54 protein-coding genes and 1 pseudogene (1 of these 55 cut by a window edge) are annotated in these 55519 nt (G+C 66.8%); 43 read left to right on the forward strand and 12 right to left on the reverse strand.

Going from position 1 to position 55519, the window contains the following annotated elements; all coding sequences use genetic code 11:
- The first annotated feature begins 66 nt into the window (after window positions 1–66).
- The 8 genes from A9Z00_RS11045 to folE all read left to right on the forward strand — a co-directional run bounded on the left by A9Z00_RS11045 (window position 67) and on the right by folE (window position 5679).
- Window positions 67–987 (forward strand): prenyltransferase/squalene oxidase repeat-containing protein, encoded by a 921-nt coding sequence (locus A9Z00_RS11045; RefSeq protein ID WP_296977159.1) that lies wholly within the window; start codon window positions 67–69, stop codon window positions 985–987.
- A 407-nt stretch (window positions 988–1394) separates the two neighbouring features.
- Window positions 1395–1817 carry a GNAT family N-acetyltransferase gene (locus tag A9Z00_RS11050; RefSeq protein WP_296977160.1) on the forward strand — a complete coding sequence of 141 codons (423 nt, stop codon included), beginning with the start codon at window positions 1395–1397 and terminating at the stop codon, window positions 1815–1817.
- 129 nt (window positions 1818–1946) lie between these two features.
- A complete protein-coding gene (gene lepB, locus A9Z00_RS11055) occupies window positions 1947–2531 on the forward strand; it encodes a signal peptidase I (RefSeq protein WP_296977161.1) in 585 nt (194 codons plus the stop codon).
- Window positions 2532–2545: 14 nt separating this feature from the next.
- The gene (gene rnhA / locus A9Z00_RS11060; RefSeq protein WP_296977162.1) at window positions 2546–2992 is read left to right on the forward strand and encodes a ribonuclease HI; all 447 of its coding nucleotides are present in this window, start codon (window positions 2546–2548) and stop codon (window positions 2990–2992) included.
- Between the two features lie 75 nt (window positions 2993–3067).
- Window positions 3068–4201 (forward strand): tRNA epoxyqueuosine(34) reductase QueG, encoded by a 1134-nt coding sequence (gene queG / locus A9Z00_RS11065; protein WP_483316299.1) that lies wholly within the window; start codon window positions 3068–3070, stop codon window positions 4199–4201.
- 2 nt (window positions 4202–4203) lie between these two features.
- Entirely contained in the window at window positions 4204–4767 is a 564-nt protein-coding gene (locus tag A9Z00_RS11070; protein ID WP_296977164.1) for a methylated-DNA--[protein]-cysteine S-methyltransferase, read from the forward strand.
- Between the two features lie 60 nt (window positions 4768–4827).
- Window positions 4828–5049 (forward strand): YneF family protein, encoded by a 222-nt coding sequence (locus A9Z00_RS11075; RefSeq protein ID WP_296977165.1) that lies wholly within the window; start codon window positions 4828–4830, stop codon window positions 5047–5049.
- A gap of 36 nt (window positions 5050–5085) precedes the next feature.
- On the forward strand, window positions 5086–5679 hold the full coding sequence (gene folE, locus A9Z00_RS11080) for a GTP cyclohydrolase I FolE (protein WP_296977166.1): 594 nt from the start codon (window positions 5086–5088) through the stop codon (window positions 5677–5679).
- Window positions 5680–5808: 129 nt separating this feature from the next.
- Here the strand turns inward: folE and A9Z00_RS11085 are convergent, their stop codons facing one another.
- Both A9Z00_RS11085 and A9Z00_RS11090 read right to left on the reverse strand, forming a co-directional pair.
- Window positions 5809–7293: a Fe-Mn family superoxide dismutase gene (locus tag A9Z00_RS11085; RefSeq protein ID WP_296977168.1), complete on the reverse strand. Its 1485-nt coding sequence runs from the start codon at window positions 7291–7293 to the stop codon at window positions 5809–5811.
- Between the two features lie 86 nt (window positions 7294–7379).
- A complete protein-coding gene (locus A9Z00_RS11090) occupies window positions 7380–8450 on the reverse strand; it encodes an alpha/beta hydrolase (RefSeq protein WP_296977170.1) in 1071 nt (356 codons plus the stop codon).
- A 469-nt stretch (window positions 8451–8919) separates the two neighbouring features.
- Here A9Z00_RS11090 and A9Z00_RS11095 point away from each other — a divergent pair, with 469 nt between their 5' ends.
- Window positions 8920–9669: an IclR family transcriptional regulator gene (locus A9Z00_RS11095; protein ID WP_296977171.1), complete on the forward strand. Its 750-nt coding sequence runs from the start codon at window positions 8920–8922 to the stop codon at window positions 9667–9669.
- Window positions 9670–9762: 93 nt separating this feature from the next.
- Here A9Z00_RS11095 and acnA read toward each other — a convergent pair whose 3' ends face one another.
- A complete protein-coding gene (gene acnA / locus A9Z00_RS11100; RefSeq protein ID WP_296977173.1) occupies window positions 9763–12471 on the reverse strand; it encodes an aconitate hydratase AcnA in 2709 nt (902 codons plus the stop codon).
- Window positions 12472–12745: 274 nt separating this feature from the next.
- Between acnA and A9Z00_RS11105 the strand changes: the two genes are divergently transcribed.
- From A9Z00_RS11105 to A9Z00_RS11135, 7 genes are all read left to right on the forward strand, one after another.
- A complete protein-coding gene (locus A9Z00_RS11105) occupies window positions 12746–13810 on the forward strand; it encodes an amidase domain-containing protein (RefSeq protein ID WP_296977175.1) in 1065 nt (354 codons plus the stop codon).
- A gap of 42 nt (window positions 13811–13852) precedes the next feature.
- Window positions 13853–15013, forward strand: a complete 1161-nt coding sequence (locus A9Z00_RS11110; protein WP_296977177.1) for a D-alanine--D-alanine ligase — start codon at window positions 13853–13855, stop codon at window positions 15011–15013.
- 28 nt (window positions 15014–15041) lie between these two features.
- Complete coding sequence (locus A9Z00_RS11115) at window positions 15042–15359, forward strand: hypothetical protein (protein WP_296977179.1); 318 nt, start codon at window positions 15042–15044, stop codon at window positions 15357–15359.
- A 239-nt stretch (window positions 15360–15598) separates the two neighbouring features.
- Entirely contained in the window at window positions 15599–16369 is a 771-nt protein-coding gene (gene fabI / locus A9Z00_RS11120; protein WP_296977181.1) for an enoyl-ACP reductase FabI, read from the forward strand.
- Between the two features lie 67 nt (window positions 16370–16436).
- Complete coding sequence (locus A9Z00_RS11125) at window positions 16437–17258, forward strand: sulfite exporter TauE/SafE family protein (RefSeq protein ID WP_296977183.1); 822 nt, start codon at window positions 16437–16439, stop codon at window positions 17256–17258.
- Window positions 17259–17335: 77 nt separating this feature from the next.
- Entirely contained in the window at window positions 17336–18187 is an 852-nt protein-coding gene (locus tag A9Z00_RS11130; RefSeq protein WP_296977185.1) for an inositol monophosphatase family protein, read from the forward strand.
- Between the two features lie 96 nt (window positions 18188–18283).
- On the forward strand, window positions 18284–18604 hold the full coding sequence (locus A9Z00_RS11135) for a hypothetical protein (protein WP_296977188.1): 321 nt from the start codon (window positions 18284–18286) through the stop codon (window positions 18602–18604).
- A gap of 8 nt (window positions 18605–18612) precedes the next feature.
- On the opposite strand, the gene A9Z00_RS11140 is transcribed toward A9Z00_RS11135, so the two are convergent.
- Both A9Z00_RS11140 and A9Z00_RS11145 read right to left on the reverse strand, forming a co-directional pair.
- Entirely contained in the window at window positions 18613–19122 is a 510-nt protein-coding gene (locus tag A9Z00_RS11140; protein ID WP_296977190.1) for a bactofilin family protein, read from the reverse strand.
- 2 nt (window positions 19123–19124) lie between these two features.
- The gene (locus tag A9Z00_RS11145) at window positions 19125–20228 is read right to left on the reverse strand and encodes a M23 family metallopeptidase (RefSeq protein ID WP_296977193.1); all 1104 of its coding nucleotides are present in this window, start codon (window positions 20226–20228) and stop codon (window positions 19125–19127) included.
- Window positions 20229–20354: 126 nt separating this feature from the next.
- On the opposite strand from A9Z00_RS11145, the gene cls reads away from it, so the two are divergent.
- On the forward strand, window positions 20355–21857 hold the full coding sequence (gene cls, locus A9Z00_RS11150) for a cardiolipin synthase (protein ID WP_296977196.1): 1503 nt from the start codon (window positions 20355–20357) through the stop codon (window positions 21855–21857).
- A gap of 141 nt (window positions 21858–21998) precedes the next feature.
- Here cls and ligD read toward each other — a convergent pair whose 3' ends face one another.
- Window positions 21999–22901: a non-homologous end-joining DNA ligase gene (gene ligD / locus A9Z00_RS11155; RefSeq protein WP_296977198.1), complete on the reverse strand. Its 903-nt coding sequence runs from the start codon at window positions 22899–22901 to the stop codon at window positions 21999–22001.
- Window positions 22902–23064: 163 nt separating this feature from the next.
- Here ligD and A9Z00_RS11160 point away from each other — a divergent pair, with 163 nt between their 5' ends.
- Together A9Z00_RS11160 and A9Z00_RS11165 are read left to right on the forward strand one after the other, a co-directional pair.
- The gene (locus tag A9Z00_RS11160; RefSeq protein ID WP_296977201.1) at window positions 23065–24030 is read left to right on the forward strand and encodes an ATP-dependent DNA ligase; all 966 of its coding nucleotides are present in this window, start codon (window positions 23065–23067) and stop codon (window positions 24028–24030) included.
- A gap of 87 nt (window positions 24031–24117) precedes the next feature.
- Window positions 24118–25029, forward strand: a complete 912-nt coding sequence (locus A9Z00_RS11165) for a YitT family protein (RefSeq protein ID WP_296977203.1) — start codon at window positions 24118–24120, stop codon at window positions 25027–25029.
- Between the two features lie 49 nt (window positions 25030–25078).
- Here the strand turns inward: A9Z00_RS11165 and ku are convergent, their stop codons facing one another.
- Window positions 25079–26044 carry a non-homologous end joining protein Ku gene (ku, locus tag A9Z00_RS11170; RefSeq protein ID WP_296977206.1) on the reverse strand — a complete coding sequence of 322 codons (966 nt, stop codon included), beginning with the start codon at window positions 26042–26044 and terminating at the stop codon, window positions 25079–25081.
- A gap of 147 nt (window positions 26045–26191) precedes the next feature.
- Between ku and A9Z00_RS11175 the strand changes: the two genes are divergently transcribed.
- The 8 genes from A9Z00_RS11175 to tsaD all read left to right on the forward strand — a co-directional run bounded on the left by A9Z00_RS11175 (window position 26192) and on the right by tsaD (window position 33180).
- Window positions 26192–26389 (forward strand): hypothetical protein, encoded by a 198-nt coding sequence (locus tag A9Z00_RS11175; protein ID WP_296977209.1) that lies wholly within the window; start codon window positions 26192–26194, stop codon window positions 26387–26389.
- Window positions 26386–27330 (forward strand): polysaccharide deacetylase family protein, encoded by a 945-nt coding sequence (locus A9Z00_RS11180; protein WP_296977211.1) that lies wholly within the window; start codon window positions 26386–26388, stop codon window positions 27328–27330. Before A9Z00_RS11175 ends, A9Z00_RS11180 begins: the two co-directional genes overlap by 4 nt.
- Window positions 27331–27595: 265 nt before the next feature.
- Window positions 27596–28465, forward strand: a complete 870-nt coding sequence (locus A9Z00_RS11185) for a YitT family protein (protein ID WP_296977213.1) — start codon at window positions 27596–27598, stop codon at window positions 28463–28465.
- 333 nt (window positions 28466–28798) lie between these two features.
- A complete protein-coding gene (gene thiL, locus A9Z00_RS11190) occupies window positions 28799–29893 on the forward strand; it encodes a thiamine-phosphate kinase (RefSeq protein ID WP_296977216.1) in 1095 nt (364 codons plus the stop codon).
- Window positions 29894–30006: 113 nt separating this feature from the next.
- Entirely contained in the window at window positions 30007–30513 is a 507-nt protein-coding gene (gene tsaE, locus A9Z00_RS11195) for a tRNA (adenosine(37)-N6)-threonylcarbamoyltransferase complex ATPase subunit type 1 TsaE (protein WP_296977312.1), read from the forward strand.
- A complete protein-coding gene (gene tsaB / locus A9Z00_RS11200) occupies window positions 30510–31610 on the forward strand; it encodes a tRNA (adenosine(37)-N6)-threonylcarbamoyltransferase complex dimerization subunit type 1 TsaB (RefSeq protein WP_296977219.1) in 1101 nt (366 codons plus the stop codon). Before tsaE ends, tsaB begins: the two co-directional genes overlap by 4 nt.
- A 2-nt stretch (window positions 31611–31612) precedes the next feature.
- Window positions 31613–32134, forward strand: a complete 522-nt coding sequence (gene rimI, locus A9Z00_RS11205) for a ribosomal protein S18-alanine N-acetyltransferase (protein WP_296977221.1) — start codon at window positions 31613–31615, stop codon at window positions 32132–32134.
- Window positions 32131–33180 (forward strand): tRNA (adenosine(37)-N6)-threonylcarbamoyltransferase complex transferase subunit TsaD, encoded by a 1050-nt coding sequence (gene tsaD / locus A9Z00_RS11210; RefSeq protein ID WP_296977224.1) that lies wholly within the window; start codon window positions 32131–32133, stop codon window positions 33178–33180. The genes rimI and tsaD overlap by 4 nt, the downstream gene beginning before the upstream one ends.
- A gap of 77 nt (window positions 33181–33257) precedes the next feature.
- On the opposite strand, the gene A9Z00_RS11215 is transcribed toward tsaD, so the two are convergent.
- Both A9Z00_RS11215 and A9Z00_RS11220 read right to left on the reverse strand, forming a co-directional pair.
- Window positions 33258–34346 (reverse strand): phosphodiester glycosidase family protein, encoded by a 1089-nt coding sequence (locus tag A9Z00_RS11215; protein ID WP_296977228.1) that lies wholly within the window; start codon window positions 34344–34346, stop codon window positions 33258–33260.
- Window positions 34343–34807 carry a hypothetical protein gene (locus A9Z00_RS11220; protein WP_296977231.1) on the reverse strand — a complete coding sequence of 155 codons (465 nt, stop codon included), beginning with the start codon at window positions 34805–34807 and terminating at the stop codon, window positions 34343–34345. Before A9Z00_RS11220 ends, A9Z00_RS11215 begins: the two co-directional genes overlap by 4 nt.
- Before the next feature lie 1681 nt (window positions 34808–36488).
- On the opposite strand from A9Z00_RS11220, the gene A9Z00_RS11225 reads away from it, so the two are divergent.
- The 3 genes from A9Z00_RS11225 to A9Z00_RS11235 all read left to right on the forward strand — a co-directional run bounded on the left by A9Z00_RS11225 (window position 36489) and on the right by A9Z00_RS11235 (window position 41396).
- Window positions 36489–38063, forward strand: a complete 1575-nt coding sequence (locus tag A9Z00_RS11225; RefSeq protein WP_296977233.1) for a 2-isopropylmalate synthase — start codon at window positions 36489–36491, stop codon at window positions 38061–38063.
- 503 nt (window positions 38064–38566) lie between these two features.
- Window positions 38567–39745, forward strand: coding sequence for an ABC transporter substrate-binding protein (locus A9Z00_RS11230; RefSeq protein WP_296977236.1), 1179 nt, complete (start codon window positions 38567–38569; stop codon window positions 39743–39745).
- A 355-nt stretch (window positions 39746–40100) separates the two neighbouring features.
- Complete coding sequence (locus A9Z00_RS11235) at window positions 40101–41396, forward strand: MFS transporter (RefSeq protein WP_483316300.1); 1296 nt, start codon at window positions 40101–40103, stop codon at window positions 41394–41396.
- A 471-nt stretch (window positions 41397–41867) separates the two neighbouring features.
- Here A9Z00_RS11235 and A9Z00_RS11240 read toward each other — a convergent pair whose 3' ends face one another.
- Together A9Z00_RS11240 and A9Z00_RS11245 are read right to left on the reverse strand one after the other, a co-directional pair.
- Window positions 41868–42080 carry a type II toxin-antitoxin system antitoxin gene (locus A9Z00_RS11240; protein WP_296977242.1) on the reverse strand — a complete coding sequence of 71 codons (213 nt, stop codon included), beginning with the start codon at window positions 42078–42080 and terminating at the stop codon, window positions 41868–41870.
- Window positions 42081–42090: 10 nt separating this feature from the next.
- Complete coding sequence (locus A9Z00_RS11245; RefSeq protein WP_296977245.1) at window positions 42091–42960, reverse strand: SPFH domain-containing protein; 870 nt, start codon at window positions 42958–42960, stop codon at window positions 42091–42093.
- A gap of 162 nt (window positions 42961–43122) precedes the next feature.
- On the opposite strand from A9Z00_RS11245, the gene A9Z00_RS11250 reads away from it, so the two are divergent.
- The 3 genes from A9Z00_RS11250 (at window position 43123) to A9Z00_RS11260 (ending at window position 45741) form a co-directional block, all read left to right on the forward strand.
- Window positions 43123–43929 (forward strand): ABC transporter ATP-binding protein, encoded by an 807-nt coding sequence (locus A9Z00_RS11250; RefSeq protein WP_296977248.1) that lies wholly within the window; start codon window positions 43123–43125, stop codon window positions 43927–43929.
- Window positions 43926–45212, forward strand: a complete 1287-nt coding sequence (locus A9Z00_RS11255) for an ABC transporter permease (RefSeq protein ID WP_296977251.1) — start codon at window positions 43926–43928, stop codon at window positions 45210–45212. Before A9Z00_RS11250 ends, A9Z00_RS11255 begins: the two co-directional genes overlap by 4 nt.
- 229 nt (window positions 45213–45441) lie before the next feature.
- Window positions 45442–45741 carry a CTAG/PCC1 family protein gene (locus tag A9Z00_RS11260; RefSeq protein ID WP_296977254.1) on the forward strand — a complete coding sequence of 100 codons (300 nt, stop codon included), beginning with the start codon at window positions 45442–45444 and terminating at the stop codon, window positions 45739–45741.
- Window positions 45742–46219: 478 nt separating this feature from the next.
- Here the strand turns inward: A9Z00_RS11260 and A9Z00_RS11265 are convergent.
- A pseudogene (locus A9Z00_RS11265) lies at window positions 46220–46618 on the reverse strand (FAD-dependent oxidoreductase); the annotation flags it as partial.
- Between the two features lie 139 nt (window positions 46619–46757).
- On the opposite strand from A9Z00_RS11265, the gene A9Z00_RS11270 reads away from it, so the two are divergent.
- The 10 genes from A9Z00_RS11270 to speE all read left to right on the forward strand — a co-directional run.
- Entirely contained in the window at window positions 46758–47621 is an 864-nt protein-coding gene (locus A9Z00_RS11270) for an alpha/beta hydrolase (protein WP_296977257.1), read from the forward strand.
- Window positions 47622–47740: 119 nt separating this feature from the next.
- Window positions 47741–48805 (forward strand): hypothetical protein, encoded by a 1065-nt coding sequence (locus tag A9Z00_RS11275; protein WP_296977260.1) that lies wholly within the window; start codon window positions 47741–47743, stop codon window positions 48803–48805.
- Between the two features lie 15 nt (window positions 48806–48820).
- Entirely contained in the window at window positions 48821–49351 is a 531-nt protein-coding gene (locus A9Z00_RS11280; protein WP_483316296.1) for a DUF3905 domain-containing protein, read from the forward strand.
- 151 nt (window positions 49352–49502) lie between these two features.
- A complete protein-coding gene (locus A9Z00_RS11285; RefSeq protein WP_296977263.1) occupies window positions 49503–49937 on the forward strand; it encodes a BrxA/BrxB family bacilliredoxin in 435 nt (144 codons plus the stop codon).
- 20 nt (window positions 49938–49957) lie between these two features.
- Entirely contained in the window at window positions 49958–50767 is an 810-nt protein-coding gene (gene nadE / locus A9Z00_RS11290; protein WP_296977264.1) for an ammonia-dependent NAD(+) synthetase, read from the forward strand.
- 214 nt (window positions 50768–50981) lie between these two features.
- Window positions 50982–51944, forward strand: a complete 963-nt coding sequence (locus tag A9Z00_RS11295) for a metal ABC transporter solute-binding protein, Zn/Mn family (RefSeq protein WP_296977267.1) — start codon at window positions 50982–50984, stop codon at window positions 51942–51944.
- 6 nt (window positions 51945–51950) lie between these two features.
- Complete coding sequence (locus A9Z00_RS11300; RefSeq protein WP_296977270.1) at window positions 51951–52742, forward strand: metal ABC transporter ATP-binding protein; 792 nt, start codon at window positions 51951–51953, stop codon at window positions 52740–52742.
- The gene (locus A9Z00_RS11305; protein ID WP_296977273.1) at window positions 52739–53662 is read left to right on the forward strand and encodes a metal ABC transporter permease; all 924 of its coding nucleotides are present in this window, start codon (window positions 52739–52741) and stop codon (window positions 53660–53662) included. The genes A9Z00_RS11300 and A9Z00_RS11305 overlap by 4 nt, the downstream gene beginning before the upstream one ends.
- Window positions 53659–54570, forward strand: a complete 912-nt coding sequence (locus A9Z00_RS11310) for a metal ABC transporter permease (RefSeq protein WP_296977277.1) — start codon at window positions 53659–53661, stop codon at window positions 54568–54570. Before A9Z00_RS11305 ends, A9Z00_RS11310 begins: the two co-directional genes overlap by 4 nt.
- Before the next feature lie 73 nt (window positions 54571–54643).
- Window positions 54644–55519, forward strand: partial view of a polyamine aminopropyltransferase gene (speE, locus tag A9Z00_RS11315; protein ID WP_483316297.1) — the 5' portion only. It continues 39 nt past the right edge of the window; 876 of the gene's 915 nt are visible here — the first part of the coding sequence; the start codon lies at window positions 54644–54646; the stop codon falls past the right edge of the window.

A 55519-nucleotide genomic window follows, 5' to 3' on the forward strand; every position in this document is an offset into this window, starting at 1 on the left:
CGGTACGGACCTGGCGGCGGATGAGCGACGCGGAGCGGACATTTGGGGACACGGGAGGATGGAGCGATGGGACATCACGACATGCCGGAACTCGTGAAAATGGCGGCGGAACGTGAAGTGCCGGCGCGCGCGCGAGCGTTTTTGTACGAAAATGCGCGGCTGGTGGACCGGAGGCGGTACGAATTCTGGTTCGAGGGCGGGCCGAAGGAAGCGGTCATCGCGGCGCTCCGCGCGTACCAGAACCCGGACGGCGGGTTCGGCAACGCGCTCGAGGCGGACATTCGCTGCCCGCACAGCCAGCCCGCCGCGACGGAACTGGCGCTGGTCATGATGGACGAGATCGACCTCTTCGATCCGGAGGTGCTGGACGGGATCATCCGGTTTCTGCGCGGCATTACGCTGCCGGAGGGCGGCCTGCCGTTCGTCTTCCGGAATGCAAGCGATGATGCGTGCGCGCCGTGGTGGAAGACGGATCGCGACGACGTGCCCTCGATCAACCCGACCGGCCGCATCCTCGCCCTCCTGTACCGGCAGCGGGTGCGGACGGACATCTTCGCGGAAGAATGGTTCCGGAAGAACGAGGATTACGTCTGGAGCGTGATCGAGCGGGGCCAGCCGACGGGCTATCACGACGCGGTGAACTGGCTGGCGTTCCTGCAGCACGTGCCCGACCGGGAGCGGGCGCTCCCCCACCTGGCCGGACTGGATGTCTGGCTGGCCGGCACGGAGGCGATCGTGCGCGATCCGAAGGCCGAAGGCTACGTCCAGAAGGTGCTGGACTGGGCGCCGCGCCCGGACAGCTACGCGGCCAGGTTCGTGACGGAAGCCGAGGTGCGGGAGCATCTGGAGGCGCTGCTTCGCGAGCAGCGGGAGGATGGCGGCTGGCCGATCAACTGGCAGACGGTGAGCCCGGGCGCCGAGCTCGAATGGCGCGGCTGGCTGACGGTGGAGCGGCTGAAGACGCTGCGGGCATACGGGGTCATCTGAGCTGCCCGGCCGAACAACCCGGCGTGATAGGCCGGGGACGATTCCGGTTCCCGGCCGGCCAACGGGGAACGGCCGGCGGTGCGCCCGCCGCCGAACGGCCCTCGCGGGCTGCGCGAAATCTGCGCATTCGGCGGCGGGACGTCATATATATCTGGTAAGCGGGACACAAATGCTGCGGACGCGGGCTGAACGAACAACCGTCGGGATACGGGTCGAACGAACAACGGAAAGCAAGCGCTTCCAATCTTTTTTCAACGGCATCTTTTCCAAGAAAAAGACGAAAGCTCCAAACTTTTTTTTGAGAATTTGCAGGAATCCGTTCATTTTTGTCGTATTGGATAAGATGCTTGTCTTTTTTCCCAACGGAATCTTTCTCATCTGAATGAAAATGCGGGGGTACTCGATCCATGGTTGTTCGCTCTTTTCAACTGTCGGATTACCGGGCCGTATCGGAGCTGATGGAGACCGTCCTCTCCGAAGCCTGCTGTGAAGAGACGCGCGAAGCGTTCGCCCGCCAGCTCGGGTGGGACAGCGATTTGATTCTGGTTGCGGAGATCGACGGCAACATCGCGGGCTTCATCATCGGCACGATCGACAGGGACCGCGGCTATTACTACCGGATCGCGGTTCATCCGGACTACCGCGGCCGGGGATGCGCGAAGGCGCTGATCCAGGGCCTGAAGGTCCGATTCGAGCAGCGCAAGGTCACGCAGGTCATGGTCGCCGCGGACGAGCACAACCAACCCCTCCTTCCGTTGTACGAAGCGTTGGGCTACAAGGCGCAGGATTTCCGGCATTCGAACCGGAAACTCGCAATCATGGCGGGTTGACAGCCGGCCCCGGAAGGCGAAAATGGAACGGATTTTTCCACGGCATATGTTGCGAGCCTTGCTTTCGGCCGCAAGATATGCTTTTCTATTCTCAGCGCATTTTGGTGACGGTGGCGGTCGGAGGGTGCCATGAACAATCCGGCGGAGATCACGGATGAAGGCGGACGGGCGCGGCGCGGGGCGCCGGCCGGCCGGATCCGCGAGCTGCTCGAGTGGATCCGGTCGCTCGCCATCGCGGTCGTCGTCGTCGCCGCGCTGAAGCTGTTCGTCTTCGATCTCTCGATCGTGCACGGCATCTCGATGGAACCGACGCTGCGGCCGGGCGAGCGGCTGTTCGTCAACAAGATCGGCTATCTGCTGGGCGAGCCCGGGCGCGGCGACATCGCCGTGCTGGTCGATCCGGCGCCTTCCCCGGGCGGCGGCAAGTACATCGTCAAGCGGGTGATCGGCGTCGCGGGCGACACGATCGAGATCCGCGGCGGCGCGCTCTATCTGAACGGCGAGCGGCTCGCCGAGCCCTATACGGACGTCGCGATCGCCGGCCCCGATTTCGGACCGCTGACGGTCGAGCCGGGGAAGGTGTTCGTCATGGGCGACAACCGGCGGAGCGGCGCCAGCAAGGACAGCCGTTCGTTCGGCACGGTGCCGGTCGGCATGCTGCGCGGCAAGGCGGAATGCATCCTCTGGCCGATTTCGGGCTGGAAGACCCTGTAGGGGAGACGCGGCACGTGAAAGAAGTGACGATTTACACGGACGGCGCATGTTCCGGCAACCCGGGGCCGGGAGGCTGGGGCGCCGTTCTCTTCTATGGATCCCATCGCAAGGAAATATCCGGCGGCGAGCCGATGACGACGAACAACCGGATGGAGATCACCGCTGTCGTCGAGGCGCTGAAGCAGCTCAAGGAACCCTGCGCCGTAACGGTTTACAGCGACTCCGCGTACGTCGTGAACTGCTTCCGGCAGAACTGGATCGAAGGCTGGCTGAAGAACGGCTGGCGGAACAGCAAGGGCAAGCCGGTGGAAAATCAGGATCTCTGGCGGGAGCTGTGGTCGCTCATGCAGCGGCACCGGGTATCCTATGTGAAAGTGAAGGGCCACAGCGACAACGAATGGAACAACCGGTGCGACGAGCTGGCCAGGGCCGAGATCCGGCGGTGGTCGCAGCCGGGCTGACAAAGGGGGCTTGGGTCCGCCATGACCGCCGTGACGGAGCGGCCCGCGGCATTCTACGCCAATTTGAAGGCGGAGATGAAAGCGGCGGCGGGGTCGCTCGGCATCGACAAGATCGGCGTCGCCTCGGCGGAGCCGTTCGACGAGCTCAGGGCGAGGCTGGAGCGGCACCGCTGGCTCGGCCGCGAGTCCGGCTTCGAGGAGCCGGACCTGGACAAGCGTACGAACCCCGCGCTGCTGATGGAGGACGCCCGTTCGATCATCGCGATCGCGGTTGCCTATCCGTCCAAGCTGCGGGACGCGCCGAAGTCGGAGCCGGGAGCCCGCCGCGGCATCCTGTCGCGTTCGGCCTGGGGCCGCGACTACCACGAGGTGCTGCGCGACCGCCTGGCCCGGCTCGAGGCATGGCTGCGCGAGCGGGTGCCGGAGCTACGGGCGCTTTCCATGACGGACACGGGCGCGCTCGTCGACCGCGCCGTCGCCGAGCGGGCGGGCATCGGCTGGAGCGGCAAGAACTGCTCGATCATCACGCCCGAATTCGGCTCCTGGGTGTATCTCGGCGAGATGATCACGAACCTGCCGCTGCCGCCGGACCAGCCGGTCACGGAGATGTGCGGCGCGTGCACGAAATGCCTCGACGCCTGCCCGACCGGCGCGCTCGTCGGACCGGGCGAGCTGAACGCGCAGGCGTGCGTCTCGTACCTGACGCAGACGAAAGGGTTCCTGAGCGACGATGCGATGCGCAAGATCGGCAACCGGCTGTACGGCTGCGACACGTGCCAGATCGTCTGCCCCGCAAACCGCGGCATGGACTGGACGCATCACGAGGAATTCCGGCCCGACCCGGACACGGTGAAGCCGCTGCTCGTGCCGCTTCTCAAGATGGGCAACCGCGAGTTCCGGGAGCGGTTCGGTTCGTCCGCCGCCGCCTGGCGGGGCAGGAAGCCGATCCAGCGCAACGCGGTCATCGCGCTCGGCCATTTCCGGGAAAAGTCGGCGGTGCCGGATCTCGTCCGCGTGCTCATGGACGATCCGCGTCCGGTGCTGCGCGGCACGGCCGCGTGGGCGCTCGGGCGCATCGGCGGCTCCGATGCGGAGCGGGCGCTGCGGGAAGCGCTGGAACGCGAGGCCGATCCCGAGGCCGCGGAACGAATCCGGGCCGCGCTGGCGGTGCTCGAAGGGTCAACGGATCAAGACAGGCGGGAGGTGTGAAGATGATGCGGAAGACGGCTGCGGCCGTTCGATACATGGAGATCGATTCGCCCCTCGGTCCGCTCGTCCTGCTCGCGGCGGACGGCCGGCTGTGCCGGCTCGATTTCGGCCGGATGGAAGAACGGGCGCCGGCCCTGCACGCCTGGGCGGCCGCGAGCGGCCTTGACGGCGGCTTCGTCCACGCGCCGGACGACCCGCTGCTCCGGAACGCGGCGGCGCAGCTCGCGGAATATTTCCGCGGCGAGCGCTTCCGCTTCGAGCTGCCGACGGCGATGTACGGCACTCCCTTCCAGCGGGCCGTGTGGGCGGCGCTCGCCGCCATCCCGTACGGGGAGGTCCGCTCCTACAAGGCGCTCGCCGCGGCGGTCGGCCGTTCGTCGGCGGTGCGGGCGGTCGGCGGGGCGAACAACCGGAACCCGCTGCCGATCATCGTGCCGTGCCACCGGGTCGTCGGCGCGGACGGGGCGCTGGTCGGCTATGCCGGCGGGCTGGAGGCGAAGGCGCGTTTGCTGGAACTGGAACGGCGTTATGCGAACGCGGCCCGGCCGCTCGCGGGCGTGCCGTGACGCGGCGGCATGACGGATCGTACTTGCAAGACGTTGCTTGCGGAAAGGGGGGCGGCCGAATTGAACGCGTGGGACATCATCCTTCCGATTCTGACGCTGATCGTCGGCCTGATCGGCGGATTTGCGGGCGGCGTTTTCTACCTGCGCCGGCAGTTCATCAAGATGCAGAACGATCCGGAAATGCTTCAGAAAGTGGCGAAACAGATGGGTTACAATTTGAACAAGCAGCAGCTGCAACGCGCGCAGCAAATGATGAAGCGGGGGAACTTCCGCCGGAAATGAGGCGGCGGCGTGCCTCCGGGGGAGGCGTTCATCGACATGGCAGGCGTGAAGGAATATGCAAACCGGCACGTGCAGGAGAACCGTGCCGAGCTAGAGCGGATCGTCCGGGAAATGCTTCGGTTGATCGGGGAAGATCCCGACCGGGAAGGGCTGCTTGAAACGCCGGCCCGCGTCGTGCGGATGTTCGAGGAGATCTTTGCCGGCTACTCGGTCGACCCCGGCGACGTTCTCGGCGTCACGTTCGACGAGCAGCATGAAGAGCTCGTGATCGTGAAGGACATCGTCTATTACAGCCAGTGCGAGCACCATCTCGCGCCGTTCTTCGGCAAGGTGCACATCGGCTACCTCCCGAGCGGCAAAATCGTCGGCCTGAGCAAGCTGGCGCGGCTGGTCGACGCGGTTACGCGCAGGCTGCAGGTGCAGGAGCGCATCACGAGCCAGATCGCGGACATTCTGGAGGAGAGGCTGCACCCTCACGGCGTCATGGTCGTCGTCGAAGGCGAGCATCTGTGCATGTGCGCCCGCGGCGTCAAGAAGCCGGGCAGCAAGACGGTCACCTCCGCGATCCGCGGGGAGTTCCGGGAGAGCGCGGCGCTGCGGGACGAGTTTCTCCGACTGATCCGGATGTAGAGGCAAAAAGAGGACGGCGTCACCGGGACGGGAGCGCGTTCCGGCCGGGACGCCGTTTCTTTTTTGTCGGCGAAGGCCATGTCTTCAGTCGGACGGCCCGCCCCCCTGCCCGGGAAGCGGGCCGCCGGATCAGTACGGCTCCCACCGCAATTGCGACGCCTTCGCGAACCGCTCCTCGACGTACGGCCAGTTCACGACGTTCCACCAGTCCCGGATGTAGTCGGCGCGGCGGTTCTGGTGCTTCAAATAGTACGCGTGCTCCCATACGTCGAGCGGCAGGAGCGGCACGACGTCCCATTGCGACAGGTTCTGGTGTTTCTCCGCCTGCAGAATCTCGAGCCGGCCGCTGCGCGGGCTCCAGACGAGGATCGCCCAGCCGCCGCCCTCCACCTGTTCCGCCGCCGCGGAGAATTGGCGTTGGAACGCCTCGAAGCTGCCGAAACTGTCGTCGATGGCCCTGGCGAGCGCGCCCGTCGGCCGTCCGCCGCCCCGGGGAGCCATCACGTTCCAGAAAATCGTGTGCAGATAGTGGCCGGCGCCGTTGAACGCGAGCTCCCGCTCCCAGTGCTTCACGAGATCGAACCGGCCGGAAGCGCGGGCTTCCCGCAGCGCGAGTTCCGCCCGGTTCAGGCCGTCGACGTAGGCGCGGTGGTGCCGGTCGTGATGGATGCGCATCGTCGCCTCGTCGATGTACGGCTCGAGCGCGTCGTAGGCATAAGGCAGCGGCGGCAGCGTGTGCCCGCCGATCGGCACGGTGCGGTACACACCGTCGGGACCGGGACGGGCCCGGTCATTCCGGTCGTCCGGCCGGGCCAGGTCCTCCGCGTCCCGGTCCTGCCGGGCGCGTTCTTCGCCACCGCGGTTCCATTCGACGCGGTGCTCGCCGCCATCGGCACGGCCGGTGCGCGACTCCCCTCCATGGTCCTGTCCCGTGCGCTCCACCCTGCCGTCGTCCCGTCCGGTGCGGCTATCACCGCCCTCATCGGGCGCGGCGCGTTCTTCCCCGTCCGAATCCTCTTCGCCGCGGTCCTGCCGGTCGTCTTCCGCCCGCCCGGCGTCCCCCGGGCGATCGTCCGTCCGTTCGGGTCCATGGCGTTCCGCATCCGCCGCCCCGCCGCTTCGTTCCGTATCGAACGCTCCGCCTGCCGTCTCGGGCCGGAGGAGCCGCGGCTGTTCCGGACGCGGCGTCCGGTACGTCCGTTCCGTCGCTCCGGCCATTCTGGACCGGGCGTACTCGGCCGCCTGCGCGAGCGCGTCCGCCTCCTCCGCGCGGCCGCTGTTCCGGGCGCCGTCCGCGAGCCGCCGGAGATGGCCCGCGAACGCCTCGGTCTGCGCGCAGGCGGCTTCGAACAGGGACCGGCCGTACGGCTCCGGGATCGATGCGTAGCCGTATCCGGACGCCTCCGGCCGCGCCGCCCGCGCCTGGAGCCAGTATTCGGCGCACCGCGCCGTATAGTCGAAGACCGGCACCCAATCGGCGAGCAGCCGGGCGCCGGACGGATTGAACGCCGCGATCCGCCGGGACAATTCGGCGGCCATCTGCAGTTCCTCCCGCTTCCAGGCGGCGATTTCCGCCGCCGGGTCGGCCGGCGGCGCGTTCCCGCTCCACCTCACGTCGCGCCATTCCTCCTTCCGCTGACACCCCTCGATGCGGATGCATCCTTCGGATGCATCCCCAAGAGATGTATTCGCGGAACGGGTTATCCTATGCCCGCGAGAAAGGCGGCGACGCGCCGCAGGTATTCTCCGGTATGCGTGCGGAACATCAATTCGTGCCGGCCGCCCGGCACGATCCAGACCGCCGACTGCGGGTGGCGCTGGCTCGCGGCGATCGCCTCGGCGATCGCGACCGGCGCCTTCTCGTCGTCCGTCCCGTGGATGAGCAGGATCGGCATGTCGTAGGCGGTCCGCTTGATCCGGTCGGCCGGTATGCCGGCCAGCCGGGTGCCCGCCCAGAGCGGAAAAAATTTCTCGACCAGCGCGGGCCGCGGAAATCCGTCCACCGGCGACAGTTGCGCCAGATTCAGCGCGAGCGTATCGGGTTCGGCGATGAACGTGCTGTCCAGAATCATCGCCGCGATGTCGTCCGTGAGGAACGCGGCCTGCAGCGCCGTGCCGGCGCCCATCGAGAACCCCCAGACGACGATCCGGTCCGCGCCGGCCTCCGCCGCGTATTCGATGACGCGGACGAGCTGGCGCGATTCCGTGACGCCGCCCGTGGCCGGCGCCCGGTCTTCGGCGGAGGCGAAGCCGTAATCGAACAGGATGACGTTGTAGTCCATGACATGCATCGCCTCGGCCAGATCGTACATCGGCACCCAGGGCTCTTCGCGGTTCGTGCCGTAGCCATGGCTGAAGACAATCGTGCGGGTGCCGCCCGACGGGGCGGGAATGTGCCAGCCGTTGACGGCCGGAACGCCGTCCGACGCGGGGATGCGAAAGTCGGAATACGGGAGTCCCTTGGCTTCGAACGGATTGGAAGCCAGCGGCGCGACGGGAGGATAGGCGAGCCGCCAGGCCACGTATGCGTGGAGGGCCGTGAAGGCGAGCAGCGCAAGCGCCGTCAGGGAGGCGAGCGCAATGGCGAACTTCAGGCGCCGTCTGCGGCCGGACGCCGCCGGGGCGCCCGGGCGGGCCGGCGGGCCGCCGGGCAGGACGGGCAGCCCCGGCCCGCCTGCGGGACCGCTTCCGGGCAGCAGCGCGGGACCCGGCAGCGCCGCCGGATTCCCGGCCGGAATGCCGGCTTCCGGATGCATGACCGTCGAGCGCATGCGGCATCGCCTCCCCGGATCGCATCATGTAAGCGCTTGAAATTTCGGTTGCCTCTATCGTAGGGGAGCGCGCCGGCCGTGTCAATTTGCGGCGACAAGATGTTAGGAAAGCGTAATCTGTATGTAAAAAAAGGACCAGCATATCCCTCCGCTGCCAGCGTTTCCGGCCCGGCCGCAGCGTGTTCCCGTGTCCGCCTTCGCCGTCCGCGGTCCGTTCCCGTGCATGCCCGCGCCGTGTTTCCGGCTTGTCTGCGGTCCGTTCCCGGGATTGCCCGCCCCGTGCTCCCGCCGCCGGCGGCGTTTCCCCGTGTCGCCGTCTTCCCGTCACCGGCCCGTCCGCAGCGCAACGGCACGTTCGCGCACATTCTCCGGAAGGCCTATGGCCCGCGGCCGGGAAGTGATTTATACTGTATGGTATCGAGTTTCATGGTACGAAACATCGCTCGGTGGCAACCGGGAGGCGATTCTTGTGACGGACGACGGAAAATCGACGGTCCGCGCGGTCGAGCGCGCGCTGGACCTGTTGTTGCTGTTCCTCGAGCGGGCCGAATGGTCGATGACCGAGATGGCGGAGCGGACCGGCCTGCACAAAAGCACGGTGCACCGCATGCTCGCCACGCTGGAGCGGAAAGGATTCGTCGCGCGGGACCCGCTGACCGAGCGGTACCGCATCGGCATGCGGATCTGGGAGCTGGCGGCGAACCAGGCCTCGGGAGACGATCCGGCCTCCCTGCTCCTGCCCGAAATGGAGCGGCTGCGCGACATGCTCGGCGAGACGGTCAGCCTGTACGTCCGCGACGGCAAGGAGCGGATCCGGATCCAGGCGGTGCAAAGCAACCAGCCGGTCCGTCGCGTCGCCCCGGTCGGCGCCCGCCTGCCGCTCTATGTCGGCGCATCGAGCAAGGTGCTGCTCGCCTGGAGCGACGAGGAGACGCTGCGCCTCGTGCTCGACGATCCCGACTGGCCGGCCTCGATCGACAAGGAGGCGTTTCTCGGGCAGCTCGCCGAGATCCGTGAGTCCGGCTACGCGACGAGCTTCGAGGAGCGCGAGCCCGGCGCGGCGGCGGTGTCCGCGCCGATCCTGGACCGTTCGGGCCGTCTGATGGCCGCGCTTTCCGTCTCCGGTCCGTCGGGCCGGCTCACACCGGAAGTCATGCAGTCGTACGTGCCGGCCATCCGCGAGGCCGCGCGCCGCATGGGCATGATGCTGGGCAAATAGGGGGAGCTGATCGAAAGCGGCAAAAAAGGCTTCCCGCCCGGACGAGAAGCCCGGGGGGAAGCCTTTTTGCGTCGCGTGCGCGCCGTTCCGGCGTCAGCTTGCGATCATCTGACGGAGCACCGTCTGCAGAATGCCGCCGTTGCGGTAGTAGTCGATGTCGACGTAGGAGTCGAGCCGGACGGTGACCGGGAACTCGAACTTGCTGCCGTCCTCGCGGGTCGCGACGACCTTCACCGTGTCGCCCGGCTTCAGGTCGTTCGTCAGGCCGACGATGTCGAACGTCTCGCGGCCCGTGATGCCGAGCGATTTCCAACTGTCGCCGTTCCGGAACTGCAGCGGCAGCACGCCCATGCCGACGAGGTTCGCGCGGTGGATGCGCTCGAAGCTTTCCGCGATGACGGCCTTGACGCCGAGCAGGTAGGTGCCCTTCGCCGCCCAGTCGCGGGAGCTGCCCATGCCGTACTCCTTGCCGGCGATGACGATGAGGTTCGTGCCGTCCGCCTTGTACTTCATCGCGGCGTCGTAGATCGGCATCACTTCGTCCGTCGGCAGATACTTCGTCACGCCGCCCTCCGTGCCCGGCGCCACCTGATTCCGGATGCGGATGTTGGCGAACGTGCCGCGCATCATGACCTCGTGGTTGCCGCGGCGGGATCCGTACGAGTTGAAGTCCTCGCGCTTCACGCCGCGCTCGATCAGGTATTTGCCCGCCGGGCTGTCCACCTTGATGCTGCCGGCCGGCGAGATGTGGTCGGTCGTCACGTTGTCGCCGAGCAGCGCGAGCACGCGGGCGCCGGTGATGTCGGCGAGATCCTTGACGCCCTCATGCAGGTTCTCGAAGAACGGCGGGTTCGCGATGTAGGTCGAGTTCTCGTCCCACTCGTACGATTCGCCCTGCGGCACCGGGATCTCGTTCCAGCGCTTGTTCTGCGTGAACACGTTCGCGTACTTCGCGCGGAACATGTCCGGCGTGAGCGACTTGTTGATCGCGTCCTGGATCTCCTGCGACGACGGCCAGATGTCGCGCAGGTAGACCGGCCGGCCTTCCGGATCGTGGCCGATCGGATCCTTCGTCAGGTCGATGTCGACCGTGCCGGCCAGCGCGTAGGCGACGACGAGCGGCGGGGACGCCAGATAGTTCGCCTTGACTTGCGCGTGGACGCGGCCTTCGAAGTTCCGGTTGCCGGAAAGGACGGAGACGACCGTCAGGTCGTGGTCGGCGATCGCCCGGCTCACTTCATCCGGCAGCGGACCGGAGTTGCCGATGCAGGTCGTGCAGCCGTAGCCCGCGATGTAGAAGCCGAGCTTCTCGAGCGGTTCGAGCAGGCCGGCCTTCCGCAGGTAGTCGGTGACGACGAGCGAGCCCGGCGTCAGCGACGTCTTCACGTACGGCGGCACCTTCAGGCCGCGCTCGACCGCCTTCTTCGCGACGAGGCCGGCGCCGATCAGGACGGACGGGTTCGACGTGTTCGTGCAGCTCGTGATCGCCGCGATGACGACCGAGCCGGTGCCGAGCTTCGACACTTCGCCGTTCGGGTGCTTGACCTCCACGGTCTCGGCGATCTTCTCCTCGTCGAGGCCGTAGCCGCCCTGGTCGATCGGCGTGCGGATGATCTTGTTCCAGGATTCCTTCATCGCCGACAGCTCGATCCGGTCCTGCGGACGCTTCGGTCCGGCCAGGCTCGGCACGACCGTCGACAGGTCGAGCTCGATGATGTCCGAGAAGACCGGATCCGGCGTGTCGTCCGTGCGGAACATGCCCTGCGCCTTGTAGTAGGCTTCAACGAGCGCGATCTGTTCCTCGCTGCGTCCCGTCTGGCGCAGGTAGTCGAGCGAGATGTGGTCGACCGGGAAGAAACCGATCGTCGCGCCGTATTCAGGCGCCATGTTCGCGACCGTCGCGCGGTCCGGCAGGCTGATGTTCGACAGGCCCGGGCCGAAGAATTCGACGAACTTGCCGACGACGCCCTTCTTGCGGAGCATCTGCGTCACGGTCAGCGCCAGGTCGGTCGCCGTCGCGCCTTCCGCGAGCTTGCCCGTCAGCTTGAAGCCGATGACCTCGGGCATGACGAAGTAGAGCGGCTGGCCGAGCATGCCGGCTTCCGCCTCGATGCCGCCGACGCCCCAGCCGACGACGCCGAGGCCGTTGATCATCGTCGTGTGCGAGTCCGTGCCGACGAGGGAGTCCGGGAAGACGAGCGTCTCGCCGTCCACTTCCTTCGTCGCGGCCACGGTCGCGAGGTATTCCAGGTTCACCTGGTGCACGATGCCCGTTCCCGGGGGCACGACGCGGAAGTTGTCGAACGCCGTCTGCGCCCAGCGGAGGAAGCGATAACGTTCGCCGTTCCGCTCGAACTCGAGCCGTTCGTTCGTCTCCTGCGCGTCGGGCGTGCCGAACGCGTCGACCATGACGGAGTGGTCGATGACGAGGTCAACCGGCACGAGCGGGTTGATCCGCTTCGGATCGCCGCCCGCCTTCTTCACCGTGTCGCGCATCGCCGCGAGGTCGACGACGACCGGCACGCCGGTGAAGTCCTGCAAGACGATGCGGGCGGGGATGAACGGGATTTCCTTGTCCTGCCGGCCGTCCGCCCAGGAGGCCAGCATCTTCACATGCTCCTTCGTGATCGCGCGTCCGTCGAACTGGCGGACGGCGGCTTCGAGCAGCACCTTGATCGAGTACGGAAGCTTCGAGATGCTGCCGAGCCCTTGCTCCTCCAGCCCCTGCAGCCGGTAGTAGGCGTATTTCCTGCCGCCGACTTCAAGGGTGGAGCGGATGCCGTAAGCATCTTGCAGCGCCATGAAACGTAACCTCCTTGCCCAAGATGAATCCAATGCCGCGATTTGTTCACTCCGGATCCCGGTTGTTTCATCTAGTGAAACTCAATTTCATAATCGCGCCATATACCTAGTATATCGCCTGCGCGGGTCAACGTAAAGCCCGATTTTGCCGCACCCGCCGCGATTCATGAAACCGCCGCGCGGCACATATACATGAAGCGATCCGCTTCCCGTCCCGCGGACTTCGGGTCCCGGGGAATCCGAGACGATGCGGCCGGAGGGAGGATGGGGCGGCATGGCGCTTAGTAGCGGAGCCGGCCGGCGTCCGCCGGCGCTGGACGGCTGGCGGGCGGCCGTGCACGAATACGTGAAGTGCGTGAACGAGGCGGAGATCGACATGACGATTGCGCCGCTCTTGACCGTGGCGGATGACGGGCGCCATCTGGAGCGGCTCGAGGCGCGCCTTGCGCGCATGCGCGAGCGGGAGCGGCTGCGCGGCGCACGACCCGAGCGGCATGAAGCCCGGGCGGAACTGCTGGCGATCCGGGAAGACGGCGATACGGCCGCGGTCCGCCTCAAGCTGCACCTCAAGCGAAGCTTGTCCTTCGGAAAAGCCGCCTATACCGAGGAAAAAATGGAGATCGAACGCATCCGGCTCGAAAAACGCGGCGGCATCTGGCGCGTAACCGCCATCGAACCCGAGATCGCGGAACTGCGGCCGGAGGATGCGGGGACGCAGCGCGAGCGGTCCGCGGACGAAGCCGGCGGATCCGCAGGGGACGACGGGCCGGCGCTTCCGCTTCCTTATATAAACAGCCGGCTGCTGCCGCATTTCAACGGGTTGCGCGCGGGCATCCCCTACCGGAGGGATCTCGCGGCCGCCTACGCCGACCGATGGTGGAACGAGCCGAATCCGGCTTACGAGACGTTCGCGGTGAATTGCACGAATTATGTGTCCCAGTGCCTCTTTGCAGGCCATGCTCCGATGAACTATACTGGTAGAAGGGATTCGGGCTGGTGGTACAAGGGGCGCAGCGGCGGCCGCGAGCTGTGGAGCTACAGCTGGGCGGTCTCGCATGCGCTTCAATCGTATTTGGCGAGGGGCGCGTCCAGAGGGCTGCAGGGCGTGCAGGTCGATTCGCCGACGGACCTCGCGCTCGGAGACGTCATCTTCTACGACTGGGACGGCGACGGGCGCTTCCGCCACACGACGATCGTCACCGCCTTCGACAGCGCGGGGATGCCGCTCGTCAATGCGAACACGACGGCCAGCCACCACCGCTATTGGGATTACCGCGACTCTTACGCCTGGACGGAACGGACGCGGTACAGGTTCTTTCACATCGCGGACGAATTCTGACCGGCAGGCTGCGGGGAATCATTGAGAGACCGGAGGATGGACATGGGGAACAAAATACGGGTAGGGCTTGTCTACGGCGGACGTTCGGGGGAACACGAGGTGTCGCTGCAAACCGCGTTCTCCGTGATGCAGGCGTTCGATTACGACAAGTATGAAATCCAGCCGTTCTATATCACGAAGCAGGGCATCTGGCACGCCGGTCCCGCGCTTTCGGCACCGCCGGAGCACATCGGCCTCATCCGTTATGACGAAGCGGGCGGCGCCGCGTCGCCGCAGATGCTGCTGCCGATGTTCGAGCGGATGGCCGCGCCGGCCAAGGCGCCGGCCGTGCAAGCGAACGCGGCGGACGCGCCGGAACGGGCCGTGGCTTCCGCTTCCGGATCCGCCGGACGGCTGGACGTCGTCTTCCCGCTGCTGCACGGCACGTACGGCGAGGACGGCACGATCCAGGGGCTGCTCGAGATGGCCGGCATTCCGTATGTCGGTGCGGGCGTGCTCGCCTCGGCCGTCGGCATGGACAAGATCATGATGAAGCGGGTGTTCGCGCACGAAGGGTTGCCGCAGTGCGTGTTCCGGCATTTTACCCGGACGCAGTGGGACAAGGACGCGCAATATTTCATCATGGAGATCGAGGTGTCGCTCGGCTATCCGTGCTTCGTCAAGCCGGCCAACCTCGGTTCGAGCGTCGGCATCTCGAAGGCCTACAACCGCGAGCAGCTGATTCGGGCCGTCGAGCACGCGTTCCGCTACGACCGCAAGGTGCTGGTCGAGGAGTTCGTGAACGCCCGCGAGCTCGAGGTGAGCGTGCTCGGCAACGACGAGCCCTGCGCGTCGGTCGTCGGCGAGATCATCCCGTCGAACGATTTCTACGACTACAACGCGAAATATGTCGACGGCAAATCCGTCTTGAAAATTCCGGCCGACATTCCGAAGGAGACGGCGGAACAGATCCGCGAGATGGCGCTGCGCGCGTATCAGGCGATCGACTGCTCGGGGCTCGCGCGGGTCGACTTTTTCCTCCGGAAGGAAGACGGGCGCATCTTCATCAACGAAGTGAACACGATGCCGGGCTTCACGCCGTACAGCATGTATCCGCTGCTCTGGAAGGAGTCCGGGCTGTCCTATCGCGAGCTGATCGACCGGCTGATCGCGCTCGCGTTCGAGCGCCACGAGGCCCGTCAGAAGCTCGTCTACGGCGAATGAGGCGACACATCCCCCGGGAGGGATTCCGATGGGCTTTGCGACCGAATTCAACTCCGTCTGCACATTCGAATCCGAGCATGAGTTGTACGAGCTCCTCGAATACGGCAAGTGCAAGATGACCAAAAGCGGATTCCGCGTCTACCCGACCGGCCAGAAGGTGATCGCTTTCACGCCGGACAACCGGGCGATCGCGATCGTCCGGATCACCGCGTCGATCGCGGAAATCAGTTTCCAGGGCGAGGAAGTGACCGCGGTCGAGATGGATCTGGTACGCCGGCTGACGGAGGAAGAGGCGCGCGTGCTGACGGCGTTGGCGGAGGAGATGGCATTCGGCGGGCAGGCGTGAAGGCGAACCTGCGGGATATGGAACGAGACGGGGCGCCGCGGGAAATGCCGGGCGTCCGGCGGCGCGCCGGCGCGGTGCCGGGCGGATCCGGGGCGGCGCACCTTCCGCGCGGCTCAAAACGGGACAAGCTCCCGCGGGCGGACGAGCATTTTCGGCGGAATGTGAAGGGTGCCACTTGAAATCGTTGTCAGAATCCGTTACGTTGGACGAAGGACAACACCAGGGAGGAGAGTCGGTTCATGGGCGGTTTGCTTGAGGGCAGGAACATCGTCGTCATGGGAGTGGCGAACGAAAGGAGCATCGCCTGGGCCATTGCCCGGTCGCTCAAAAGCCAGGGCGCCAACCTCGCGTTCACCTACGAGAACGAGCGCGTGGAAGAGCGGGTGCGCAAGCTTACCGACACGATGCCGGGCTCCCTCGTCCTGCCGTGCAACGTGGCGAGCGACGAGGACATCGACCGGCTGGCCGGCGCGCTGCGCGAGTCGTTCGGGGTGCTGCACGGCCTCGTGCACAGCATCGCTTTCGCGAAGTCGGAAGAGCTGGACGGCATGTATGTGAACACCTCGCGCGCGGGTTTCGCGCTGGCGCATGACATCAGCGTCTACTCGCTGACGGCGGTGGCGCAGAAGCTCCACCCGCTCATGACCGAAGGCGGCAGCATCGTGACGATGACCTATCTCGGGTCCGAGCGGGCCATGCCGAACTACAACGTGATGGGCGTGGCGAAGGCCGCGCTCGAGGCGTCCGTCCGCTACCTGGCCGCGGACCTCGGCCGGTACAACATCCGCGTCAACGCGATATCGGCCGGTCCGATCCGGACGCTCGCGGCGAAGGGGATCAAGGATTTCAACTCGATCCTGCGCGTGGTCGAGGAGAAGGCGCCGCTGCGCCGGACGACGGACCCGGAGGAAGTCGGGGACACGGCGATGTTCCTGATGAGCCATCTGTCGCGCGGCATCACGGGCGAAGTCATCTACGTGGACAACGGATACCATATCGTCGGCGCGTGACGCGGCGGCGTCGGAACGCCGCGGCGCACGGGCCGGCGCAAGCAAACGGAAAGGCGACTGAAACCGCATGATCATCGCCGTCATCCTGCTCCTGTTGGGACTCATCGCCGCCGTGTTCGGCAGCATCGTCGGCCTCGGCGGCGGTGTCATCATCGTGCCTTCGCTGATCCTGTTCGGTCCGGTGCTGACCGGCGGGCCGGTCGGCCACGACACGGCGGTCGGCACGTCGCTGGCCGTGCTGATCTTCACCGCGCTCGCGTCGACGCTGTCCTACATGAAGGACCGGCGCGTCGACTTCCGCATCGCGTGGCTGCTGTTCGCGACGAGCGGTCCCGCCGCGATGATCGGGTCCGCCCTGACCGGGCGGCTGCCCGCCGGGCCGTTCCGGATCGCGTTCGGCGTCTTCATGCTGCTGATGGCGGCGCTGCTCATCCTGCGCGACCGGCTGAAGCCGTCCCCGCGCCGGTGGCCGATCCGCCGCGTCTGGACCGACGCGGGCGGGAATGCGCACGCGTACGGCTTCGCGTACCTTCCGGGACTTGCCATCGGTTTTCTCGTCGGCCTCGTCTCCGGATTGTTCGGCATCGGCGGCGGGTCGCTGTTCGTGCCGGTCATGGTCTTGCTGTTCCAATTCCCGCCGCATGTGGCGACCGCAACCTCGATGTTCGTGATCTTCCTGTCATCGCTGCTCGGCAGCAGCGTGAAGGCGGCGCTCGGCGAGATCGACTGGCTGCTTGCGGCGGCGCTGCTGCCGGGGGCGTGGATGGGCGGCAGGATCGGCGCACGGATCGCGCGGCGCCTGTCGGGGCAGGGGCTGCTCTGGCTCCTGCGCGCGACGTTGCTGGTGCTCGCGATCCGCATGATATGGGACGGGATCGGCTCTCTGTAACGGCGCACATCGGCGGGCTTGCCGCTTCGGCGGTCATCTTGTTGCACGGGCTTCAGGACGGAAAAGGTGGGGAGTTCATGAGCGATTCGGACAACCGGCAGGTCATCGGCCGCAAAAGCTTCGCCGCCGTGGCGATCAACTGCGCGGCGAAGGCGGGCGAATGGATCAAAACGAAGGTGGGCGGCTACTCCACCCTGAACCACAAGACGTCGCACAGCGATCTGGTGACGGAAGTGGACAAGGGTTCGGAGAACCTGATCCGGAGCCTGATTCTGACGCATTTTCCGGATCACGCCGTCCTCGGGGAGGAGGGCGTCGAGCCGGGACCGGAGGCTTCGATAGCGGCGATCAATGAACTGAAGGACGCGGAATATCTGTGGATTGTCGACCCGATCGACGGGACGACGAACTTCGTGCACGGATTTCCCTTCTTCTCCGTCTCGATCGCGCTGGCACACCGGGGTGAGGTCATCCTCGGCGTCGTCTACGATCCGTCGAAGGACGAGCTGTTCATCGCGGAGAAGGGCAAGGGCGCCTATGTCCGCGGCCGGCGCATGCAGGTGTCCCGGGAGGAAAAACTGCGCGACAGCCTCGTCGCGACGGGCTTCCCGGCCGACCGTGACGGCGCGCTGTTGCTGAACATGCGGCAGCTCGAAGCCGTCGCGCCCCGGGTGCGGAACGTGCGCACGGCCGGGTCGGCGGCGCTACATCTCGCTTATGTTGCCGCGGGCCGGCTCTCCGCGTTCTGGGAGATCGGTCTGAACAGCTGGGACATCGCGGCGGGTGCCCTGCTCATCCAGGAGTCGGGAGGCGTCGTCACCGATTTGGAAGGCAATCCGTACCATCTCGGCGTGCGCGACGTCGTCGCGTCGAACGGCGCCGTGCACGACGAGCTGCTCAAGGTTCTGCGCTCGGCGTCGGCGGAATAAACGGCCGCGCCCCTTGCGATACTGGACACTGTGCGGCAGGGATGCCGCGGCGGGCGGCGCAGGCTGCATACGGCATCTTGCGGGAAGGTGAGTCGCATGGACGATCGTGAGGAGCGGCGGGAAGGCGGCCGCGCGGCGCGCGGACCGGAAGCGGACGCGGAGCGGCTGCTCGCGGAACGGCTCGGGGACGGGCCGGTCGACGAACCCGACCGCGAGGAGCTTGTCCGGTTGAACCTTCCGCCGAAGTACGAAGTGCGGATTCAGACCGAATACGACCCGATCGTCGAGGAGACGAAGCGGTACCGCAGCATGGCGCGCGAGATCGACGGCCGCTACGACCGCTTCATGATCCGGCTCGACGAAGGCGGGAAAGACAAGAACGGTGACAGCGGGAAAGGGCGGGACGAAGAGCGGTGAGGCGCTCTTCATCCTGCCTGTTTTTTCGCCTGCGGGGCGGCGAGGCGGGCGTCGCGGGAGACGGCGGACGCGGGCAGGGCGCCGGCGGCGCCGGCCGCTTCGGCCGCGGAGACGTGCGGCGGCTTCGCGTTGGAGGATGCCGGCTGCTTCAGGCCGCCGTTCCGCGGCTCCTCTGCGAGCGACGGGTCGGTCCGGCAATCGGCGTTCAGCTTCGCGCCGCCCTCGATCACATATCCCGCGGCCGCCACGTCGCCGTGCATTTCGCCGGTCCTCAAGAGGGTGAAGCGGCCGTGCGCCGTCACGCTGCCGTACAGCTTGCCCGCCACGGTGACGCCGCGGGCCGTGACGTTGCTGCGCACGACGCCGGATTCGCCGATCACGACGTCGCCCCGACAGACGATCTCGCCGGTGAATTCGCCTTCGATCCGGAGGCCCGCATCGCATTCGATGCGTCCCTCGACGGTCGTGCCCCGGCCGATCAGCGTATCGGTCACGGGAGCGGGGCGTTTCCTGCGCATGCCTACTCCTCCTTCACAAGCTCAAGATAGTCGAGCGGGTTCACGCTCTCCCCTTCCCTGGCGACCGCGAAATGCAGATGCGGTCCGGTGCTCCGCCCCGTCGATCCGAGCGAGCCGATCCGTTCGTTCCGCTTCACGGCGTCGCCGGGTTCCACGTCGACGGACGACAGGTGGTAATACCGGCTGGTCAGCCCGTTCCGGTGGGCGATCACGACGTACCGGCCGCGGGTGTTGTCGATGCCGGCGTCTTCGACCGTTCCGTCGCCGGCTGCGTAGACCGGATCGCCCGCCCGACCGGCGATGTCGATTCCGTCATGGAACACGATCTCCCCGGTAAACGGATCGCGGCGGTATCCCCAGGTCGACGTGATCCGGCGGGACCGGGTCGGCCAGGCGGAGGGCAGGGCGTCGGCTTCCATCCGCCTGAGCCGCTCCGCCTCGATCCGGCGCTCCATCGACCGTTCCAGCTCGTCAACCATCCCCGTCAGCGCGCGCAAATCGGGATTGTCCGCGTGCATCATCCGGATCATCCGGGCGGCGGTCGCTTCCGGCGAGGCGGGACCGTCCGCGGTTCGATCCGGATCTTCCGGCCCGCGCGCGGATGCATCCGTTCCGCCGGGGCTGTCCGCAAATGCGCTTGCGCTTCCGGGGCCGTCCGCGGATGCGCCTGCACCGTCGGTCCTGTCCGGTCCGGCCGCGTTCTGCGCTGCATCCGTTTCCGGCGTCGCCGCATCTTCCCCTTCCCCGTACCGGTCGAAAAACCTCTCCAACCGCCGTTCCAGTTCCCGCAAGTCCTCCAGCCGCCGCTCGAGCGCCCCCTGCTGGTCGGACAGCGCCTGCATTTCCGCTTCCAGCGCGCGGATCCGTCCGTCCTTCGCCGCCATCGCTTCCCGGTGCCGGACGCTCTGCTCGGCCAGCTCCCGCCGAAGCGCGTCGAGCTGCCACGCGGCGCGAAGCTGCAGGGCGGCCAGCACGGCGGCGAACAGCAGGAGCAGCGCCGCGGGCGCCGCATAGACGACCCGCCGGCGGATCCGGAACTGGCGCACGCGCTGGTCGGGACCGCGCATGACGATCAGCGACCACCGGATCGAATCCCTGTCCCTCAAGCCGCGGCGCCCCCCGTCCGGTGCTGGTGTGCTCGCTCACTAGTTATTTATTTCTGTCCGAAGGGAAACATGTCACGGGACAAGGGCATACTAGAGAGACGACCTGTCTGGAAAGGGGCGGTAGGCATGGTCTGGCCGTGGCTGGCGGCGGCCGTCATCGTCTGGTGGGCGGAAGCCGTCGCCGTTCTCGCAGCGGAGCACCGGCGTCCGGAGCGCGCGGCGGCGTGGCTGCTGGTTCTGCTCGCGCTGCCGATCGTCGGCATCCTCCCGTTCCTGCTCAGCCGGGGGAAGGCCGGCGCCGGGGATGACGGGCCGGACGCAAGGGGAACGGGAGTCGCCGGGGCTAACGGATCCGGGTCCGGCGGGGGCGAGGGCGTCGGCGGGGCCGCCGCAGGCCGTCCCGGCCGGGGCGAAGGCGGCGGAAACGCCGGGGACCCGATGCCCGCGCGGCGCTCCGTGGCGGCAAACGACGACTTTTCCGGGGACGGGCGGCTCGGACGGGCGCTGCGGGCGATTGCGAAAGCGCCGATCACCGGCTGCAACGGGGTGGAAATCCTGACGGACGGGGAAGCGGCGTTCCGGGAGATGTTCGCGATGATCGACAAGGCCGAGCATCACATCCACGCGGCCTTTTACATCCTGCGCGAAGACGGCGTCGGGCGCAGGTTCCGGGATGCGCTCATCCGCAAGGCGCGGGAAGGCGTGCAGGTGCGGCTCATCTACGACGGCATCGGCAGCCGGAAGCTGCGCCGGGCGTACCTCCGCGAACTGGAGGCGGCCGGCGTGCGCGCGCGCTGCTTCCTGCCGCCCGGAGCCGCGCTGCTGAGCCGCCGCATCAATCACCGCTACCACCGCAAAATCATCGTCGTCGACGGCAAGTCCGGCTTTACGGGCGGCATCAACATCGGCGACGAATATTTGGGGATGGACAGGAAGCTCGGCTGCTGGCGCGACACGCACCTCAAGCTGGAGGGGGACGCCGTGTACGATCTGCAGAACGCATTTGTCCGCGACTGGAAGCTGGCGTCCGGCGAAACGCTGGACGATCCGGCCTACTGGCCGCCGCACGCCTGCACGTCGCGCGAACGGATGCAGATCGTCTCGTGCGGCCCGCACCCCGGCGGGGACGAGATCCACGACAGCCTGCTGGCCGCGATCGGCGCCGCGCGGGAACGCGTCTGGATCGAGACGCCGTATTTCGTGCCGGATGAAGGTCTGAAATCGGCGTTGAGGATGGCGGCGCTCGGCGGTGTGGACGTGCGCCTGATCGTGCCCGGCGTCTCCGATTCGCGCCTCGTGCAGGCCGCGACGCTGTCCCACGCGGCGGACCTGGAGGAGGCCGGCGTCAAGGTGTACCGGTACCGGAAGGGGTTCATCCATGCGAAGGTGATGATCGTCGACCGGCTGCTCGCCTCGGTGGGCACGGCGAATCTGGACATGCGCAGCTTCTACAGCAACTACGAGCTGAACGCACTGCTGTTCGACGGGAAGCCGATCGGGCGGCTGGAGGAAGATTTCCGGCAGGATCTCGCGGATTCGCGCGAGGCGACGGCGGAGGAGCTGCGCGGGACGTCGGCCGGCGCGCGGGCGGGCCGGGCGCTGGCGCGGCTGCTGTCGCCGCTGCTGTAAGACCCGTCCGCATTCCGGGCTGCCCCTTTGCTGTGACGCCCGACCGCAAACCGGGCTGCCGTCCCTTGCTGTGAAGCCCGGCCGCGACCCGGGCTGCCGCCTTGGGCCGTGACATCGGCCGCATCCCGTGTTTGCCCGTCTCTAACCGCCGCGGCGCCCGCGGATGAATTCGTAGATCGGCCGAAGGTTCTGGCGCGGCGTCCGTTCGAGCAGATCGCCGAGCCGCGCGAGGCGCGGGCCGATCGTGTGCAGGTTGAAATCCTCGGGCCTGGCGTCCGCCCGCACCTCGTCCCATGTGAGCGGCGTCGAGACGGTCGCGGCCGGGCGGGCGCGGGGCGTGTACGGCGCGGACAGCGTCTTGCCCGCCCAGTGCTGCAGATAGTCGAAGTAGATGCGGTCCCCGCGGTTCTTTTTCAGCCGTTCGATCGTGAACAGCTCCGGATGTTTCCCGACCAGATACTCGCCGACGAACCGGCCGATGGCGCGCAACTCGTCGAAGGTGAGATCGGGCTCGACCGGCACGACGATCTGCACGCCCGTCGCGCCGGACGTCTTCGGCACGGACGCGACGCCGAGGGTTCGGAGCAGTTCTCCCGCCAGCCACGCCGCCTCCATGATGCGCGGCTCCTCTTCCCGCGACGGATCGAGGTCGATCACCCATTCCGTCGGGCGCAGCGGCTCGCCGATCCGGTCGAACGAGGCGTGAAACTCGAGACAGGCGAGGTTGCCGAGCCAGATGAGCGTCGGCAGCGAGTCGAGCACGACATGGCGGACGCCGTTCCGCTCGGCGGTGCGCACGAAGGGGGGCAGCGGTTCGGGGGCGTACTTTTGATAGAAAGAGTCGCCGTGAATGCCGTTCGGATAGCGGATGACCGTCAGGTAGCGGCCTTCGCAGTGCCGGATGAGATACGGGGCGAGCTCCGCGAGCTTCTCCAGGTAGCGCAGCTTCGTGATGCCCGCCTCCGGCCAGAGCATCCGGTCCGGATTGCTGATCGTCAATTGTTCGCCCTGCACCGTGATCGTGCCCGACGGGGTGCTTGCCATGTGCCGAACCTCCCGTACCGCGGCCCGCGCTCCGGCTGCTGTCTCCGGCGGTGTTCGGGCCGTCTCAAATGGTTGCGTTGATTGGAAGCGTCCACGACGATTGCGCCGTTGCGAGGAGTCGACGACCGACCGACGGACCAATGTTGGCAAGGAGGCCTTGCGCATGGAACCGATCGTGCCGTTCGAGCCGGTCGCCGCGGAAGACATTCCGACGGGACCGCGATGGGTCGCCCAGATCAAATGGGACGGCGTGCGCATGCTCGTGTATTTCGACGGCGCCTCCACGAGGCTCGTGAACCGGAGGCTGCACGAGCGGACGATGCAATATCCCGAACTGGCCGACGCGCGCCGCTATCTCCGGGCGAAGTCGGCCATCCTCGACGGCGAAATCGTCGCCTTCGACGGCGGGAAGCCGTCGTTCCACGAGGTGATGCGCAGGGACGGCATTCGCAGCGCGCGCGCCGTGTCGGCCGCCGTCCGCGAAATCCCGGTCGCCTACATGGTGTTTGACATCCTGTATCTGGACGGCGAATGGGTGACCGGGCACAGCCTCGAGGAGCGGCAGCGGCTGCTCGGGCGCACGCTCGAACCCTGCGACAACGTCCGGCTTGTCGAGAACGCGGCCGACGGCGCAAGGCTGTTCGAGGTCATGCGCGCGCACGGCATGGAAGGCATCGTCGTGAAGGATCTCGCCAGCACCTACGCGATCGGCGGCAAGGACGGGCGCTGGCGCAAAATCAAGGTCAGGCGCGATCTGACGGCCGTCGTGGGCGGCGTCACGTATGACGGCGGGCTGGTGAACGCGCTGCTTCTCGGCCTGTACGACCGGCAGGGGCGCCTGCACTACATCGGCCACGCGGGATCGGGCCGGCTCACCGTTCGGGATCGGGCCGGGATCGCCGCCGCGGCGGAGCTGATCCGCTCGCCGGACTGCCCGTTCGCGGCGAAGCCGCCGCGCAGCGCCGGCGCAGTCTGGCTCCGGCCGCTGCTCACGGCGAAGGTCCGCTACCTCGAGTGGACGCCCGGCCGGACGCTCCGGCATCCCGTGATCGAGGCGGTCGGCACGGGACAGGCCGAAGCCTGCACGTTCGACCGGATCGACGACGCGGCCGATCCCGCGGCGGACTGACCCCGGGGCGGTTTGAGCATGGCGCCGGACTGTGGTAACGTAAGAGCCAGGAGGATGGAGCTTCGGGTACGAGGAGGCGACGCGGGCATGACCTTCAGGGACCACGTTTTGCATAGCGCCGCTTTTCCGCCTTCCGGACGCGGGAGCGCCGTCCGGCCGGACGATCCGGCCGGATCGGGCCTGGCCCGCCGTTCCGGCACACTCGTGGACCGGTTGATCCACTACGGCCTGATCGTCTTCGGAAGTGTACTCGCGGCGGTCGGTCTGGAGTTGTTCCTGAGACCGAACGGGGTGGCGACCGGCGGCATCGCCGGCGCCTCGATCATCGCCGCGCATTTGACCGAGATGCAGCTCAGCCTCGTGCTGTTCCTGTTCAACCTGCCGTTTCTGCTCGGCCGGAAGGCCGCGAACCGGCGTCAGGCGCTGCGGATGCTGCTGCCGGTCGCGCTGATCGCGCTGTTCACGCACTATCTGCATCCGGTGCCGGCGGTCTCCGACGATCCGCTGGCGGCCGCGCTGGGCGGCGGCACGTTCCTCGGCATCGGCATCGGCCTCATCCTGCGGCAGGGAAACTTTGACGAGCTCGCCGCGTCCGCGCCGCTTCGGCCGGCGTTTCGCCGGTTCGACGCCGGCGCCGCGATCTTTGCCGCGAATCTGGCCATCCTGCTGCTCGCCGGCTTCGTGTTCGGCGCGAACCAGGCGATCTATTCGATCATCGCGCACGTGCTGGCCTATTTCATGCTGGAGGCGGGGTATACCGGCATGTCCCCGGTCAAGCGGCTGCGCGTCCGCAGCGCCGTCCTTTCCCGGCTGCGGGAAGCCTCGGAACGGGAGCTCAGGGTCCGCTGGACCGGGGCGGACGACGGCGTGACGGCGATCGTCGACGTCTACCGGCGTGACGTGAAGCCGCTGCGCGAACTGCTCGCCGCGCTCGACCCGGACGTCGAGATCGAAGGCGTCCGGTACGACAGGGCGAGGCGGCTCCGGCCGTTCGTCTGAGGCCCGCCGCGCGGATTCAGCACCAACGCGGCCCGGGGACCGGTTCCGGTTACGGGACCGGTTCTTTCTTTGCGGCGGCGGCTCTGCGGCCGGAGCCTTTGGCGGCCTTGCCGGAGCCCTCCGCCCCGGCTGCCGCGCCGGCCGGTCCGGTCGCCTGCCCGTCCGTCGGCGACGCGCCCGTTCCGGCAGCCTTCGCCTTTTTCGTCTCCGGCGGTTTCTCCGCCAATGGGGCGGGGCCGGCCTTCGCCGCGCCCGCCGCCTCGAGGCTCGCCTGGAGCGCCGCCATCAGGTCGATGATGTTCGTGCGCTCCCGCTCCGGCGCGACGTGCACCTCCTCGCCCGCGATTTTCGCCTGGATCGCCTCCATGAGCCGCTCCCGGTATTCGTCCCGGTACTTCTCCGGCTCGAACGGGCCGGTCAGATGGTCGATCAACAGCGTCGCCAGCTCGAGCTCTCGCTCGTTCACGATCGTCTGCTCCGGCAGCCCCGGCACCTGGGATACGGGCCTCACTTCGTCCGGCCAGGCGATCGTCTCGAGCACCAGACAGTTCCCGATGAACCGGACGGCCGCCAGGCTTCCCTTCGAGCGGATCGCGACGTTCGCGATGCCGATCCGCCCGGTCCGCTTCATCGCCTCGAGCAGCAGGCTGTACGCGCCCGCCCCCGCTTGATCCGGTGCCAGATAGTACGATCGCTGGAAGTAGATCGGGTCGATCTCCCGCATGTCGACGAAGTCGAGGATGCGGATCGTCTTCGACGTCTCTTCCGCGAGCGCGTCCAGCTCCTCCTTTTCGAACAGCACGAAGCGTCCTTTTTCGTATTCGTATCCCTTCGCGATCTCATCGTTCGCCACTTCCTTGCCGCAGTTCCGGCACGTGCGCACGTAGGCGATCGGACCGCCGCATTCCCGGTGAATCATGCGCATCGCGATGTCGCGGTCCTCGACCGCGGCGAACATTTTGACCGGCACGTGCACAAGACCGAAGCTGATCGCGCCTTTCCACACCGTATGCATGTTCGTCCCTCCCGCTTGTCTTGACCGCCGGAAAACCGGCCGCGTGAACCTCCTTCCCTGCCTTTCAGCGTGCCCATCATGCATGAAAACCAACCGCCCGGGGCATATTTTGTGCGAATCCCGCAGCGGATGGAGGGAGGTCAAGCGATGGCGGAGCGGCCCGATGACCGGCGGAGCCGGACGGACGACGGCGACCATGAAGGCCGTGCCCAGGCGGAGATGGACATCGACCGCATGGTAAACGAGGGGCTCGGCGGCGGGTATGTGTCTCCCTTGAAGAACGGATGGATCGGCGACACGACGACGGACACGATGGAAAATCCGGAAGGAGGCGGATCGGAATGAACCGGATCCTCGATGGTTTCGGACGCTTTCGGCGGCCTTCGCGGCTCTTCAGGATGTCCGGCCTGTCCATCCTGACGGCACTGGTGCTGATCTCCGGCTGCGCGGGGATGAACGGCGCCGGCGGGAAGGGGGATGGCAAGAACGGCGGCGTCACCGCGAAACAGGCCGACGGCGGGGGAGTCCGCAAGGCGCAGAACGCGGGTGACGGCGTCGGCGTCCGCCCGCGGGCGCAGAACGACACGCCGGACCTTGCGGACGGACCGGAGCGGAAGCATCGCGAGCCGAAGCCGATGACGCTGGCCGACCTGCGCGCGAAATATCCGAGCTGGTTCGTGATTTCGGGCCCCGGAGACAGGCGCGAAGTGGCGCTCACGTTCGACGACGCGCCGGACGACGTGTTCACGCCGATGGTGCTGGACGTGCTCAAGCGCGAAGGCGTGAAGGCGACGTTCTTCTGCGTCGGCAACCGGATCGAGAAACATCCGGACGTGATGCGGCGGATCGTCGCGGAGGGCCATGTCGTCGGCAATCATTCCTACAGCCACGCCAATCTGCCGAAGCTGTCGGACGAGAAATTCCGCGAGGAGATCCGCAAGACGGACGAGCTGATCCGGAAATTCACCGGATACACGCCGAGCTTCGTCCGCGCGCCGTACGGCAACATCACGGAAGAGCAGATCAAATGGCTCGCGAGCCAGAAGCGCAAAATCGTCGGCTGGAACGTCGACTCGCTCGACTGGAAGTCGCTGAGCCGCGACGAGGTCGCGACGAACATCCTCGCGCACGTGAAGCCCGGCGCGATCATCCTGCAGCACTCGGCCGGCGGCGTCGGGGAAGATCTGACCGGCACGGTCGAAGCGCTGCCCGAGGTAATCCGGAAGCTGCGGGCGGACGGCGTGGAATTCGTGACGGTCGCGCGGATGCTGGGCATCCCGCAATAGGCCCGGGATGCGGGCGCCGGCCTTTCCGCGGCTGTGGGGAGGCGGGAACGCGGAAGGCCCGGCATTCCGGGGCGTCGGGGAAGCCGGGAACGCGGCGACCGGGCATTGTGTCCGGCGGAAAAGTCGGGAACGCAGGGTCCGAAGCCGGAAACGGTCCGGGCGGCGGCTCCCGGCTTTCTCTTTTTTTCTCCACGGCAAAAAGTTAAAATAAAATCACGGAAATTCATTGATTTGTCCCATTCGCCGTGGAAGGGAAGACGCCGAAATGGTCGCAAAGCAGCACATCGGCCTCAGGAAGAAGGAAATTGCCACACGCATTGTCATGCTCACCATCGGCGCGATCCTGATGGCCGTCGCGCTTGAAATATTTCTTGTTCCGAACGATGTCATCGACGGCGGCATCACGGGCATATCCATCATCCTTCACGAACTGACGGGCGTTCGGCTCGGGCTTTATCTGTTCTTCCTCAACCTCCCCTTTCTGTTCCTCGGCTACAAACAGATCGGCAAGACGTTCACCCTGTCGACGCTCTACGCCGTCTCGGTCATGTCGCTCTGCACGTTCCTGCTCGAGCCGATCGCGCCGATCACGATCACGAAGATTCTCGCCGCGATATTCGGGGGCGTCATCCTCGGCGTCGGCGTCGGCCTCGTCATCCGGTTCGGCGGCTCGATGGACGGAACCGAGATCGTCGCGATCCTGATCAACAAGAAAACGCCGTTTTCCGTCGGCGAGGTCGTCATGTTCTTCAATTTCTTCATCCTGACGTCCGCCGGCTTCGTCTTCGAATGGGACAGCGCGATGTATTCGCTGATCGCCTATTTCATCGCGTACAAGGCGATCGACATCACGATCGAAGGGATGGACGAGTCGAAGGCGGTCTGGATCATCAGCGACGCCGCGGCGGAGATCGGTACGGCGATCCTGCACCGGCTCGGGCGGGGCGTCACCTATCTGTCCGGCGAAGGGGCTTACACGGGGGACAGCAAAAAGGTCATCTTCTGCGTCATCACGCGGCTCGAAGAAGCGAAGATGAAGTCCATCGTGCAGGAGCTGGACCCGAACGCGTTCATGGCCATCGGCAACATCCACGACGTGAAGGGCGGACGGTTCAAGAAGAAGGATATCCACTAGAAGGAGAAATTTCCTCCATGTCGCCGGGATGAACGGGAACCGGGGAACATTCGAAGCCGAGGCTTCGCCGGTTTGGGGCGAAACTTCCCGGGAACCGGGAGTCCGCAGAGACATGGGGTTTTTTTTCTTTTGTTTAGTGATTGGCGGCGACCGGGTATTGGCGGCGTACCGGGCACGGATGAACATGCAAAGCAGCCATGCCGCGCAGGGCTGGTTGGCCGGCGCCGTTCGGGCGCGGTTGGACCGCGCGGGCCGTTTGTTGAACGCCCGTGGCCCTGCCGCTATAATTAGTGCATATTGACAATGCGCTCGAAACCTTGGGAGGCGTCCGGGATGGACGAGTTTGCGCGGATCCGCCTCTGGACGGGCGGCCGCCAGCGTCCGGAATGGCAGCGCTCGCGCGGCGTCGTCGTCGGCATCGGCGATGACGCCGCCGTGCTCGAGCCGGACCGGGAGGGCGCGGGCGCACCCCGCCATCTGGTCTGGACGATCGACACGATGGTCGAGGACGTGCATTTCAGCACATCGACGATGGACGATGCGGACATCGGGTGGAAAGCGCTCGCGAGCAACGTGAGCGACATCGCCGCGATGGGCGCCGAGCCGCGGCACGCCCTCGTCTCCGTCAGCATGCCGCGCTCCCGCGATCCGGAGCGGGTGCGCCGCCTCTACGACGGCCTGTACGAATGCGCGGACCGCTACGGCGTCGCGATCGTGGGCGGCGACACGACGGCGTCGCCGGATCGCCTCGTCGTGACGGTGGCGCTGGGCGGATCGGTCGAGGCCGGGAAGGCGGTGACGCGCGCCGGCGCGCGGCCGGGCGATCTCGTGTTCCTCACCGGCCCGGTCGGCCTGTCGGCGGCGGGGCTGCACTGGCTGTCGGGAGCCGCCGGGAACTTCACCGGGCCGGTGCCGCTTGAGGCGGCGGAGGCGGCCGGCACGGCCGCGCTCGTCCGCGCGCACCGCCGGCCGCAGCCGTCCGTGGCGGCCGGACGGCTGCTGGCGGCCAGCGGCGCCTGCACGTCGCTCAACGACGTGAGCGACGGGCTCGCGAGCGAAGCGCGGGAGATCGCCGAGGCGTCCGGCGCGGCACTCGTCATCCGCGAGCGCCTGCTGCCGGTTCCCGGCGATCTCGCCGCGTACGCCCGCGCGGCCGCCGGCGGCGACGGGGCGCGCGCCGGCGAACTCCTGCTGGGCTGGATGCTGGGCGGCGGCGAAGATTACGTGCTGCTCGGCACGATGGACCCCGCCGCCGCCGGCCGGCTGGCAGCGGCGTTCCGCGAGGCGGGGCTCGAACTTCACGTGATCGGTGAAGCGGAGGCCGGTCCGGCCGGCGTGTGGCTCGAGCCGGCGGACGGCGGCCCGAGGCGGCCCGCCGGGGCCGCGGGATACAATCATTTCGGCGTCGGCCGGGAAGAAGGACGGTGAACGCCGTGGACGGACAACATGTGCATGGATGGAACGCGGGCGGCCGATCCCCGGGCGAAGGGGATGCCGGCGGGCGGTCCGCCGGTGAACGGTTGTGGAGCGAAGGGGACAGGATCGACCGGGGCCCGGACGGTCCGGATGTTGGATCGGCGGTATGGCGCGCAGAGGATGAGCGCGGGACGGCGCGGCTCGCCGAATGGCTGGCGGAGCGCGCGGAGCCGGGCACGGTCATCGCGCTGGACGGGGATCTGGGCGCGGGCAAGACGTTCTTCGCGCAATGCTTCGCCCGGGCGCTCGGCGTCCGCGAAGTCGTGAACAGCCCGACGTTCACGATCATCCGGGAATACGAGGACGGGCGGCTGCCCCTGTACCACATGGACGTCTACCGTCTCTCACAGGAAGAGGCGGACGAGCTCGGGCTGGACGAATATTTTTACGGACGGGGCGTCGTGCTGGTGGAGTGGGCGCGGCTCATTCCCGATCTGCTGCCGCCGGAACGCCTCGCGATCGAGATCGGGCATGACGGCGGCAGCGCGCGGACGATCCGGCTGACCGGTACGGGCCGGCCGTATGCCGACTGGTGCCGGATGCTTGCAAGGGAAGGAGCGGGCGGCGCATGAAGGGACAAGCGGGCAACCCGTTCGACCGGCCGGTGCTGGCGCTCGACACGTCGACCGCCGCGCTCTGCGTCGCCGTCGTCGCGGGCGGCCGCGTCTTGGCGGAAGCCCGGTCGATCGTGGAGCGCAGCCATTCGGTGCTGGCCGTGCCGATGGTCAGGGACACGCTCGCGAAGGCGGGGGTGGCGCGCGGCGATCTCGGCGGCATTGCCGTCGGCCTCGGCCCGGGATCCTACACGGGCGTGCGGATCGCGGTGACGATCGCGAAGACGCTCGCCTGGGCCTGGGGCGTGCCGCTCGCCGGCGTGTCCAGCCTCGAGGCGCTGGCGCTCGGCGCGGCGTCTGCGCCCGGCGCGTCGGAAGGGGAGGCGGCCGGAGCGGGCGCCGCGTCCGGCGGGGCGGACCGTTCGGCGGAAGCGGCGCGCGCCGCTTCCGGTCCGGCGGGCACGCGCCGCGAATGGATCGTGCCGCTGATGGACGCGCGGCGCGGCCAGGTCTACACCGCCCTGTTCGAATCCGGCGGATCCGGCGGCGGCTGGCGGCGGCTCGCCGGCGACGGCATCCGGCTCATGCGGGACTGGGCGGACGAGCTGGCGGAACGGGTGGAACGGGGACTCGGCCGAAGCGGGACGGACGGCTCCGGTGAAGCGGTGACCTTCGGCCGTTCGCCGGACAGCCGGAACGTGGCAGGTGCCGGATCGCCGGCCGGACCGGAGACGCCGGGCGCGGCGACGGCTGCGGCGGGCACGGCAGGGGCTGGCGCGGCGCAACCGGCGGCGGGGCCGGCCGGAGCGGAATCGCCAGGTTCGACGTTTCCGGGGGAAGCGGCCGAACCGGCCGCCGCGCCGCCCGATGCGATTCGGTTCGTCGGCGATCCGTCGCTCCACCTCGCCGCCATCGGGCGGCTGAAAAATCGGCTGGACGGCCGCGTGCGGATCGAGGTCTTCCCGACCTTCATGGAAGGTCGGGCGATCGCGGAGCTCGGCATCCGGCGTCTGGCCGCCGGCGAAGCCGACGACCCGCACGCGCTCGTGCCGAACTATACGCAGCTCGCGGAAGCGGAAGCGAAGCTTCTCGCCGCCGGACGGCAGGAGGGATGACGATGGGCGAACGCGCGCGGGATGCGCAGGGCCACGGTGGAGGCGCCGGGAGCGCCGCGAAGGTGCCGGAGTTCCGGCCGATGCTGTTGTCCGACGTGCCGGTGATCGCGGCGATCGAGCGGGAAGTGTTCACGGTGCCGTGGTCGGCGGAGGCGTTCGTGAGCGAGCTCAAGCACAACCAGTTCGCCCGGTACACGGTGATGGAGCTGGATCGGAACATCATCGGGTACGGCGGCATGTGGGTCGTCATGGACGAGGCGCACGTGACGAACGTCGCGGTGCGCGCGCCGTACCGCGGACGCGGCTACGGCGAGATGCTGATGCGCCGGCTCATGCAGACGGCCAGGGAGCAGGGCGCGAAATCGATGACGCTGGAAGTCAGGGTGTCGAACGAAGTGGCGCAGAATCTGTATCGCAAACTCGGGTTCGTGCAAAACGGCATCAGACCCCGGTATTACACCGACAATCAGGAGGACGCCTATATCATGTGGGCGGATCTTACCGCCGGAGGCGGGACGGCATGACGGCTTCCGCTCGCGGCGGCGCCCGCGCCGGCGTCATCCTGGCGATCGAGACGAGCTGCGACGAGACGTCGGCCGCCGTCGTGCGCGGCGGCAGGGAAGTACTGAGCAACCTGGTGTCCAGCCAGGTCGACGCGCATCGCCGGTTCGGCGGCGTCGTGCCGGAGATCGCCTCGCGCAAACACGTGGAATCGATCACGCGCATGATGGAGCTCGCGGTGGCCGAATCGGGACTTGAGCTCCGCGACATCGACGCCGTCGCGGTGACGCAGGGGCCGGGGCTGGTCGGCTCGCTGCTCGTCGGCCTCGCCGCCGCGAAGGCGTTGGCGCTGGCGCTGGACGTGCCGCTGATCGGCACCCACCACATCGCGGGACACATCTACGCCAACCGGCTGGTCGGCGAGATTCGCTATCCCGCGGTGGCGCTCGTCGTCTCCGGCGGGCATACCGAGCTGGTCGTCCTCGAGCGGGAAGGAAGCTTTCGGATCATCGGCCGGACGCGGGACGACGCGGTCGGCGAGGCGTACGACAAGGTGGCGCGGGCGCTCGGGTTTCCGTATCCGGGCGGACCGCACATCGACCGGCTGGCGTCGGATGCCGACGACGTGAACGAGCTGCCGCGCGCCTGGCTCGAGCCCGATTCGTACGACTTCAGCTTCAGCGGCCTCAAGTCCGCCGTGCTCGCGGAGATCAACAAGGCGAAGATGAAGGGCGAGCCGCCGATGCGGCCCGCCCTGGCGCGGGGATTTCAGGAGTCGGTCATCGATGTGCTCGTGACGAAGGCGCTGCGCGCGGCGGAGGCATTCGGCGCCCGGCAGCTGCTCTTGTGCGGCGGCGTTGCCGCGAATCGCGGCCTGCGGGCGGCGATGGCGGCGGCCTGCGGAGCGCGCGGCCTGCCGCTGTCCATTCCGCCGCTCGAGCTCTGCACGGACAACGCCGCGATGATCGGGGCCGCCGCCTATCTGAAATGGGTGCGCGGCGAGTTCACCCCGCTCGACGCGAAGGCCGACCCGCTCCTCTCCCTCGAGGAATGGTCGGTGAAGGACTGAAGGGAGAACCGCGCGGACGGGCGACGGACGGGCGTCCGGCCGAAAAGGGAAAAGTCCCGCTTGAGGCGGGACTTTGTTTATTTGAAGAAGAGAAAATGGGTCGGAAGCTTGCGCAGTTCGCCGTCGGACGGCTTGTTGACCACGCGGCCGTTGAACACGAGCGACGACGAGCCGCCGCCGTCGAGGTTGTAGGCGTCCTTGACGCCGTAGCGCTTGAGCAGGATCTGCAGCTCCTCGAGCGTCGCGCCGGAGCTGCCCTTTTCGTCGTAGCCGTCCACGACGAGGATGAGCAGCTGGTCGTCCTTGTAGTTGGCGATCACGGTGCGCGGCGCGCGGCGCGGGTTCGTCTTCCACTTCTCGGGGATGGGCTGGGCGCGGCCGTTCTTCATCAATATCGGCACGAAGGACGCGCCGAACCGCGGCTTCAGCCGGTCCAGCTCTTCCTGCTTCTCGAACTTGCCGCCGATGAGCTGCATCTTGTCGTTCATGCCGACGAAGAACAGATCCTTGTACGTCGGGACGAAACCGTCCACGTATTGTCCATCGACGATCGTCGTGCCGAGCGGATAGCGCTTGCCTCCCGAATCCCAGAAACCGCCCGCGTTCACGCCGGCGACGGCGCCGTACCGTTTGACCGCCGACAGCGTCGTCTCCGCGCCGCCCAGCTTGTCCTGTCCGAGCACCATCGTCATCGCCTTGTCCGACTTCAGCTTCACCTTCAGGGCGTAGCCGTTGAAGTGCTGCGCCTTGATGTGGAAGAGCTGCGCCGTGATCCGGCCCGAACGCACTTCCTCGACCGGCTTGCCGAGCCGGGCCGTGATCCGCCGGTCGTAAATCGCGTACGGCCTGCCGACCTGGGCGGCCGCCAGCTTCGCGATCCGCTCCGCCTCGGCGGCGGCCAGCGCGTACAGCTCCGCCGACCGGCGAAGCGACTCGCGCGTCTCGCGGGCCAGCCCGATCGCCTCGTCGAGGCCGGCGGACACCTCCGCGATCCTCGTCCCCGCCTCGGGTACCGCCGGCAGACGGAAAGCCGGGTACGCCCGGTCGGACAGCGTCAACGTCAGATCGGAGCCCGCCGCCGCCAGCCAGATCCCGAGTCCGAGAAAAGGCGCCGCGGCGAGCAGAAACAGACGGTTGATCGCGCGGGGAGTCAGTATCCGGTTCATTTCAACACATCCAGCTGCTTCTCGAGCTGCTCCAGTTTCTCCTTCACTTCATGGAGCTGCGTGTAGAGCAGATTGCGGTCGTCCTTCTCGCCGGTCGCGTTGTCGCGGGTGAACGTCAAGAGTTCGTTCAGCTCGTTCACCTTCGCCTCGACGGCGTCGATATCGGCGCGGAAAGACGCTTCGAGCTCGGCCATCCGGGTTTCGACTTCCCGCTGCATCGCGGCGATCCGTTCCGCCGTTTGCCGCTCGATGTCGGCCGTCATGCGGGCCCGGAGCTCGTCGGCGTACCACGCGGCGCCGGCCGCGCCGCCGGCGATGAGCAGCAGCCAGACGAAGACGAACAGGAGGGCGGCCGCCCTCGACGCGGACGCCTTCTTGCGGGAAGCGCGCGCCGGCATCTCCGCACCGGTTGCCGTCAGGAACTCCGCGCCGGATGCCGTATGGTACGGATCGTTGCGCATCGTTTCGCCACCTTTCTCCGAATCTGCCGCTTTGTCGAATCTTCTTTTTCCGGATCTTCCGCTGTTCCGAATCGGCGGCATCACCGGGCATGCCGCGGGACGTCCGGGGTTCCCGCAGGAATCGTCCGTTTTCCTAGCGTAACGGATTTTCTTCCGATTGGGAACCCTGTCGGAATTCCCGGATCAGGAAAACGCCAGGCAATCATGAAGCGGCGAAGGCATCCCATTCAATTAGACGGGCTCACGCCCGTTTGGTTGCGAAACGGCGCATCACGGTACTGCGTCCCGTTCCGGGAGGGTGCGGCCCGCTCAATACGGCATTTGACGGTACCACATACCGCTGCGGGAGGATGCGGCATGTCTCGTGAGACGCGGGGAACGGCGAATCACGGTCCGGGGAGACCGCCAACCGGGCCGCAAACGGGCGGAACGGGCGGCCGGGTGGCGCGCCATAACGATTCGGGAACCGTCAACGGGCCGGCGCCCGCCCGTCCCGACGCCGCAATGCCGCCCCCTGCTACGCGCGGGTACAGAAAAAACGGAATTTTTCGAATTGACAAAACCCATTTGCGGGAATATAATGTGTACCAATCCAACGCATACATCCGAAACGCGATGAACAGGAGCAGTAGGGTGAAGCCGGGATGCCGGCGGGGCGCAAGCCCCGGGTCGGCCAGAGAGCTGCGGGTTGGTGCGACGCAGTCGAAGGTGATCCCGAATCTCGCCTGGGAGCGGAACGGCGGAACGGACGGCGTGGGAGCCGGCACCACCGGCCCCGACAGCCTCCCATTATGCCGTTACGGCTGACCCCCGTAATCGGGTGCATGCGGGCGCGTGCAGCGCCGCATGCGTGAGGTGGACGCACCGGCCGGGGCCAACGGTCGGGCACGGGCGTCAACAAGAGTGGTACCGCGCGGGCACAAGGCCTGTCGTCTCTTGAGCGATCGGGAGACGGCAGGCTTTCTTGATTTCCGGGATCCCGCCGCGCGGGACGATACAAGCGAACAGACTCGCAAAACGCGATGAACGGGAGCAGTAGAACGGTGACGGAATAACGCCGCCGGCCGCATCCGGACGCATGGCGCATCGATGCGGCGACAGCCGAAGGGCGCGGCCGTGATCGGGCACATGACGCAACGATTCAATGGCAGCCCGAGGGCACAGCCGCAACCGGCGCATGACGCCATGATGCGATGCAGGCCGCCGGGCCTTCGCGCATCGAAGCGGCCAAGGCGTCCCATGGCGGCGGGCGGCGCAGAGAGCTGCGGGTTGGTGCGACGCAGCCGAAGGCACCGTTCGAACTCGCCCGGGAGCGGGCGGACCGACACGGACGCGGAGCGTACGGCCGCGCCCGGATAGGTCCGGCACGGGTGGACCGCCGTTACACGGTCGCCGGCGGCGCGGACGGCGCGCGGCCGCGCGTCCGGTCCGACTGCAGCGGACCCGGACCGCAAGGCCGCTATCCCGCAGGAACCGCAAACCTGCAAAGTCCGCCGGAGCCTTGAAGCTCTCGATCCGCCGGCGCTGAGGGGACGCGTCCCGCAAGGGGCGCGTCAACAAGAGTGGTACCGCGGCATGCCGACCACATGTACGGCCTGTCGTCTCTTGAACGAATGTTCGGGGACGGCGGGCCTTTTTGATTTGGCTCCGAAAAACCACACGTTCAGGAGGGACGTTCACCATGAACCAAACCGTCAACCAACACGCATGCAAACGCATCACGATCTTCGACACGACGCTGCGCGACGGCGAGCAATCGCCCGGCGCTTCGATCGAGCCGGAGCAGAAGATCGTCATCGCGCGCCAGCTCGCGAAGCTCGGCGTCGACGCGATCGAGCCGGGGTTCCCGATCTCGAGCCCGGGCGAGTTCGCCGCCGTGCAGCAGATTTCCCGCGAGCTGCAGGGGACGGAGATCGTCGGCTTCGCCCGCGCCGTGCGCGCGGACATCGACGCTGCGATCCAGGCGACGCAGGACGCGGCCCGGCGCCGGCTCCACCTGTTCATTTCGTCGTCCGACATTCATATCGACTTCCAGCTGCGCAAGTCGCGCGAGCAGGTGCTGCAAATCGCCCGCGACATGGTCGCGTACGCGAAGCAGTTCGTCGACGAGATCGAGTTTTCGCCGATGGACGCGACCCGATCGGGCATCGAGTTCCTCATTGAAATGATCGAGGCGGTCATCGCCGAAGGCGCAACGATCATCAACCTGCCCGACACGCTGGGCTACGCGATGCCCGACGAATACGAGGCGCTGTTCCGCACCGTCCGCACGCAGGCGAGGGGCGGCGACCGCGTCCGCTACAGCGCGCATTGCCACAACGACTTGGGGCTTGCGGTCGCGAACAGCCTCGCGGCGATTCGCGGCGGCGCGACGCAGGTCGAGGTGACGGTGAACGGCATCGGCGAGCGGGCGGGCAACTGCTCGCTCGAGGAGCTCGTCATGGCGATCGAGACGCGCAAGGACGCGCTGAAGGCCGAGACGGGCATCAACATCGCCGAAATCTACAACACGTCGCGGCTCGTCAGCCGGATGATGCATTTCCCGATCGCGTACAACAAGCCGATCGTCGGCCGCAACGCGTTCCAGCACGAGTCCGGCATTCACCAGGACGGCCTGCTCAAGAACCGGTCGACCTACGAGATCATGGACCCCGAGGCGATGGGCATCCCGCGCAGCATGATCGTGCTCGGCAAGCATTCCGGGCGCCATGCGATCAAGCACCGCGCCGCGGAGTACGGCATCCGTCTCGAGGGCGAACAGCTGGACGAGGTGTACGCCGCGTTCAAAAAGGTCGCCGACCGGCAGAAAATCGTCACCGACGACCAGCTCCTGCGCATCATCGGCGAATCGACGGATCTCCATGAGGAGCCGTACACACTCGTCGACCTGCAGGTGCTGTCCGGCACGCAGCGCGCCCGCATCGCGTCCGTGACGATCCGCGAGGGCGCGACCGGCGTCGAGCACACCCGCTCCGCCATGGGCGCCGGTCCGATCGAAGCGGTCATCCACTGCATCAAGCAGGTGATCCCGATCGCGACCGAGTTCGAGGATATGGAGCTCCATTCGCTGTCCTCGGGCGAGGACGCGTACGGCGAGGCGGTCGTGACGGTGCTGCACGGCGGCCGGCGCTACCGGGGCACGGCGATCCACAAGGACGTCATCCTCGCCGTGGCGCAGGCGTTCATCGGCGCGTGCAACCAGGCAATCATCCGGACGGGCGCGCGCGGCCGCGAACAGGAGGAGAAGACGGGCTGATCGGTCATGCGGGCCGATCGCCCGCCTTTTTTGTTTGCGTTCCAGGAAACGGGAAAAAAGACCGGCGAAATTCGAACTTCCCGCCTCTTTACAGCCCGTGGTTCCGACGATGGTCCCGGTTGTGCACAACGTTATCCACATATCCACCGAAAACTGTGTGCAAACGCGATGGAAGCAAGCGGGATGTCGAATGCCGTCGTTTTGCAAACGGGGACAAGTTTTTCACAATCGATCTGTGGATAATGTGGACAATGTGGGTGAATTTTTCACCGTTTGCGCCGGGTTCGGGTCGAACAGGATGAAAACCATGCCGTTCTAGGGGCGGAAAACCGTCAGTATCGCGTGAATTGATGCACAATTTCGGGGATAGTGTGGATGATTTTGTGGATAATGTGATCTTCCGCATGATGGAAAAGCGAAATCGGAACGGAAACCGGGTCACGGATTGACAAAATATTCTTTTATAGGAAAATAGTAGCCAAAAGGTGGAGGAGCGTCGATCGATGAAACGTTGCGCGTTGACGGCGGTTCTGGTATGCCTGCTCGCGATGGCGGCGGCGTGCCGTTCCGTTCCGGTGATCGGAGAAAAGTCGGACGAAAGCGACGAGTTCACCTGGCAGGGCACGCTGCGCCTGGGTTTGTTCACGATGACCAAGGGGCCTCTGTTTCCATACGAGGCGGGAACGGATCCGATTTGGAAGCCGATGATCCAGGAGCGGCTGAAAGATTTCATGGAAGCGCATCCGGGCGTGCAGATCGAGGTGGTCGACATCCATTCCGGGCCGGGGTGGCTGGAAACCGTCCTGAACGATCCGGATCTCAGGCCCGATGTCGTGGAGCTGACGCCGTACCAGGCGTGGAGAATGGCTGACCAGCTCATGAACCTGACGGACTGGATCCATCAGGAGACGGGCTGGACCGGCGCGTACGCCGAACTGGCGGCCCGCATGTCGCCGGACGAAGGGACGCTGCTGCTGCCGCTCCGCGTCATTCCGTGGATCGTCTTCTACGACCCGGAGCAGTTCCGGGAGCTGGGGATCCCCGAGCCGGCGGAAGACTGGACGATTTACGATTTCGTGGAGACGGCGCAACGGCTGGCGGAAGCCGGGCGTCCGGTCGGCTCCATGGGCGGGCTCGAAGCAGCAGAGAGGATCGTCCGCGCGTGGGGCGGGCGGTACACGTCGCCGGACGGCGGCTCCGTGATCGGCTGGATGGACTCCGAGGAGACGGTCGATGCGTTCGTCCGGTACGCGCAGCTCGTGCCCGCGGGCTTGGATTCCGGAGATCCGAAGGAACTGCCCGCTCTCGGCATGTGGGAGGCTTCTTCGCTGAGGAATCTGTACCTGATCCGATATGCGGACTACGGCATCGGCCCGACGCCGAAGGTGCCCGACGGCGAGAGAATCAACGTCGCGAAAATGAGCGGCCTCGCCGTCCTGAAGGACAGCGAGCACCCTTACGCGGCGCTGGATCTTCTCAAGTGGCTCATCGGCAGGAACGACGAGGAAGCGCTGACGTTCGTCGCGGATCACACGCTGGACACGGTCAGCGAGTCGTTCACCACAAGCCCGCACGCGAGCGTCGCCGCGCTGAAGGAGCGGATGCGGGAAGGAGATCGCCGTCGCGGTACCCGCATCGTTCCAACCGTATCTGGCGAGGGCGGGTTACTACGATTTACGTAACCCGTGGCCGCTCCGGACGTCGGAGGAGATCGCCGCCTGGCGGGACCGGGAGACGGCGAAGCATGAACTGGCCGATCTGGCGCGTCAGTTCGAGGAGTGGCTCGCGAAGGCCGCCACGCAGGCTCCTGACGAGGCCTATCCGTGACCGGAGGCCAGGCTGTTATGTGAAAAGGCGCCGCCGTCGGGGGACGGTGGTTGATTTTGTATTTGAAAAAAACTTGACGCGGCCGGGCGGGAAGGTGTAGAATCGGAAATCTGATGCCCGGGACCGGAGGCGTCCCGATCCGCATGCAGACGGCACCGTCATGACAGCATCGATATGGCGCAAGAAAGGGGCGATTCCTCCATGTCCGATATGACCGGCGCGCGCCCGGCCGGATTGTTCGGCAACCGGTTCTTCCAGACCGTTCTCATGTCGAACATCATGCTGCAAATCGGCATCTGGGTCCGCAACTTCGCGATTCTCCTGTACGTGGCCGACATGACGGATTCGGACCCTTACGCGATCGCGTTCATCTATGTCGCGGAATTCCTGCCGATCTTCCTGTTCTCGTTCATCGGCGGTACGTTCGCGGACCGGTGGCGGCCGAAACGGACGATGATCTGGAGCGATTTCCTGTCGGCCCTGTCGGTCTTCGCCGTGATGGCGACGATGGTCATGGGCGTGTGGCAGATGGTGTTCTTCGCGACGCTTGTCTCGTCGATCCTGTCGCAGTTTTCGCAACCTTCCGCGATGCGGATGTTCAAGATTCATCTCAGGCCGGATCAGCTTCAGCAGGCGATGGCGTTCTTTCAGTCGATGGTCGCGATCTTCATGGTCGGCGGGCCGTCGCTCGGCACGTTCATGTACGACCGGTACGGGATCGAGATCTCGATCGCGGTGACGGGCGTCGCGTTCCTGCTGTCCGCCCTGGTGCTGCTCCGGCTTCCGGAGACGCCGTCGGGAAGGGAAGCCGGAAACCCGGCGGGCGCCGGAGCGGTCGATCCCGCCGGCGCGCCTCCGCAACAGGCAAGCTTCCGGCGGGAGCTGGCCGAGGGGTTTCAATATGTCTGGCGCAGCCCGGTGCTTCGGGTGCTCGGCCTTACGTTCGCGCTGGCCGGCATCGGGGTTGGCATGGTGCAGCCGCTCGGAATTTTCGTCGTGACGGAGAAGCTGGGGCAGGAGAAGGAATTTCTGCAGTATCTGCTCATGGTCAACGGGGCGGCCATGCTGCTCGGCGGCGGGCTGATCGCCGCGCTGGCGCGGCGCGTGCTGCCGCAAAAGCTGCTTGCGTTCGGCATGTTCGCCGGCGCCGTCACCACGCTGGGGATCGGCCTGTCGGAGCACGTCTGGCTGACGCTGGTCCTGCAGTTCATTGCCGGCCTCACGTTCCCGTCCATCCACATCGGGATCAGCACGATGATTCTGCGCTGGTCCGATGCGTCGATCGTCGGGCGCGTGAACGGCGTGCTCAACCCGATGTTCATGGGCATGATGGTCGTCATGATCGCCTGCGGCGGCAGCCTGAAAGCCTGGTTCCCGCTCGAGGCGCTGTATGCGGCGTCCGCGCTTGCCATGACGGTCGGCACCGCGGCGCTGGCAACGATCTTCAGACACCGGCCGCCGGAAGAGGCGGCCGCGCCCGCCGTGTCCGGCGCGCCGTCGCATTGACGATCCCGGCCGGGCGGAACGGAGCCGTCCCGAACATCCCCGCTGGGGGGTGTCCGGGCGGCTCTTTTTTTCACGGAAAAGGGCCCTTCGGCGCACGGGCGGTTCGGACAAGGTCATGGCCAAAGGCGCGACCATGAACGAAGAACATTTGAAAACGCTTGTATCTGAATGGACAAGAAGTCGTTCTGTCCTGTCTGATCCTGCTGCTGACGGCATGCGAATCGGGCGGGATTGGACGCGATGGGCGCGACGCACGCGAGGGTTCATCCGAATGGTCGGGAACGCTTCGCATCGCGCATTTCGTCGCGAGAAGCGGCGCACCGCATCCGTACCGGACGGGGACGCATCCCCTGGAGAAGACGATGATCCGGGAGCGGATGAAGGAGTTTATCAGAGACGCCCGTTCGTCCGTCTGTACAAAACAAAGCCCGCATCGTGCGGATGCGGGCTTTCGCCGTCTTTGGGCCGTCTTCAGACCGGCGACTCGCCGTCGGATTCCCCGACCGGCTCCGGCGCGGCTCCGGGCGGACGCCGCTTCAGCCGGCCGGCCCGGTACAGGGCTTCGCGGAGCAGGTATTCGATGTGGGCGTTCACGCTGCGGAACTCGTCGTTTGCCCATTGCTCGATCGCACGGTACACGTCGGGATCGAGCCGCAGCGGGAACGCTTTTTTGTTGCCTGCCATGGATCCGTCGTTACGTATAGAGCGTGCCGGCGTTGATGACCGGCGTCGCGGAGCGGTCGGAGACGATGGCGACCATCAGGTTGTTGACCATCGCGGCGCGGCGTTCGTCATCCAGCTCGATACCGTTCTCGGCCAGCTTGCGCAGCGCCATCTCCACCATGCCCACGGCGCCTTCGACAACCTTCTGCCGCGAGGCGACGATGGCCATCGCCTGCTGCCGCTGCAGCATCGCGTTCGCGATCTCCGGCGCATAGGCGAGATGGCTGAGCCGGGTCTCGAGCACTCGCACGCCGGCCACATCCAGCCGCTCCTGCAGTTCGCGCATCAGCTGCTCCGCGATCTCGTCCGTGTTGCTCCTGAGCGACACCGCCCTGTCGTCGCCGAACGTGTCGTAGGCGTACTGGGTTGCGATGTGGCGGATCGCCGTCTCGCTCTGGATTTCGACGAATTCCTCGTAGTTGTCCACGTCGAACGATGCCTTGGCCGTGTCGACGACCCGGAAGACGACGACGGCGCCGATCTCGATCGGGTTGCCTTCCGCGTCGTTCACCTTCAGCTTCTGGCTGTTGAAGTTGCGGACGCGCAATGAAATCTTCTTGCGGTGCGCAAACGGGATCGTCATCCAGAAGCCCGCTTCGAGGATCGTGCCGACATAACGGCCGAAGAAGGTGATGACCTTCGCCTCGTTCGGCTGGACGACGGTGAGGGACGTGAACACGATCATGGATGCGATCAGCATGACGATGAAGCCGATGACGTCTCCCGGCGTCGGCTCGTCCGGGGCGTTCGAGGCCAGGACGAGGATGCTGCCGAAGAGCAGGACGAATGCGAGGAACAGGGCAGGAAATCCGTTCAATTTCCAGGCGTTTCGTTCTTTCATGGGGGGGCCTCCTTCCGGGTGTTGATATTCTTTTGATATTTTTATGATATCACTTTTTCAAGTGAATGGCAAGTATTGTGAAACCTTACCGATTCTCAACCGTATGGGAGACGTGCAGACCGAATTCGTCCTTTTTTCAAACGTTTTTCAGGGGGGTACGGCATGAGCGAACGGACGGACGCCGTGGCGAGTGCGGGCCGGGCGATCCGGCTCGCGGTCGATATCCGCTCCGCCGGCTACGAGGCCGGCAAGGCCGTCATCCGGGACGTGCGTTTTGACGTGGGAGCCGGAGAACTGGTCGGGCTGATCGGTCCGAACGGCGCGGGCAAGAGCACGACGATCCGGGCGGTGCTCGGCCTGCTCCCGCGGACGGTCGGCGACATCCGCTTCGGCGAAGGTCCCGGGCTGCGTCCTGCGCGGCCGGTTGATGCCGGCGAACCGGATGGCACCGGCGGATGGAAAGGACGGTACGCGTACGTGCCCGAGCAGCCGGTGTATTACGAATATCTGACGCTGTGGGAACATCTGCGCCTGGCCGCGGCCGCGCACGGCCTGGCGGAGGAGGCGTTCTCCTCCCGGGCCGAGCGGCTGCTGGAGCGGTTCCGGCTGCTTGAGCACCGGCACGAGTTTCCGGCGAAGTTCTCGAAGGGAATGCAGCAGAAGATGATGCTTGCGATCGGCTTCATGCTCGAGCCCGACCTGTACATCGTCGACGAACCGTTCATCGGGCTGGACCCGCACGCCGTACGGGATCTGCTCGATCTGCTCGGGGAAGAGCGTCGGCGCGGCGCCGGCATTCTGATGTCGACGCACGTGCTCGACACCGCGGAACGAATCTGCGACCGCTTCGTGCTGATGAACGGCGGCACCGTCGTCGCGCGGGGCGGGCTGGACGATGTGCGGCGTCAGGCGGGTCTCGCCGGCGATGCGCCGCTGTTCGACTGTTTCCTGGAGCTGACGAAGCGATGACGGACGGGAAGATGACGCGCTGGACGCCCGTCCGCCTGCTCCTTTCGCGGATTGTCCGTTTCCTCAGGGAGCAGTACCGGATCTGGGGGACCGCCCTGGACTGGACGGTGCTGCTCTACATCGCCGTGCCCGGACTGTGGATGCTGGGCGGGCTCTGGCTCGAGATGCTGCGCGAGCCGCCGGATTGGCTCGCGGCGATTCCCGCGGAGCTTGCGCCGCCGCTTCTGGCGCTGCTCCTGTTCAAAGGGCGGCTGCGCACGTTCCGGGAAGAGGCGGACGTGCTGACGCTGCTGCAGCGAGGGAGCTGGATCCGGACGCTGAAGCTCGGAGGCGCCGTCTACACGCTGCTCGCCATGGCGATCTCGACCGCCCTGACGTTCGCGTTACTGCTGCCGTGGCTGCGGCTCCATGGCGCGTTCGACGCGGGCGGCCTTGCGCTGTGGGCGGCGTTCACGCTGGCCTGCCGGCTGCTGGCGGCCGCCGCCCGCAGGCTGGTCGATTCCCTGCTGCGCGGACGGAAGCGGGGGGCGGCGCACGTAGCGCTCGCGGCCGCTCTGGTTGCGTTGTATGCGGGGGTGGTGCCGGCGTCGGACGGCCGTGCCGGGATGCTCGGCGCGTGCACGGCGGCCGCGTTTGCCGGAGGGGCGGCGGCGGTCGGCGCCCTGCTGCGGCTGCGCGGCGGCCACGAGGCGGATCTTCGGGCGGAGCTGCGCGCCCGTACGGCGGCCGCCGGTCTTCTGGTGTCCGCCGCCGGCGTCGAGCGGAAGCCGGAGCCGATCTTCCGTCGTCCGCTTTTGTTCCCGCGCTCGGGGCGAATCCTGCGGGCTTCGGATCCGGGAGCGGTGCTGGCCGAGATGCGGATCAAATCCTTTCTCCGCAGGTCGCCGGTGCCGGGATTCCGGCTTGTCGCGGTTCCGACGGTTGCGCTGGCCGCCGTTCCGGACCGGCTGGCTCCCCTGCTTGCGGCCATCCTCATGGCGATGATCGCGTCCTGGCTGCAGCGGGATTTCAGGGAATGGATGGACGAGCCGTACCTCGCGCAGTTCCGCTGGAAAGAGGCGGATGTGCGGCGCGGCGCTTCGCTGTCGCGGTTCCGGCTGATGCTGCCGGCCGCCGCGTGGTTCGCGGGCGTCGCCGGCTGGCGGTTGGCCGGCTGGGCCGGGCTGGCGGCGGCCGTCCCGCTGGGCATCTGCCTCTGGGTGATGATCAACGGGTTCATGCACGATCTGCCGGCCGTGAAGCCGCGTCCCGCGGATACGGCGGAGCGGGACGCCGATGCCTGAGACGGCGTTCGCCGGTTTCGTACAGTCAAGGCGGGTGCGGACGCCAGGCGGTTTCGCAAGCCGGAACCGGCGAAGGTTTATGCGGCGGATGCGGATGGCGATGGACCGGATGGACGATCGGCCGTTCGGCATGCGTGAGAAGCGGATGTCCGCGTCCGGCGGGTATGTTTTAGGCGCGATCGGGGAAAGGTATAGCCGCCATCACATCCAAGACGGGAGGAACCTGCACATGGCGCGCCGAGGCGGAGTCCGGTTTGATTTCCCCGACGAGCACCAGGCGTCCCTCGCGTTCTCCTTGCTGCAGGAGCTCGGCTACGAGCCGAAGCGGCGGGGACGGGAAGTCGAGATCCGGCTCGACGGCAACGACCTGGTGTCGGCGATCGAGATCGCGGCGGCCCACGGCGGCGAGCTGGCCGGAGCGGGAACGGGCGCGGAAGATTCGCTCGAAGCGGCCTACGGCCTCGACGAGATTCCGATTCCGGCGCACAGGGTCCCGCACAGGGTCGAGCCGGAGCAGCCGGAAGCGTGACGCCGGCGAGGAACGAAGCATCGCCGGATGAGCCGGCGGGAAGCGAACCATCTCCGGGATGAGCCGGCGCGGGGCGAAGAACCGCCGGGAATGCGCCGCGGGACTGCACGGATGCCGGGATTCACATGACCGGGCCTGCCGGAATTGCTCCGGACGGCCTTCAATTTTTCCGGCCGGAACAGAAACCGGGTATGGGATGACGGGTCATGGCGGGTGTATGATAGGGGAAATCAAAACTTTGCGATATCTGCTGTTCGCCGGGGCGGTCCTGTCCGTCATTCCCGTGGTGATCCTGTTCTTCTTCTGCCGGCGTCTGTTCGTGGAAGGCATGATGCAGGGCGGAATCAAAGGTTGACGGACGTGCCGGATGAACGGGTTGCGGCGGCCGTGTCGGGTGCCGGAAACGTTCATCCGGTTCTTTTTATGTCCGGCATTGGTCACTCCGCCGCCCGTCCGCCGGCCGCGAGCTCCGCGGCGCGACCGGGTGGTTCGTCCGGAGGTCGACGCTGAGCTCCCGCGCCCGGCCGACGAGCGCCCGGACGACCGTCTTCGCGCTGTCCGTCACGGGGAACATCCGGCCGTCGTCCTCCTCTTTCAGCCGGATGCCGAGGTTTTCGAAGAAGGCGATGATGTCCCGGTTCGAAAACACCGACAGCGCGCTGTACAGGAACCGGCCTCCGCCCGGAATGTGCCGGATCAGCTCGTCCAGCGGCTTTGCGTTCGTGACGTTGCAGCGGCCGCCGCCCGAGATGGCCAGCTTGCGGCCGGGCTTGTGCCCTTTGTCGAGCAGAATCACGCGGGCGCCGCGTTCCGCCGCCGCGATCGAGGCCATGAGGCCGGACGGACCGCCGCCGACGACCAGGATGTCCGCGTCCATTTCCTGCGCAGCCTCCTTCGGATCGCCGCCGGACTTGCCAGCGGTTCAGACTGAAAGCGATAATGATCATAGTGGAATTCGGCTCCGATTGCAAAAGGGTTTCCACCGACGTTCCGGCTTTCGACAGGAGGTCATCGGGATGGAGCTTGTGACGGAAACGCTTGTCCTGCCGACGGAAGACGGTGTCCGTCTGCATGTCCGCTCCTGGCTGCCTTCCGGCGTGGCGCGCGGCGTCGTCTGCATCGTGCACGGCATGGGCGAGCACGGCGGCCGCTACGCGCCCGTGGCGGAGGCGCTCGTCCGGGCCGGGCTTGCGGTCTACGCCGTCGACCAGCGCGGCCACGGGCTGACGCCGGGCAAGCGGGGGCACGCGCCTTCCGCCGAGCGGCTCGCGCTGGACGTCGCCCGTTTCATCGGCATGGCCGGCGCCCGTCACCCGGGATTGCCGGTTTTCCTGTACGGCCACAGCATGGGAGGCAACATCGCGCTGAGCTGTGCGATCCGCTGCCGGCCGCCGGTCGCCGGGCTCATTCTGACGAGCCCTTGGCTGAGGCTCGCCTTCGACCCGCCGGCGATGAAACTGTGGATCGGCCGCATCGCCTCGCGGGTCTGGCCGAAGCTCACGATGTCGACGGGGCTGGGCGGCTCGCTGTATCGCAATCCCGCGCAGAGCGAGGCGGACAGCCGGGATCCGCTGCTGCACAACCGGATTTCGGCGGCGATGTTTTTCTCCGTCCGGGACGAGGGGGAACGGTCGCTCCGGGAAGCCCGGAGGGAGCTCCGGGTGCCGGTGCTGCTCATGCACGGGACGGAGGACACGGTGACATCGTTCGCCGCGAGCCGGGAGCTCGCGGAAACGTTGCGCGAACGGTGCGAGTTCGTCCCGTGGGAAGGCGGCTGGCACGAGCTGCACAACGACAGGGACCGGGAGGAAGTGCTGGAGCGGATCATCGGCTGGATCGACGGCCGGATCCGGGAGTGGAGCGGCCGGGACGGCGGGTGAAGTCCGGACCGGCGGAGGCCGGTGACCGCGGATTTGGCCGTCAGGGGATGCCGCGTCGCAGGGTGTGTGGGCGATTCCGGGGGCGCAACGAAGTGCCGCGTTGCGAAGGCACCCGCGAGGTGCGGCGACGGGAAGATGTGGAGAAGGGAAGAGCGGATTTGCCGGAAGTCATCGAAATCGGCGGACTGGCGCTGAACGGCATGATGCTTACCGCGCTCATCTCGGCGTTTGCCGGGTACGGGGCGCTGTGGTTGTGGAAGGTGCGGGCGCGCGGCAGCCGGTCCGGACCGTGGGGCGATCTTGCGGTCGGGGCCGCGGCGATCGCCATTTTCGTCTGGAAATTCGGCGTGCTGTTCCGCGATCCCTCGATCCTGCTGGAACAGCCGCGCCTGCTGTTTGTCGTCATCGGATCGGGCGCGGAAGCCTACGCCGGGGTGACCGCCGCCGGACTGTTCTGGATCTGGCAGGCGCGCCGCATGGGAGTGGGAATGCTCCGGGCGCTCGACGCGTTGGCGGTATCGGCGGCGGGCGGGCTGCTGGCCTGGAACCTGCTGTCGGCGCCGGAATACCGGTGGGGTTATGCGCTGGTGTGCGCGGCGCTGCTCGCGCTGTTGATCGGCCGCCGCGCGCCGGAAGCGGACCGGACCGCAGGACGCACGGAAGGTGCGGAAAGCCGGACGTTCCATGCGGAACCGGCGAAAGGGGAAGCGTCGGAAACGTACGGGCGACCGGAGACGGATGCGGCAAAGGCTGCCGCAAGCGGGGACGGAGAGGCGGCCGCGCTCGCCGGCTATGTGCTCGGCGCGGGCTGCCTCGCGGTCAGCCTGTTCGCCGAGCCGGCGCCCTGGGTCAGGCCGCCCGAACGGTTCGGGCTGACGAGCACGCAGCTCATCTTCATCGCCGCCGGACTTGCCGCCGCGGCGTTGGATGTGTACCGGGCGAGAGCCGGCCGGAAAGGACGCACATTCGACGCCCGTCAGGATAATGCCGGTCTCCGGGGGAATACTAGCCCCGGAAGGAGGCTCTTGCAGATGGGCGAACAGCAGGATCGGCGCGAGCGCAAGGACGAGACGTACGGCGGTCCGAGCGCAGACGGCCGGAACCGAAAGGACCGCGCGCCGTCGGACCCGGCCGGCGCGGGCTTCGACAAGAAAAACGACGGACCGAACCGGCCGTCCGTCTGAAGCGGGGTGAGCTCCATGGACCGGCAACCGGGGAACGGAAACGATGCCGGGCGGCATCCGGAGGAGCGGCCGGCCGCGGGTTCCGGGCCGGAGATGCGCCACCCTGATCCGCAATCCGGACAGCGGGGGCGTACGGACGGAACCAAGGCCGGGAAAAGGGTCTCGCTGAACGGAACCGGCGATCCGGAACTCGATCCGTTCGAGATCAACTTCCTGCCCGAGTTCCGCGTCGGACGGGGACCGCGCGGGCCGTTCGTGAACGAGCACGGCGTCGTGATCGGCGACCACGAATACGCGTCGCCGAACTCGCCGCTCGAGAATTGGTCGAAGGACACGGACCCCGCCGTCATGAGCGGCGACCAATGGGTGCATCCGTTCAAGGACATCGGCTTCCGTACCGCGGAGAACCGGATGCTGTTCGAGGAGGGCATCCCGCCGCAGGCCGGCATTTTCATGCATCCCGACAAGGATGCGGCTTACAAGGCTTTCCGGACGGACGATCCCGCCGGCGGGCGGTCCCAACCGGAGAAGGAACGGCCGGAGTGACGGAACCGAACCGCATGGGCGCGTCGCCAATCAACCGCACCGGACCGACCGACGGTCCCGACCGGACCGGCGGAAGGTCCGGTTGCTTTTCTTCAGCCGCTGCCCGGGGGTATAATAGTTACCAAACCCCGCTGGAGGAGTGAAAGCACTCATGTCGATGTCGTTCGAACGATATATGCTGGACATGATTCAGCCGATGCGCGACGAGCTGACCAGCATCGGATTCAAGGAGCTCAGAACGCCGGAGGAAGTGGAGGAGCATCTGCCGAACGCGAAGGGCACGGCGCTGGTGTTCGTGAACTCGGTGTGCGGCTGCGCCGGCGGCCTGGCGCGTCCGGCCGTGCGGCTCGCGCTGCAGCATGAAGTGAAGCCGGATCACCTGTTCACCGTGTTTGCCGGCCAGGACAAGGAGGCGACGGCGAAGGCCCGCGAATATTTCGCGCCGTATCCGCCGTCCTCGCCGTCGATGGCCCTGATGAAAGACGGCGAGCTGGTCCATTTCATCGAGCGTCACCAGATCGAGTACCGTACCGTCGAAGAGATCGCGGCGGACCTGATCGCGGCGTTCGAGGAGCATTGCCGCTGAGGGCGCCGGGGGCGGACGGCATGGGGATGCAGCAGGAGATCATCGCCGCGCTCGGCGTGAAGCCGCAGATCGACGTTGAAGAGGAAATCCGCCGGCGCGTGGATTTCCTCAAGGAATACGTGAAGAAGGCCGGGGCCTCCGGCCTGCTGATCGCGATCAGCGGCGGCGTCGACAGCGCGACGGCGGCCGCCCTGTGCAAGCGGGCGACGGACGAGCTGACGGCGGAGACGGGCCGGGAATACATGACGCTCGGCGTGTTCCAGCCCTACCATACGCAGGAGGACATCGAGGACAGCTATCTCGTGGCGAAGGCTCTCGGCCTGAAGTACACGGTCGAGACGCAGATCGGAGACGCGGTGGACGGGATCGCGCTGGAAGCCGAACGGGCGTTCAAGGCGATCGGCCGGCCGCGCCATCTGAGCAAGGAAGCGAAGGGCAACACGAAGGCGCGCACGCGGATGGTCGTCCAGTACGCGCTTGCGTTCGATCTGAATCTGCTCGTCGTCGGCACGGACCACGCGTCCGAGGCGATCACCGGATTTTACACGAAATGGGGCGACGGCGCGGTCGACCTGACGCCGCTCAGCACGTTGAACAAGCGCCAGGTGCGGCAGCTCGCCCGGGCGCTCGGCGTTCCGGAGAAGATCATCAACAAGACGCCGACCGCCGGTCTGTGGGAAGGGCAGACCGACGAGGGCGAACTCGGCATATCGTATGAGGACAACAGCGACTATCTCGAAGGCAAGGCGATCGATCCGAAGATTGCGGCCGAGCTCGAGCGGCGGTATCTCGCCACCGAGCACAAGCGCAAGCCGATCCCCGGCATCTGACGGAGACGCGCACGTGACCGGAATCGTTCTGCACGGCCGTCGGCAGCTTTCAGGCTGCCGGCGGTCTTTTTTTCCGCATTGCAGCGCTTGACATTTTGTCTCGAGGACATTATTTTTTAGTTGAGCCAAAAAGTTTACCTAAGGAAAAATAGTTGTCCTCCAACATCATAGTTGCATGTCATCACAACTTGCGGGACGGGAGTGGAAAGAAGATATGCGAAAGCGGGGAACAGGCAAACGGACCGGGCTCGCGATCGCGCTGATCCTGATGGTGCTGCCGCTTGCGGCGTGCGGATCGGAAGCGGGCAGAGGCGGCTCGGACGGTTCGGGGGCGGACGGCGCCATCCGCGTCGTGACGACGATCGCCCAGATCGCCGAGCCGATCTCGGTCATCGGGGGAGACCGGGTGCATGTGGAAAGCCTGATGGGACCGGGCGTCGATCCGCATCTCTATCAGGCGTCTCAGGGCGATATCCGGAAACTGGAGCGTGCGGATATCATTTTCTGGAACGGGTTGCACCTCGAGGCGAACATGCTGCGGGCGTTCGAAGAGATCGGCAGGAGCCGGCCCGTGCTGGCGGTCGGCGAGGCAATCCCGGAGGACCGGCTGCTCACCGACGAGACCGGAGCGGTCGACCCCCACGTCTGGTTCGACATCGATCTGTGGAAGATCGCGCTCGAAGCCTCCGTGGAGAAGCTCAAGGAGCTGTCTCCGGACGATGCGGAATGGTTCGAAGCGAACAAGCGGGAATATTTTGCGAAGCTGGATGGACTGAAGGAAGAGGCGATCGGCTGGATGTCGTCCATTCCGAAGGAGCGGCGGGTGCTCGTGACGGCGCACGACGCGTTCGGCTACTTCGGGCGGATGCTGGACCTGGAAGTGGTCGGCCTGCAGGGGCTGAGCACGGAGGATGAAATCGGCCTGAGCGACATCGAGCGCACGATCGACCTGCTCGTCGAAAGGCGGGTGCCGGCGGTGTTCGTCGAGAGCAGCATCAACCCGAAATCGATCGAGGCCGTCATCGAGGGCGCAAAGCAGCGCGGCGTCGACGTGAAGCTCGGGGGAGAGCTGTTCTCCGACGCGATGGGAGACGTCGGCACGGAGGAAGGCACGTATATCGGCATGTACCGGCACAACGTCCGCACGATCCATCAAGCGTTGGCCGGAGAGGAGTGATCGGAGATGGATGCGACGCGGCAGGTCGGCGTTGCGGACAAGGAGCGGCTTGATGCGGGGCGGGAGCCCGCGCTGCGGGTGACGGGCCTTGCCGCGGCCTACCGCAGGAACCGGGTGCTGGAGGACGTGACGTTCGAGATTCTGCCCGGCACGCTCACGGCCATCGTCGGTCCGAACGGAGCGGGAAAATCGACGCTGCTCAAGACGCTGCTGGACCTCCATCCGCGGCTCTCCGGGGAGGTCCGCTTCTTCGGCACGACGTACCGGAACGCGAAGCGCAGGGTCGGATATGTGCCGCAGCGGGGCTCGGTGGACTGGGATTTTCCGACCGACGCCCTGGATGTGGTCATGATGGGGTTGTACGGGCAGATCGGCTGGCTGAGGCGCCCGGGCCGCCGGCACCGGGAACTCGCGATGGCGGCGCTGGAGAAGATGGGCATGGGGGCGTACGCGAAACGCCAGATCAGCGAGCTGTCCGGCGGACAGCAGCAGCGGGTGTTCCTCGCCCGCGCGCTCGTGCAGGACGCCGATCTGTACCTGCTCGACGAACCGCTGGCCGGCGTCGACGCCGCCACCGAACAGGCGATCATGGAGCTGCTCAAGACGCTCCGCTCCAACGGGAAGACGGTGATGGTCGTGCACCACGATCTGCAGACGGTGCAAGATTGCTTCGATCACGTGCTGCTGCTGAACCGGTCGGTCATCGCCCACGGTCCGACCGCGGAAGTCTTCACGGCGGAGCATATCGGGCGAACGTACGGCGGTCTGCTCCGCGGATGGGAGAAGGTGACGGGATGACGGGCCTCTCCCACAACGCGCAATGGGTGCTCGTCAGCACCCTGATGCTCGGCTCGGCGGCCGGCCTGGTCGGCTGCATCGCCTATTGGAAGCGGCAAAGCCTGATGGGCGACGCGCTCGCGCACGCCGCGCTGCCGGGCGTCGTCGGCGGCTTTGCCCTTCTCGGCTTCAAGAGCCTGCCGGTCATGCTTGCGGGGGCGGCGGCGAGCGCCCTGCTCGGGGCGCTGGCCGTGGCCGCGATCCGGTCGCACACCCGCATCAAGGAAGACACCGCGATGGGGATCATCCTGTCCGTCTTCTTCGGGCTCGGCATCATGCTGCTGACAATCGTGAACCGGATGCCGGGCGGCGGGCAGAGCGGTCTGGACAAATTCATTTTTGGCCAGGCGGCGGCGATGGTGCGGCAGGACATGCTCGTCATGACGGCCGCGGCAGTCGTCGTGCTGCTCGTCGTGCTGATCTCGTTCAAGGAGTGGAAGCTGTATCTCTTCGACCCGGCGTTCGCGCGCGGGCTCGGGCTGAGCGGCCGGCTGATGGACGCGATATGGATGACCCTGCTCGTCGCCGTCATCGTGATCGGCATCCAGGCGGTCGGCGTCATCCTGATGGCCGCGCTGCTCATCATCCCGGCGGTCAGCGCCCGCTACTGGACGCATGCGTTCAGCCGGATGCTGGCGCTGTCGGCGCTGTTCGGCGGCGGCGCGGGGGCGGCCGGCACCTGGATCAGCACGCTGGGCGACGGCTGGCCGACCGGGCCGTTCATCGTGATCGCGGCGGCGGGGATGTTCCTCGTGTCGCTTCTCTTCGGCTTGCGAAAAGGGCTCCTCGTGACGGCGATGCTGCGGCGGAGACAGGTGCGGCGGCTGCGGGCGGAGACCGTCCGCAGCGAAACGCTCGCGGAAGGGGAGGCGCTGCCATGACGGGCTATGACGGATGGATTCTGCTCACGGCCTCGCTCGTCGGCCTGACCTGCGGCCTCGTCGGTTCGCTGCTCATCCTGCGGCGCATGGCGATGATGGCGGACGCGATCAGCCACTCGGTGCTGCTCGGCATCGTCGTCGCCTACCTCGTCACGCGGGAGCTCAGCGGCGTGCACATGCTGATCGGAGCGGCGGCGGCCGGCCTGCTCACGGCGGTGCTCGTGCAGTGGCTGCACCAGCTTGGCGTGCGGCAGGAGGCGTCGATCGGCATCGTGTTCACGACGCTGTTCGCGATCGGCGTCGTGCTGATCGCGACGAAGGTCGGCAACGCGCATCTCGACGTGCAGCACGCGCTGATGGGCGAGATCGCGTTCATCCCGTGGGAGACGGTGCGTGTCCCGGGGATCGGCGACATTCCCGAAGCGGTGCTGATGCTGCTGATCGTGCTGGCCGTCGTCGGCGGGCTGATCCTCGCGCTCTACAAGGAGTGGAAGATCACCTCCTTCGATCCGGCGCTGGCGGCGGCGCTCGGCCTTCCGGTCGCGTTCATGCACCATCTGTTCATGGCGATGGTCTCCGTGACGGCGGTCGCTTCGTTCGACGCGGTCGGCGCGATCCTCGTGATCGCGATGCTGATCACGCCCGCCGCGGCCGCGTATCTGTGGACGGACCGGCTGTCCGTCATGCTTCTCTTGAGCGGACTGTTCGGCGTGGCATCCGCCTGCGCGGGCTACGCCGTTGCCTGGCTGATCGACACGTCGATCTCGGGATCGATGGCGTTCGCGACGGGCGTGCTGTTCCTCGTCAGCTCCCTGGCCGCGCCGCGGCACGGCGTGCTCGCGCGGAGGCTGCGGGCCCGGCGCGCCGGAGCGGCACCGTCCCGGGCGCAACGGACAACCGGCGCCTGAACCCCGCACCCGGGCGTTTCGTTTTCCGACGGAACGCGCGAAACGGGGGCACGGGCGCTTTTTTTCATGTATAATGAAAGGGTACGAAATACGGGGTTGCATCGGGAGGTTGACATTGGACAAGCAGCGTTATCTTCAACGTACGCAGGACGGTCTGTGGCTGACCGAGGACGAGAAGGAGAATCTGAAGCTCAGCTACCGGGTCCGGGACGTGTTGTTCGAGGAACAGAGCCCGTTCCAGCACGTGATGGTGCTCGATTCGTACGATTTCGGGCCGATGCTGGTGCTGGACGGCGTCGTGCAGACGACGTCGGTTGACGGACACATCTACAACGAGATGCTCGCGCACATGCCGTTGACGCTGCATCCCGCGCCGCGCCGCGTGCTCATCATCGGCGGCGGCGACTGCGGCGTCGCGAAGGAAGCGGCGAAATACGACGTCGTCGAGACGATCGATCTCGTCGAGATCGACGAGGCCGTCGTCCGGGCGTGCAGGAAGCACATGCCGGAGGTGTCCGGCGGCGAGCATCCGGATCCGCGCATTCGCCATCACTACTCGGACGGCGTCGAGTTCGTGAAAGGCCGGCAGGGTGAATACGACGTCATCATCGTCGATTCCTCCGATCCGGTCGGGCCCGCCGAGCAGTTGTTCAGCTCCGCGTTCTACCGGGATCTGCATGCCGCGTTGGACGAAGGCGGCCTGATGGTCTGCCAGAGCCAGTCGCCGATCTTCCACCGGGACGTCATGCTGCGCACCTGGGAGAGGATCGGCAGCCTGTTCCCCCACGTCCGGATGTACACGGCGGTCGTGCCGACGTACCCGGGCGGGCTGTGGAGCTTCACCCTCGGCTCGAAGCGGCCGCTTCCGGCGCCGGAGGAGATCCGTTTCGATAAAGAGGCCTTCTACGTGAACGAGAACGTGCTGCGCGCTTCCTTCGCGCTGCCGGCC

Source organism: Thermobacillus sp. ZCTH02-B1 (assembly GCF_002159085.1).
GTDB lineage: Bacteria > Bacillota > Bacilli > Paenibacillales > Paenibacillaceae > Thermobacillus.

Bases quoted from the DNA above. Each gene is read 5' to 3' on its own strand.
- A9Z00_RS11045 (WP_296977159.1), top strand. From the start codon at position 67: ATGGGACATCACGACATGCCGGAACTCGTGAAAATGGCGGCGGAACGT.
- A9Z00_RS11050 (WP_296977160.1), top strand. From the start codon at position 1,395: ATGGTTGTTCGCTCTTTTCAACTGTCGGATTACCGGGCCGTATCGGAG.
- lepB (WP_296977161.1), top strand. From the start codon at position 1,947: ATGAACAATCCGGCGGAGATCACGGATGAAGGCGGACGGGCGCGGCGC.
- queG (WP_483316299.1), top strand. From the start codon at position 3,068: ATGAAAGCGGCGGCGGGGTCGCTCGGCATCGACAAGATCGGCGTCGCC.
- A9Z00_RS11070 (WP_296977164.1), top strand. From the start codon at position 4,204: ATGATGCGGAAGACGGCTGCGGCCGTTCGATACATGGAGATCGATTCG.
- folE (WP_296977166.1), top strand. From the start codon at position 5,086: ATGGCAGGCGTGAAGGAATATGCAAACCGGCACGTGCAGGAGAACCGT.
- A9Z00_RS11090 (WP_296977170.1), bottom strand. From the start codon at position 8,450: ATGCGCTCGACGGTCATGCATCCGGAAGCCGGCATTCCGGCCGGGAAT.
- acnA (WP_296977173.1), bottom strand. From the start codon at position 12,471: ATGGCGCTGCAAGATGCTTACGGCATCCGCTCCACCCTTGAAGTCGGC.
- A9Z00_RS11105 (WP_296977175.1), top strand. From the start codon at position 12,746: ATGGCGCTTAGTAGCGGAGCCGGCCGGCGTCCGCCGGCGCTGGACGGC.
- A9Z00_RS11110 (WP_296977177.1), top strand. From the start codon at position 13,853: ATGGGGAACAAAATACGGGTAGGGCTTGTCTACGGCGGACGTTCGGGG.
- A9Z00_RS11115 (WP_296977179.1), top strand. From the start codon at position 15,042: ATGGGCTTTGCGACCGAATTCAACTCCGTCTGCACATTCGAATCCGAG.
- fabI (WP_296977181.1), top strand. From the start codon at position 15,599: ATGGGCGGTTTGCTTGAGGGCAGGAACATCGTCGTCATGGGAGTGGCG.
- A9Z00_RS11125 (WP_296977183.1), top strand. From the start codon at position 16,437: ATGATCATCGCCGTCATCCTGCTCCTGTTGGGACTCATCGCCGCCGTG.
- A9Z00_RS11130 (WP_296977185.1), top strand. From the start codon at position 17,336: ATGAGCGATTCGGACAACCGGCAGGTCATCGGCCGCAAAAGCTTCGCC.
- A9Z00_RS11135 (WP_296977188.1), top strand. From the start codon at position 18,284: ATGGACGATCGTGAGGAGCGGCGGGAAGGCGGCCGCGCGGCGCGCGGA.
- A9Z00_RS11140 (WP_296977190.1), bottom strand. From the start codon at position 19,122: ATGCGCAGGAAACGCCCCGCTCCCGTGACCGATACGCTGATCGGCCGG.
- cls (WP_296977196.1), top strand. From the start codon at position 20,355: ATGGTCTGGCCGTGGCTGGCGGCGGCCGTCATCGTCTGGTGGGCGGAA.
- ligD (WP_296977198.1), bottom strand. From the start codon at position 22,901: ATGGCAAGCACCCCGTCGGGCACGATCACGGTGCAGGGCGAACAATTG.
- A9Z00_RS11160 (WP_296977201.1), top strand. From the start codon at position 23,065: ATGGAACCGATCGTGCCGTTCGAGCCGGTCGCCGCGGAAGACATTCCG.
- A9Z00_RS11165 (WP_296977203.1), top strand. From the start codon at position 24,118: ATGACCTTCAGGGACCACGTTTTGCATAGCGCCGCTTTTCCGCCTTCC.
- ku (WP_296977206.1), bottom strand. From the start codon at position 26,044: ATGCATACGGTGTGGAAAGGCGCGATCAGCTTCGGTCTTGTGCACGTG.
- A9Z00_RS11175 (WP_296977209.1), top strand. From the start codon at position 26,192: ATGGCGGAGCGGCCCGATGACCGGCGGAGCCGGACGGACGACGGCGAC.
- A9Z00_RS11180 (WP_296977211.1), top strand. From the start codon at position 26,386: ATGAACCGGATCCTCGATGGTTTCGGACGCTTTCGGCGGCCTTCGCGG.
- A9Z00_RS11185 (WP_296977213.1), top strand. From the start codon at position 27,596: ATGGTCGCAAAGCAGCACATCGGCCTCAGGAAGAAGGAAATTGCCACA.
- thiL (WP_296977216.1), top strand. From the start codon at position 28,799: ATGGACGAGTTTGCGCGGATCCGCCTCTGGACGGGCGGCCGCCAGCGT.
- tsaB (WP_296977219.1), top strand. From the start codon at position 30,510: ATGAAGGGACAAGCGGGCAACCCGTTCGACCGGCCGGTGCTGGCGCTC.
- rimI (WP_296977221.1), top strand. From the start codon at position 31,613: ATGGGCGAACGCGCGCGGGATGCGCAGGGCCACGGTGGAGGCGCCGGG.
- tsaD (WP_296977224.1), top strand. From the start codon at position 32,131: ATGACGGCTTCCGCTCGCGGCGGCGCCCGCGCCGGCGTCATCCTGGCG.
- A9Z00_RS11215 (WP_296977228.1), bottom strand. From the start codon at position 34,346: ATGAACCGGATACTGACTCCCCGCGCGATCAACCGTCTGTTTCTGCTC.
- A9Z00_RS11220 (WP_296977231.1), bottom strand. From the start codon at position 34,807: ATGCGCAACGATCCGTACCATACGGCATCCGGCGCGGAGTTCCTGACG.
- A9Z00_RS11225 (WP_296977233.1), top strand. From the start codon at position 36,489: ATGAACCAAACCGTCAACCAACACGCATGCAAACGCATCACGATCTTC.
- A9Z00_RS11230 (WP_296977236.1), top strand. From the start codon at position 38,567: ATGAAACGTTGCGCGTTGACGGCGGTTCTGGTATGCCTGCTCGCGATG.
- A9Z00_RS11235 (WP_483316300.1), top strand. From the start codon at position 40,101: ATGACCGGCGCGCGCCCGGCCGGATTGTTCGGCAACCGGTTCTTCCAG.
- A9Z00_RS11240 (WP_296977242.1), bottom strand. From the start codon at position 42,080: ATGGCAGGCAACAAAAAAGCGTTCCCGCTGCGGCTCGATCCCGACGTG.
- A9Z00_RS11245 (WP_296977245.1), bottom strand. From the start codon at position 42,960: ATGAAAGAACGAAACGCCTGGAAATTGAACGGATTTCCTGCCCTGTTC.
- A9Z00_RS11250 (WP_296977248.1), top strand. From the start codon at position 43,123: ATGAGCGAACGGACGGACGCCGTGGCGAGTGCGGGCCGGGCGATCCGG.
- A9Z00_RS11255 (WP_296977251.1), top strand. From the start codon at position 43,926: ATGACGGACGGGAAGATGACGCGCTGGACGCCCGTCCGCCTGCTCCTT.
- A9Z00_RS11260 (WP_296977254.1), top strand. From the start codon at position 45,442: ATGGCGCGCCGAGGCGGAGTCCGGTTTGATTTCCCCGACGAGCACCAG.
- A9Z00_RS11270 (WP_296977257.1), top strand. From the start codon at position 46,758: ATGGAGCTTGTGACGGAAACGCTTGTCCTGCCGACGGAAGACGGTGTC.
- A9Z00_RS11280 (WP_483316296.1), top strand. From the start codon at position 48,821: ATGGACCGGCAACCGGGGAACGGAAACGATGCCGGGCGGCATCCGGAG.
- A9Z00_RS11285 (WP_296977263.1), top strand. From the start codon at position 49,503: ATGTCGATGTCGTTCGAACGATATATGCTGGACATGATTCAGCCGATG.
- nadE (WP_296977264.1), top strand. From the start codon at position 49,958: ATGGGGATGCAGCAGGAGATCATCGCCGCGCTCGGCGTGAAGCCGCAG.
- A9Z00_RS11295 (WP_296977267.1), top strand. From the start codon at position 50,982: ATGCGAAAGCGGGGAACAGGCAAACGGACCGGGCTCGCGATCGCGCTG.
- A9Z00_RS11300 (WP_296977270.1), top strand. From the start codon at position 51,951: ATGGATGCGACGCGGCAGGTCGGCGTTGCGGACAAGGAGCGGCTTGAT.
- A9Z00_RS11305 (WP_296977273.1), top strand. From the start codon at position 52,739: ATGACGGGCCTCTCCCACAACGCGCAATGGGTGCTCGTCAGCACCCTG.
- A9Z00_RS11310 (WP_296977277.1), top strand. From the start codon at position 53,659: ATGACGGGCTATGACGGATGGATTCTGCTCACGGCCTCGCTCGTCGGC.